Source organism: Pantoea sp. SM3 (genome assembly GCF_000963995.1).
Lineage (GTDB): Bacteria > Pseudomonadota > Gammaproteobacteria > Enterobacterales > Enterobacteriaceae > Pantoea > Pantoea rwandensis_B.
On record NZ_JZRD01000002.1, the window covers coordinates 114320 to 171990 of the forward strand.

Annotated in this window: 53 protein-coding genes (1 of these 53 cut by a window edge); 31 read left to right on the forward strand and 22 right to left on the reverse strand. The window is 53.9% G+C overall.

Annotation, left to right across the window (positions count from 1 at the left end; translation table 11 throughout):
• The first annotated feature begins 86 nt into the window (after window positions 1–86).
• From phoB to proY, 6 genes are all read left to right on the forward strand, one after another.
• Window positions 87–776 (forward strand): phosphate response regulator transcription factor PhoB, encoded by a 690-nt coding sequence (gene phoB / locus VI01_RS01560; RefSeq protein WP_034830536.1) that lies wholly within the window; start codon window positions 87–89, stop codon window positions 774–776.
• Window positions 777–791: 15 nt separating this feature from the next.
• The gene (gene phoR, locus VI01_RS01565) at window positions 792–2102 is read left to right on the forward strand and encodes a phosphate regulon sensor histidine kinase PhoR (RefSeq protein ID WP_045813764.1); all 1311 of its coding nucleotides are present in this window, start codon (window positions 792–794) and stop codon (window positions 2100–2102) included.
• Between the two features lie 92 nt (window positions 2103–2194).
• Entirely contained in the window at window positions 2195–3115 is a 921-nt protein-coding gene (locus tag VI01_RS01570; protein WP_045813765.1) for a PstS family phosphate ABC transporter substrate-binding protein, read from the forward strand.
• A gap of 173 nt (window positions 3116–3288) precedes the next feature.
• On the forward strand, window positions 3289–4392 hold the full coding sequence (locus VI01_RS01575; RefSeq protein WP_045813766.1) for a cobalamin-independent methionine synthase II family protein: 1104 nt from the start codon (window positions 3289–3291) through the stop codon (window positions 4390–4392).
• Between the two features lie 402 nt (window positions 4393–4794).
• Entirely contained in the window at window positions 4795–6114 is a 1320-nt protein-coding gene (brnQ, locus tag VI01_RS01580) for a branched-chain amino acid transporter carrier protein BrnQ (protein WP_045813767.1), read from the forward strand.
• Window positions 6115–6181: 67 nt separating this feature from the next.
• Window positions 6182–7537, forward strand: coding sequence for a proline-specific permease ProY (gene proY, locus VI01_RS01585; RefSeq protein ID WP_038648624.1), 1356 nt, complete (start codon window positions 6182–6184; stop codon window positions 7535–7537).
• Window positions 7538–7673: 136 nt separating this feature from the next.
• Here the strand turns inward: proY and VI01_RS01590 are convergent, their stop codons facing one another.
• From VI01_RS01590 to VI01_RS01600, 3 genes are all read right to left on the reverse strand, one after another.
• On the reverse strand, window positions 7674–9626 hold the full coding sequence (locus tag VI01_RS01590; RefSeq protein ID WP_045813768.1) for an acyltransferase family protein: 1953 nt from the start codon (window positions 9624–9626) through the stop codon (window positions 7674–7676).
• A gap of 282 nt (window positions 9627–9908) precedes the next feature.
• Entirely contained in the window at window positions 9909–10718 is an 810-nt protein-coding gene (locus VI01_RS01595; RefSeq protein ID WP_045813769.1) for an inositol monophosphatase, read from the reverse strand.
• A 164-nt stretch (window positions 10719–10882) separates the two neighbouring features.
• The gene (locus tag VI01_RS01600; protein WP_045813770.1) at window positions 10883–11464 is read right to left on the reverse strand and encodes an ACP phosphodiesterase; all 582 of its coding nucleotides are present in this window, start codon (window positions 11462–11464) and stop codon (window positions 10883–10885) included.
• A 230-nt stretch (window positions 11465–11694) separates the two neighbouring features.
• Here VI01_RS01600 and queA point away from each other — a divergent pair, with 230 nt between their 5' ends.
• Genes queA through secF form a run of 5 tightly spaced genes read left to right on the forward strand, consistent with a single transcriptional unit; the run spans window position 11695 to window position 17138 of the window.
• Complete coding sequence (gene queA, locus VI01_RS01605) at window positions 11695–12765, forward strand: tRNA preQ1(34) S-adenosylmethionine ribosyltransferase-isomerase QueA (RefSeq protein ID WP_045813771.1); 1071 nt, start codon at window positions 11695–11697, stop codon at window positions 12763–12765.
• A 38-nt stretch (window positions 12766–12803) separates the two neighbouring features.
• The gene (tgt, locus tag VI01_RS01610) at window positions 12804–13928 is read left to right on the forward strand and encodes a tRNA guanosine(34) transglycosylase Tgt (protein ID WP_038648613.1); all 1125 of its coding nucleotides are present in this window, start codon (window positions 12804–12806) and stop codon (window positions 13926–13928) included.
• 25 nt (window positions 13929–13953) lie between these two features.
• Complete coding sequence (gene yajC / locus VI01_RS01615; RefSeq protein ID WP_034831018.1) at window positions 13954–14286, forward strand: preprotein translocase subunit YajC; 333 nt, start codon at window positions 13954–13956, stop codon at window positions 14284–14286.
• 25 nt (window positions 14287–14311) lie between these two features.
• Window positions 14312–16159, forward strand: a complete 1848-nt coding sequence (gene secD / locus VI01_RS01620; protein WP_075564064.1) for a protein translocase subunit SecD — start codon at window positions 14312–14314, stop codon at window positions 16157–16159.
• A 10-nt stretch (window positions 16160–16169) separates the two neighbouring features.
• Entirely contained in the window at window positions 16170–17138 is a 969-nt protein-coding gene (secF, locus tag VI01_RS01625; RefSeq protein WP_038648607.1) for a protein translocase subunit SecF, read from the forward strand.
• A gap of 59 nt (window positions 17139–17197) precedes the next feature.
• Here the strand turns inward: secF and VI01_RS01630 are convergent, their stop codons facing one another.
• The gene (locus tag VI01_RS01630) at window positions 17198–17761 is read right to left on the reverse strand and encodes a DUF3251 domain-containing protein (RefSeq protein WP_045813773.1); all 564 of its coding nucleotides are present in this window, start codon (window positions 17759–17761) and stop codon (window positions 17198–17200) included.
• 15 nt (window positions 17762–17776) lie between these two features.
• Window positions 17777–18214: a peptidoglycan-binding protein LysM gene (gene lysM / locus VI01_RS01635; protein ID WP_038648604.1), complete on the reverse strand. Its 438-nt coding sequence runs from the start codon at window positions 18212–18214 to the stop codon at window positions 17777–17779.
• Window positions 18215–18386: 172 nt separating this feature from the next.
• Here lysM and nrdR point away from each other — a divergent pair, with 172 nt between their 5' ends.
• From nrdR to pgpA, 6 genes are all read left to right on the forward strand, one after another.
• Window positions 18387–18836, forward strand: a complete 450-nt coding sequence (gene nrdR, locus VI01_RS01640; protein ID WP_034831027.1) for a transcriptional regulator NrdR — start codon at window positions 18387–18389, stop codon at window positions 18834–18836.
• Between the two features lie 3 nt (window positions 18837–18839).
• On the forward strand, window positions 18840–19943 hold the full coding sequence (gene ribD, locus VI01_RS01645) for a bifunctional diaminohydroxyphosphoribosylaminopyrimidine deaminase/5-amino-6-(5-phosphoribosylamino)uracil reductase RibD (protein WP_045813774.1): 1104 nt from the start codon (window positions 18840–18842) through the stop codon (window positions 19941–19943).
• A gap of 93 nt (window positions 19944–20036) precedes the next feature.
• Window positions 20037–20507: a 6,7-dimethyl-8-ribityllumazine synthase gene (gene ribE / locus VI01_RS01650; RefSeq protein ID WP_038648599.1), complete on the forward strand. Its 471-nt coding sequence runs from the start codon at window positions 20037–20039 to the stop codon at window positions 20505–20507.
• A gap of 20 nt (window positions 20508–20527) precedes the next feature.
• Window positions 20528–20947, forward strand: a complete 420-nt coding sequence (gene nusB / locus VI01_RS01655) for a transcription antitermination factor NusB (protein ID WP_045813775.1) — start codon at window positions 20528–20530, stop codon at window positions 20945–20947.
• 47 nt (window positions 20948–20994) lie between these two features.
• Entirely contained in the window at window positions 20995–21972 is a 978-nt protein-coding gene (thiL, locus tag VI01_RS01660; RefSeq protein WP_045813776.1) for a thiamine-phosphate kinase, read from the forward strand.
• Window positions 21962–22450: a phosphatidylglycerophosphatase A gene (gene pgpA / locus VI01_RS01665; RefSeq protein ID WP_038648594.1), complete on the forward strand. Its 489-nt coding sequence runs from the start codon at window positions 21962–21964 to the stop codon at window positions 22448–22450. The genes thiL and pgpA overlap by 11 nt, the downstream gene beginning before the upstream one ends.
• Window positions 22451–22614: 164 nt before the next feature.
• On the opposite strand, the gene VI01_RS01670 is transcribed toward pgpA, so the two are convergent.
• The 4 genes from VI01_RS01670 to xseB form a co-directional block, all read right to left on the reverse strand.
• Window positions 22615–23589: an aldo/keto reductase gene (locus VI01_RS01670; RefSeq protein ID WP_045813777.1), complete on the reverse strand. Its 975-nt coding sequence runs from the start codon at window positions 23587–23589 to the stop codon at window positions 22615–22617.
• A gap of 62 nt (window positions 23590–23651) precedes the next feature.
• Window positions 23652–25517, reverse strand: coding sequence for a 1-deoxy-D-xylulose-5-phosphate synthase (gene dxs, locus VI01_RS01675; RefSeq protein ID WP_045813778.1), 1866 nt, complete (start codon window positions 25515–25517; stop codon window positions 23652–23654).
• Window positions 25518–25536: 19 nt separating this feature from the next.
• Window positions 25537–26436 carry a (2E,6E)-farnesyl diphosphate synthase gene (gene ispA, locus VI01_RS01680; protein WP_045813779.1) on the reverse strand — a complete coding sequence of 300 codons (900 nt, stop codon included), beginning with the start codon at window positions 26434–26436 and terminating at the stop codon, window positions 25537–25539.
• Window positions 26436–26678, reverse strand: a complete 243-nt coding sequence (gene xseB / locus VI01_RS01685; RefSeq protein WP_034831045.1) for an exodeoxyribonuclease VII small subunit — start codon at window positions 26676–26678, stop codon at window positions 26436–26438. The genes ispA and xseB overlap by 1 nt, the downstream gene beginning before the upstream one ends.
• Window positions 26679–26911: 233 nt before the next feature.
• Between xseB and thiI the strand changes: the two genes are divergently transcribed.
• Window positions 26912–28360, forward strand: a complete 1449-nt coding sequence (gene thiI, locus VI01_RS01690) for a tRNA uracil 4-sulfurtransferase ThiI (RefSeq protein WP_045813780.1) — start codon at window positions 26912–26914, stop codon at window positions 28358–28360.
• A gap of 169 nt (window positions 28361–28529) precedes the next feature.
• On the opposite strand, the gene yajL is transcribed toward thiI, so the two are convergent.
• On the reverse strand, window positions 28530–29141 hold the full coding sequence (gene yajL / locus VI01_RS01695) for a protein deglycase YajL (RefSeq protein ID WP_045813781.1): 612 nt from the start codon (window positions 29139–29141) through the stop codon (window positions 28530–28532).
• Window positions 29095–30015: a 2-dehydropantoate 2-reductase gene (panE, locus tag VI01_RS01700; RefSeq protein WP_045813782.1), complete on the reverse strand. Its 921-nt coding sequence runs from the start codon at window positions 30013–30015 to the stop codon at window positions 29095–29097. The genes yajL and panE overlap by 47 nt, the downstream gene beginning before the upstream one ends.
• Window positions 30016–30140: 125 nt before the next feature.
• Between panE and VI01_RS01705 the strand changes: the two genes are divergently transcribed.
• Entirely contained in the window at window positions 30141–30632 is a 492-nt protein-coding gene (locus tag VI01_RS01705; protein WP_034831052.1) for a YajQ family cyclic di-GMP-binding protein, read from the forward strand.
• On the opposite strand, the gene VI01_RS01710 is transcribed toward VI01_RS01705, so the two are convergent.
• Window positions 30629–32401: a sigma-54-dependent Fis family transcriptional regulator gene (locus VI01_RS01710; RefSeq protein WP_045813783.1), complete on the reverse strand. Its 1773-nt coding sequence runs from the start codon at window positions 32399–32401 to the stop codon at window positions 30629–30631. The two genes, VI01_RS01705 and VI01_RS01710, sit on opposite strands and share 4 nt — an antisense overlap.
• A 290-nt stretch (window positions 32402–32691) precedes the next feature.
• Between VI01_RS01710 and VI01_RS01715 the strand changes: the two genes are divergently transcribed.
• Both VI01_RS01715 and adhP read left to right on the forward strand, forming a co-directional pair.
• On the forward strand, window positions 32692–34212 hold the full coding sequence (locus VI01_RS01715) for an aldehyde dehydrogenase family protein (RefSeq protein WP_038648573.1): 1521 nt from the start codon (window positions 32692–32694) through the stop codon (window positions 34210–34212).
• A gap of 30 nt (window positions 34213–34242) precedes the next feature.
• Complete coding sequence (adhP, locus tag VI01_RS01720; protein WP_034831060.1) at window positions 34243–35283, forward strand: alcohol dehydrogenase AdhP; 1041 nt, start codon at window positions 34243–34245, stop codon at window positions 35281–35283.
• 61 nt (window positions 35284–35344) lie between these two features.
• On the opposite strand, the gene VI01_RS01725 is transcribed toward adhP, so the two are convergent.
• The 8 genes from VI01_RS01725 to VI01_RS01760 all read right to left on the reverse strand — a co-directional run bounded on the left by VI01_RS01725 (window position 35345) and on the right by VI01_RS01760 (window position 44159).
• Entirely contained in the window at window positions 35345–36709 is a 1365-nt protein-coding gene (locus VI01_RS01725; protein WP_034828088.1) for an MFS transporter, read from the reverse strand.
• 131 nt (window positions 36710–36840) lie between these two features.
• Window positions 36841–37728: a heme o synthase gene (cyoE, locus tag VI01_RS01730; RefSeq protein ID WP_034828090.1), complete on the reverse strand. Its 888-nt coding sequence runs from the start codon at window positions 37726–37728 to the stop codon at window positions 36841–36843.
• Window positions 37729–37741: 13 nt separating this feature from the next.
• Window positions 37742–38071, reverse strand: a complete 330-nt coding sequence (locus tag VI01_RS01735) for a cytochrome o ubiquinol oxidase subunit IV (protein ID WP_034828092.1) — start codon at window positions 38069–38071, stop codon at window positions 37742–37744.
• Window positions 38071–38685 (reverse strand): cytochrome o ubiquinol oxidase subunit III, encoded by a 615-nt coding sequence (locus VI01_RS01740; RefSeq protein ID WP_038648564.1) that lies wholly within the window; start codon window positions 38683–38685, stop codon window positions 38071–38073. The genes VI01_RS01735 and VI01_RS01740 overlap by 1 nt, the downstream gene beginning before the upstream one ends.
• Complete coding sequence (gene cyoB, locus VI01_RS01745; RefSeq protein ID WP_034828096.1) at window positions 38685–40667, reverse strand: cytochrome o ubiquinol oxidase subunit I; 1983 nt, start codon at window positions 40665–40667, stop codon at window positions 38685–38687. Before cyoB ends, VI01_RS01740 begins: the two co-directional genes overlap by 1 nt.
• 4 nt (window positions 40668–40671) lie before the next feature.
• Window positions 40672–41598, reverse strand: a complete 927-nt coding sequence (cyoA, locus tag VI01_RS01750) for a cytochrome o ubiquinol oxidase subunit II (RefSeq protein WP_034828097.1) — start codon at window positions 41596–41598, stop codon at window positions 40672–40674.
• A 440-nt stretch (window positions 41599–42038) separates the two neighbouring features.
• Window positions 42039–43526, reverse strand: a complete 1488-nt coding sequence (gene ampG, locus VI01_RS01755; RefSeq protein WP_045813784.1) for a muropeptide MFS transporter AmpG — start codon at window positions 43524–43526, stop codon at window positions 42039–42041.
• A gap of 54 nt (window positions 43527–43580) precedes the next feature.
• Window positions 43581–44159, reverse strand: coding sequence for a lipoprotein (locus VI01_RS01760; protein WP_034828101.1), 579 nt, complete (start codon window positions 44157–44159; stop codon window positions 43581–43583).
• A 267-nt stretch (window positions 44160–44426) separates the two neighbouring features.
• Here VI01_RS01760 and bolA point away from each other — a divergent pair, with 267 nt between their 5' ends.
• From bolA to VI01_RS01805, 9 genes are all read left to right on the forward strand, one after another.
• Window positions 44427–44741, forward strand: coding sequence for a transcriptional regulator BolA (gene bolA / locus VI01_RS01765; RefSeq protein ID WP_034828103.1), 315 nt, complete (start codon window positions 44427–44429; stop codon window positions 44739–44741).
• Between the two features lie 301 nt (window positions 44742–45042).
• Window positions 45043–46347, forward strand: a complete 1305-nt coding sequence (gene tig, locus VI01_RS01770) for a trigger factor (protein ID WP_045813785.1) — start codon at window positions 45043–45045, stop codon at window positions 46345–46347.
• A 336-nt stretch (window positions 46348–46683) separates the two neighbouring features.
• Window positions 46684–47307: an ATP-dependent Clp endopeptidase proteolytic subunit ClpP gene (gene clpP / locus VI01_RS01775; protein ID WP_008103933.1), complete on the forward strand. Its 624-nt coding sequence runs from the start codon at window positions 46684–46686 to the stop codon at window positions 47305–47307.
• A 127-nt stretch (window positions 47308–47434) separates the two neighbouring features.
• Window positions 47435–48706, forward strand: a complete 1272-nt coding sequence (gene clpX, locus VI01_RS01780; RefSeq protein ID WP_034828109.1) for an ATP-dependent protease ATP-binding subunit ClpX — start codon at window positions 47435–47437, stop codon at window positions 48704–48706.
• A 186-nt stretch (window positions 48707–48892) separates the two neighbouring features.
• Window positions 48893–51247 (forward strand): endopeptidase La, encoded by a 2355-nt coding sequence (lon, locus tag VI01_RS01785; protein ID WP_034828111.1) that lies wholly within the window; start codon window positions 48893–48895, stop codon window positions 51245–51247.
• A gap of 213 nt (window positions 51248–51460) precedes the next feature.
• The gene (gene hupB / locus VI01_RS01790; protein WP_034828113.1) at window positions 51461–51733 is read left to right on the forward strand and encodes a nucleoid-associated protein HU-beta; all 273 of its coding nucleotides are present in this window, start codon (window positions 51461–51463) and stop codon (window positions 51731–51733) included.
• 237 nt (window positions 51734–51970) lie between these two features.
• The gene (ppiD, locus tag VI01_RS01795; protein ID WP_045813793.1) at window positions 51971–53839 is read left to right on the forward strand and encodes a peptidylprolyl isomerase; all 1869 of its coding nucleotides are present in this window, start codon (window positions 51971–51973) and stop codon (window positions 53837–53839) included.
• A 140-nt stretch (window positions 53840–53979) separates the two neighbouring features.
• The gene (locus VI01_RS01800; RefSeq protein ID WP_038648552.1) at window positions 53980–54303 is read left to right on the forward strand and encodes a ComEA family DNA-binding protein; all 324 of its coding nucleotides are present in this window, start codon (window positions 53980–53982) and stop codon (window positions 54301–54303) included.
• A 101-nt stretch (window positions 54304–54404) separates the two neighbouring features.
• On the forward strand, window positions 54405–54812 hold the full coding sequence (locus VI01_RS01805) for a thioesterase family protein (protein WP_038648551.1): 408 nt from the start codon (window positions 54405–54407) through the stop codon (window positions 54810–54812).
• Window positions 54813–55045: 233 nt separating this feature from the next.
• Here the strand turns inward: VI01_RS01805 and queC are convergent, their stop codons facing one another.
• Window positions 55046–55741 (reverse strand): 7-cyano-7-deazaguanine synthase QueC, encoded by a 696-nt coding sequence (queC, locus tag VI01_RS01810; protein ID WP_038648549.1) that lies wholly within the window; start codon window positions 55739–55741, stop codon window positions 55046–55048.
• A gap of 26 nt (window positions 55742–55767) precedes the next feature.
• On the reverse strand, window positions 55768–57483 hold the full coding sequence (locus tag VI01_RS01815) for an SgrR family transcriptional regulator (RefSeq protein WP_045813786.1): 1716 nt from the start codon (window positions 57481–57483) through the stop codon (window positions 55768–55770).
• 93 nt (window positions 57484–57576) lie between these two features.
• Between VI01_RS01815 and cof the strand changes: the two genes are divergently transcribed.
• Window positions 57577–57671, forward strand: the 5' portion of a protein-coding gene (gene cof, locus VI01_RS01820) for an HMP-PP phosphatase (RefSeq protein ID WP_045813787.1). The gene runs 727 nt beyond the window's last position; 95 of the gene's 822 nt are visible here — the first part of the coding sequence; the start codon lies at window positions 57577–57579; the stop codon falls past the right edge of the window.

Genomic DNA, 57671 nt, shown 5'->3' on the forward strand with positions numbered 1-57671 from the left:
CGGGTTTTTCATAAAAGTGTCATAAAAGTGACGCATAATGGCGCCGCAAATCCCAGTGACAAGCCGTCACAACAGCAGGAGTTATAATGGCTAAGCGCATTTTGGTTGTGGAAGACGAAGCTCCCATCCGTGAAATGTTATGTTTCGTGCTGGAACAGAATGATTACCAGCCTATTGAGGCAGAAGACTACGACAGCGCGATTGGTAAGCTGATCGAACCCTGGCCGGATCTCATTCTGCTGGACTGGATGTTGCCGGGAGGCAGCGGTATTCAGTTTATTAAACATTTGAAACGTGAAGCCATGACGCGCGACATCCCGGTGATGATGCTGACGGCACGCGGCGAAGAAGAGGATCGTGTACGCGGTCTGGAAGTCGGCGCCGATGACTACATCACCAAGCCTTTCTCACCGAAAGAGCTGATGGCACGTATCAAAGCGGTGATGCGCCGTATTTCACCGATGGCGGTGGAAGAGGTGATTGAGATGCAGGGCCTGAGCCTGGATCCTTCCTCGCATCGCGTGATGTCGGAAAGCACCCCGCTGGAAATGGGACCGACCGAATATAAATTGCTGCACTTCTTTATGACGCACCCGGAGCGTGTTTACAGCCGCGAGCAGCTGCTGAACCACGTATGGGGCACCAACGTTTACGTTGAAGATCGTACTGTTGATGTGCATATCCGTCGTTTACGTAAAGCACTGGAAGTATCTGGCCACGATCGCATGGTTCAAACCGTACGCGGAACAGGGTATCGTTTCTCTGCCCGCTACTAAACGGAGTCTTTTACCGTGCTGGAACGACTCTCCTGGAAGAGATTATTGACTGAGCTGGCGCTGGTCTGTTTGCCCGCGCTGGTGCTTGGTCTGTTGTTCGGTTATCTGCCCTGGCTGCTGTTGATTGCAGTAGCGGGTGTGATGTTTTGGCACTTTAGAAACCTGATGCGTCTGTCGCACTGGCTGTGGGTCGATCGTTCTATGACGCCACCTGCCGGGCGCGGTAGCTGGGAACCGTTGTTCTACGGCTTGTACCAGATGCAACTGCGTAACCGTCGCCGTCGTCGTGAGCTGGGTAACCTGATTAAGCGCTTCCGCAGCGGCGCGGAGTCCCTGCCCGATGCAGTGATTCTGACCACCGAAGAGGGCACCATTTTCTGGTGCAACGGGTTGGCACAACAGCATCTTGGGCTACGCTGGCCGGAAGATAATGGCCAGAACATCCTCAACTTGCTGCGCTATCCTGAGTTTTCCCGCTATATCCGCCAGCGCGATTTTGACAAGCCGCTGACGCTGGTGCTGAACAATCAACATCATATGGAGTTCCGTGTGATGCCCTACAGCGAAGGGCAATGGTTGATGGTGGCGCGCGATGTCACGCAGATGCACCAGTTGGAAGGGGCACGACGTAACTTCTTTGCCAACGTCAGTCATGAACTGCGTACGCCGTTAACGGTGTTGCAGGGCTATCTGGAAATGATGGACGATGCGACGATGAACGAGCGCACGCGCAGTAAGGCGTTGCACACCATGCAGGAGCAGACACGTCGCATGGATAGCCTGGTGAAACAGTTGCTGACCTTGTCGCGTATCGAGGCCGCGCCCGCTATCGATCTCAAAGAGACTGTGGATGTTCCGGGCATGCTGCAACTGTTGCAGCGCGAGGCGGAAACGCTCAGCCAGGGCCGGCACAGCATTCATTTCCACACCGATCCGCACCTCAAAGTCTTCGGCAATGACGAACAGCTCCGCAGCGCCATTTCCAATCTGGTCTACAACGCAGTGAATCACACGCCGGACGGAACGCGACTGGATATCAGCTGGTTGCGCAGCAAAGAAGGGGCGGAGTTCAAAGTGTGTGATAACGGCCCGGGGATCAGCGAGGAGCATTTGCCTCGCCTGACCGAGCGTTTCTATCGGGTGGATAAAGCCCGCTCGCGCGCCACCGGCGGCAGCGGCTTAGGATTGGCGATCGTTAAGCATGCCTTGAGCCACCATAATGCGCGGCTGGAAATCACCAGTATTCCGCATCAGGAAACTTGTTTTAGTTTCGTGCTGCCGCCACGTTTGATTGTGGCGAAGAGCGTGCACAGTAAGGTCAGTTAAGCACGATCAAGTGGCGCAATTGATTGCGTGATGAATCGCGGCGCGACAGAATGTGCAGTTCAATGTTCATGACCTGATTTGCGGAATACCTGATGAAATCGCTGTTGCTGTTCACGTTGCTGCTGTGCTCTACGCTGGCACAAAGCCAACAAACCATGCTCACCGGCAATTTGAGCAGCGTCGGTTCCGATACCCTCGGCTATCTGATGACCTTATGGGGCGAGGATTTCAGCCGCCAGTCACCGGGCGTTAACGTTCAGGTACAGGCGGCTGGATCTTCAACCGCCCCCACCGCGCTGGCTGCAGGTGCTGCCCAACTTGGGGCGATGAGCCGCCCAATGCAAATTGATGAACGCCAACTGTTTACCGCGCGCTATGGCTATCCCCCGCTGGCGGTGCCCGTGGCGATGGATGCGCTGGTGGTGGTGGTCAATCAGGACAACCCGCTAACGCGTATCGATCAACCGCAACTCGATGCCCTTTTCTCTGTCACTCGCCTGTGTGGAGCGCACTCGGTGCCGCAGCACTGGGGCGATCTTGGCCTCGACCAGAGTGATTGGGCGCGACGCAGTATTCAGCGTTTTGGCCGTAATTCGGCATCAGGTACCTGGGGCTTCTTCAAACAGCAGGCGCTGTGTAAAGGGGATTTCCGTTCCGACGTCGCAGAGTTTCCCGGCTCGGCGGCGGTGGTGCAAGCGGTTGCGGCGACGCCTAACAGTATTGGTTATGCCAGTTTTGGCTTTCACCTGAGTGGCGTGAAGATGGTGCCGATCGTCACCGCCAGCGGCGATAGCGTGATGCCGGACGCCGAAACCATTCGCAGTGGCCGTTATCCGTGGTCGCGCCCGCTCTATATTTACGTCAATAAAGCGCCGGGCAAACCGCTGCCACCGCTGGTGAATGCGTTCTTACATCAGGTGTTATCACCAGAAGGGCAGCGCCGGGTAACGGAAGCCGGGTATTTGCCACTTTCCGAAAGTCAGATGGCCCAGGCGCGCGCCGCCATTGAGTAAATTTGAAGAACGAGCATCCGATCATGAATTTTATTCACGTCACCTGAATTTTCTTCCATTGCCCAATTTGTTTCAGCATGTCACTCTTTCTGAACATTTAGCCATCCAGATGGCTATAAATAACCAGATGAAATTATACCCTGACGCAATTATGCGTTTAGCCAGGAGTGAACATGCCACAACAACAACCGTTCCGTGCCGATACCGTCGGCAGTTTTCTGCGTCCTGCGGCGATCAAGCAAGCGCGCGTGCAGTTTGCTAATGGCGAGATCACGGCTGAGCAGCTGCGTCAGGTAGAAGATGAAGCAATCCGCCACGTGGTCGAACAGCAGCGTGCCAACGGCTTGCAGGTGGTCACTGATGGCGAGTTCCGGCGCGCCTGGTGGCACTTTGACTTCTTTGGCGATCTGCAAGGCGTTGAGCTATTTGAAGCGGAGCAGGGCATTCAGTTCAACGGCGTACAAACCAAAGCGCACGGCGTGAAAGTCACAGGCAAAGTAGCCTTTAATCCAAATCACCCGATGCTGGATCACTTCCGCTTTCTGAAGAGCATTGCGGGCGATGCCGTGGCGAAGATGACCATCCCAAGCCCAAGCGTGCTGCACTTCCGCGGTGGGCGTAAGGTGATCGATGCCACCGTCTATCCCGATCTGAAAGAGTACTTTGCTGACCTGGCGCAGACTTACAAAGATGCGATCGCGGCTTTCTACGCGGCGGGCTGCCGTTTTCTGCAACTGGATGACACCGTTTGGGCTTACCTGTGCTCTTCGGATCAGCAGCAGCAGATCCGTGAGCGTGGTGAAGATCCGCAGGAACTGGCGCGTATTTACGCTGAGGTGCTGAACGAAGCGCTGGAAGATAAACCGGCTGATCTGACCATTGGTCTGCACGTGTGCCGCGGCAACTTCCGCTCAACCTGGATTTCCGAAGGCGGCTATGAGCCGGTGGCCGAGATTCTGTTTGGGCAGGTGAATATTGATGCCTACTTCCTCGAATATGACAACGAGCGTTCCGGTGGTTTTGAACCGCTGCGCTTTCTCAAACCCGGCCATCAGCAAGTGGTATTGGGTCTGATCACCACCAAAAACGGTGAACTGGAAGATCCGGATCAGGTGAAAGCGCGCCTGCAGGAAGCTTCGCAGTTTGTTAGCCTGAACCAGATTTGCCTCAGCCCACAGTGTGGCTTTGCCTCGACAGAAGAGGGCAACAGCCTGACGGAAGAGCAGCAGTGGCAGAAGATTCGTCTGGTAGTGGATATCGCTAATCAAGTGTGGTGATGCTGTAAACTTGTGCAAACAGGCGCGTAAATCGCGCCTTTTGTGCATCTGAAAGCCAAATTTTGCGAGGAGATCTCCCGCAATGCGGAAACTTTAAGCAAATCATCTGAGGTGTTTTCGCGCTATTTCCCGCTGATACACTGCTTTGTATCACTTTCTTGTTATATCCTTCTGGTTTTCCGATCCCGTATTGCCTTTCTTCGCTATAAACGTTTTAATTTGCGCCGTTGTCGATTTATCCCTCTGCGAACAGAAGAAAAGTAGATTAAATCACCTGCGCTTTAACGATTAGGCCCGCATAACGCTCTGACTTCATCAGGTAAGCCTTTGTTTTCGCGCATGCAGAGGACAACACGCACTCAACTTCCACCGCAACATCAGCTACAGGCAGTACAGAAGTTTATGACACATCGTTTAACCTCCAAGGATATCCTGGCGCTGGGCTTCATGACGTTTGCCCTGTTCGTTGGCGCAGGAAACATTATCTTTCCACCGATGGTGGGGATTCAGTCTGGCGAACACGTCTGGATTGCCGCTTTCGGCTTTCTGATTACGGCTGTTGGCTTGCCGGTGATGACCGTTATCGCCCTGGCGCGCGTGGGCGGCGGCATTGATGCCCTCAGCTCACCGATTGGCAAAGCCGCAGGTCTGTTGCTGGCAACGGTTTGCTATCTGGCGGTCGGTCCGCTGTTTGCGACGCCGCGCACGGCTACCGTCTCGTTTGAAGTGGGGATTGCTCCGCTGACGGGTGACGGTGCACTGCCGCTGTTTATCTACAGCCTGATTTACTTTGCGCTGGTGATCGGCATCTCTCTGTATCCGGGGAAATTGCTGGACACTGTTGGCCACTTCCTCGCACCACTGAAAATCGTGGCGTTGACCATTTTGGGTATCGCTGCGCTGCTGTGGCCAGCAGGGGGGATTGCACCTGCCACGGCTGATTATCAGCGTGCGGCGTTCTCCAGTGGCTTCGTCAACGGCTACCTGACAATGGATACGCTGGGTGCGCTGGTGTTCGGTATTGTGATTGTCAATGCTGCACGTTCTCGCGGCGTTGAAGATGCGAAACTGCTGACCCGTTACACCATGCTGGCGGGCGTGATTGCCGGTGTTGGATTGACGCTGGTGTATCTGAGCCTGTTCAAACTCGGTTCTGGCAGCGCCGGCCTGGTCGATCAGAATGCCAATGGTGCGGCGATTCTGCATGCGTATGTGCAGCAGACCTTTGGCGGTATGGGCAGCTTCTTCCTGGCGGCACTGATCTTCGTGGCTTGCATGGTCACGGCGGTTGGCCTGACCTGCGCCTGTGCAGAATTCTTTGCGCAATACCTGCCGTTGTCGTATAAGACGCTGGTCTTTATTCTGGGTCTGTTCTCGATGGTGGTGTCGAATCTCGGCCTGAGCCACTTGATTCAGATCTCTATTCCGGTGCTGACGGCGATTTACCCACCGTGCATCGTGCTGGTGGTGCTGAGCTTCACCCTGAAATGGTGGAATAAGAGCGCGCGTATTATCGCGCCAACCATGCTGGTTAGCCTGCTGTTTGGCATCGTTGATGCCATGAAAACCACCCATTTTAAAGATGTGCTGCCGCTGTTCAGCCAGCATCTGCCGCTGGCCGATCAGGGACTTTCCTGGTTGCCGCCATCATTGGTGATGCTGGTGATTGCTGCGGTGGTGGATCGGGCAAAAGGACGCGAACAAGTCGCTGTCCACCAGTAAGCGACATTGCTGTTAATTTCAACCACGGGCTTGCCCGTGGTTTTTTCATTTACAAGGTATTGGTGTTATGCAAGAAACCAACAAGCTCAAACGCGGACTGAGCACGCGCCACATCCGTTTTATGGCGCTGGGATCGGCAATCGGTACCGGGCTGTTTTACGGCTCGGCGGATGCGATCAAAATGGCAGGACCCAGCGTGCTGCTGGCGTACATCATCGGCGGTGCGGTGGCGTACATCATCATGCGTGCATTGGGTGAGATGTCAGTGAATAACCCGCAGGCCAGCTCGTTTTCGCGCTACGCGCAGGACTATCTGGGGCCGTTAGCGGGTTACATCACCGGCTGGACCTACTGTTTTGAAATCCTGATTGTGGCGATTGCCGACGTGACGGCTTTTGGTATCTACATGGGCGTGTGGTTCCCGGAAGTGCCGCACTGGATTTGGGTGTTGTCGGTGGTGCTGATTATTGGTGCGATTAACCTGATGAGCGTGAAGGTGTTTGGCGAAGTGGAGTTCTGGTTCTCCTTCTTCAAAGTTGCCACCATCATCATCATGATCATCGCCGGTTTTGGCATGATTTTCTGGGGCATCGGCAACGGCGGACAGCCAACAGGTATCCATAACCTGTGGACCAACGGTGGCTTCTTCGCTCATGGCATTGTGGGCATGCTGCTGTCATTGCAGATGGTGATGTTTGCCTATGGCGGCATTGAGATTATCGGGATTACCGCCGGTGAAGCGGAAGAGCCAGAGAAGTCGATCCCACGCGCCATCAATTCGGTTCCGCTGCGCATTCTGGTGTTCTATGTCGGTACGCTGTTTGTCATCATGTCGATCTATCCGTGGAACCAGGTCGGCACCTCCGGCAGTCCTTTTGTGCTGACCTTCCAGCATTTGGGCATTGCGGCTGCGGCATCGATTCTTAACTTTGTGGTATTGACGGCGTCACTCTCGGCGATCAACAGCGACGTGTTTGGCGTCGGGCGTATGCTGCACGGCATGGCGCAGCAGGGCCACGCGCCGAAGATGTTCCAGAAGGTCTCGGATCGCGGGATTCCTTGGGTCACCGTGCTGGTGATGATGGTGGCGATGCTGATCGCGGTGTATCTCAACTACCTGATGCCGGAAAAAGTGTTCCTGGTGATCGCGTCATTGGCGACCTTCGCCACGGTGTGGGTCTGGATCATGATTCTGCTGTCGCAAATTGCGTTTCGCCGCAAAATTGGCAAAGAGCAGGCAGGTAAACTGCAATTCGCCTTGCCAGGCGGCAGCAAAACGGCCTGGGTTGGCGTGGCTTTCCTGGTGTTCATCATTGCCTTGATCGGTTATTTCCCTGACACGCGTGTGTCGCTGTATGTCGGCTTCGCGTGGATTGTGTTGCTGTTGCTGGCCTGGCCGCTGGCGAAGAAACGTAAAGCCTGATTATCCCGATGCGCATAACGGGCTGAGTGCTTGCCCGTTAAGCGTGGTGAGAGGGTTATCCTTCAGGGCGGGAGAGATTCCCGCTCTGAGCTTTTGAGCAGGGTAAACGTGCTCAACGTTTCAGATCGTAGCGCAACTACCAATTGCTCCCCAACGCAATCTCGCCGCCCGCCGGACTCAGGTGATTGTCGTCATAATAGAGCGGCAATCCTCCGCTGGTGATCAAACAGCCCTGTTCATTACACAGATTCTCTCGCAGTGATAGCACGCGTACGCCTTGTTGCTTATAGCGCTGCAATAATTTCTCCACGGCCTCTTCCGGGAACTGGAACAATCTGGTGCGCTCAGAGAGCAGCGGCGGGGCTTCCCACTTGCTCAGCCAGGCGCTCAGTTCGCGACGAATCGGGATGTTACGGTTATTGCTGTAGCGGAGTGGGTCGACATCCACTGAGGGGGCATCCTCAATGACCGTGACCTTTTTTCCCGCCTGAGTCAGCTGGGCCACCACGCGATCCATACCCGCTTGCAGCGCCTCCAGGTTACTCTTCTCGGGATGGCCGGTTTCGCGGAAGCCAGCACCGGGTAACAGGCTCATACCCGATGCCCAATAGGCGCTGATCACCACTTCGTCCACCTTGTCGCTCAGCACCATTTTCAGTACTTCCTGATTAAAGGTGATGCATTGCTGCGCATGATGTGGCATTTGGCTCACCACGCGCGTGGCACCAATCAGAAACGGACAGGAAGCTTTGGTAAGTTGATATAGCGGTTTATGCTGACGTTGTGCATAGCCCGACACCGAAGCACGCAGTGCGGCAGCGTGACTGTCGCCAATTAAGGCGATACCGGGGCGATCGGTGTTTGGATGACACTCCTCATGCCCGGAGGGCAGGTTTGCCCCATAATCAAGCAAGCACGGATTACGCTGCGCCGAAATTTTCCAGCTGTCCGCATTGACGACGAGTTCACTAACCCGCGATTTCATGCCCCCGGTTTGCCACAACAGCAGCATCGCGCCCGCCGCAATAAGGGATGAGGCACAGTAGCCGGGGATCACCCAACGCGTGCCCGTGCGCGTCTGGCGGAAGGGCTGCTCGACAAAGCGCCACGAAAACCAGGCCAGACCCAGCGCTGCGCCGCTGATCATCAGACCTTGCCAGACGGTAAGGGGATGATCGCTACAGATGCGCGCCAGGCTCAGCAGCGGCCAATGCCACAGGTACCAGGAATAAGAGATCTTGCCGATAAAGCGCATCAGCGGATTTTCTAACAGTAACAGGTTAAGCTCGCTGCGCGCACCGATCATCAGGCAACCCGCCAGCACGGGAATGATCGCCAACCAGCCCGGAAATTGGCTATGGCTACTGAGCAACAGGCTGGCGGAGATTATCATCAACCAGCCCAGTAAATTGAGCAGGCTGGCCGCTCGGCCAGTGAGCGGTTGTGGTTTCCACAGCGCCAGCAGCACACCGGCACCGAGTTCCCAGGCGCGGGTTGGCAACAGATAAAAGGCCTGGGTGGTGGCATACGGTGTGATCCCGATACAGGCCACCAAAGAGATCACACTCAGTATCAGTACCACAGAGCGCATCGAACGTTTGAGTCGTACGGCCAAAAGCAGAATGAAGGGCAGCACAATATAGAACTGTTCTTCTATTCCCAATGACCAGGTCATGAGCAGGGGATTTAAATCGGAATCGGTACTGAAATAGTCGCCGCTCTTGAGTAACAGCATATTGGGTACGGCGATAAATACCGACAGGCTGTATTTGGCTAGCTGGCTGAACTCCAGTGGTGAGAGCAGGATAAAGCCCAGTAGTAGCAATATCGTCATCATGAAAAATAACGCGGGGGCGATACGTCGAATGCGGCGTAAATAGAATTGATAAAATGAGAAGCGACCCTCGGATATTTCTTTGCTGATAATACCGCCGATCAGAAAACCGGAAATAACAAAGAAAAGGTCGACACCAATAAAACCGCCCTGCAGCGAGGTAACGCCGGAATGAAAAAGCACCACCAGAATTATGGCGACGGCGCGCAGGCCGTCAATATCCGCCCGATAGCGGTGAGAGGCATTCGCAGTCATAATTTAACCCAGAAGTTAGGATAAGGTTGGTTATGCGTTCCAGAAAAAATAAATCGGCGCATCCTGTCGCCGAAAAAAGTTACAAAGGAGAAAAATGTGTATTACAAGGGATGATTGACGCTGACAGAATACGCGCTTTTAGCCGCTAAATATCAGGGCGGAAGAAAATTAGAATAATCGCACTATAGGGTGTGATTTATATTTGCCGGGCTGAAGCATAAACAGCGAAAAGATAAGCCTGGATTATCCTTCAGGCTTATCTTTTATGATGTGGTAAATCAGCTACAGGCTGATATGCGCGGGTAACAGCGCTTTGAGCTGGGGGTAGAGAACGGAATTGGCGAGCAGCACAGGATTGCCCTGCTGCAGACCGTTGTGACCAAGGTAATCATTGGTTATGCCGCCGGCCTCACGCATCAACACAATACCGGGTAACCCGTCCCACGGATTCATGTGAGCTTCGTAATAACCAATTAAACGACCGGCGGCGGCCCAGGCACTCATTAATGCGCCGGAACCATTACGGATGAACATGCCACCCTGTGACAGCAATCCACCAATAAACGCCGTCAACGGCTCCACGGGTTGGCTGTTGGAACTGCTAATGCCAAGCACGCCCTGATTAAGCTGCTGTGCGCTGTGTGCCTGGATACGTTTTTCGTTAACCCATGCGCCTTTACCACGGCAGGCGTGGAAGGTTTCATGATGGTTGGGATCGCAGACCACGCCAATTACCGGCTCATTTTCACAAACTATCGCCAGTGACACGCACCAGTTATGTAATCCATTCAGGAAGTTACTGGTACCGTCAATGGGATCGATCACCCAGATAAAGCGCGCGCCTGCGGTATCGCCGCCGCTCTCTTCACCCAATACGGCATCATCAGGAAAGCGCTCGCGAATCAGATGCTTGACCAGTTCTTCCACGTTGCGGTCCGCTTCGCTGACCACATCCTGTAAATCCTTTTTATGCTCAATCACCAGTTGATGACGCTGCTGATACCAGGATAAAGCGCGGCTGGCTGCAGTTTTAGCGACATCACAGGCAAAGTGATAACGCGCGTCAAGTTCGGTTAGCGTAGCTGATGACATCTTTCCCTCTTATCATTTTCTGGCAAACGAAGTGACAAAAAACGCCGAAAAAGGCGACCTGGCGGTGTGACCTACTTAACAAAAGTTAAGAAAGGTTTCATTAAGCCGCAGATGACTGCGGCTGGCAAGAGGCGGAAATGCAGGGATTGTGAAAAAAAGCGGGTTTAGAGCTGCTGGTGGCGCGCAGCGTCCATCAGGCGCGGATAGAACTGGAAGAACAGCGGTTCAAGTTGCTGATAATGATCGACAAAATCCTGATAGGAGTCGCGCAGTGCTGCCAGGCGCGGGCGGCGATGTGCCATACCATTAAGCACGCGAGCCAAACGCGCGGGTTCAGCATAGTGCTCAAACCAGCGCTCGCGCCACATCACCGCATTCAGCTCGATAAACCCCTCTGGCGTGCCCGGCAACTGCGGCATAATTTCACGCTCAGCTGATGCGGTGAAGTCCACCAGCGATTGCGTGGGATGCAATCTATCCCAATGCAGGGCCAGGAAGTGATCCCAGATGACGTCCAGGGTAATCGGTGCAACGCGGCGCGTTTCGGCCCGGAAAAATTGCCGTGCTTCACGCACTTCCGGCAGGCTGTCGGTCAAAACATCGACGCGGCGATGCATGGCGATACCCGCCACAACCGGTTCCGGCCATTGTGACTGCACATTGCCGCGCACGAAGTCGGCCATCAGATTGCCCAGCAGGGAGCTGTTTGCCAGCTGTGCGAGGTGGAGGTGAGCGAGAAAGTTCATGGCGCATTATATACACGTCATACTTCAAGTTACAGGTGCGTTGGCTGCGCTCGCTCACCTGCATCACTGACTAAAGTGAGCACATCGTGCTGCTCCCATTTGCCACCTTTCTGTACCTCGAATGATGTTGTGTAAAGGCAGCAGCACAGAGATGCAGCCAGTTGTTCAGAATTTCCCGCTTTTCCGCTAAACTATGCCGCCTGTTTTTTGAGTCCTGAAAGAAGTGATGCATGCGTGTAGCCGATTTTGCTTTTGAGTTGCCAGAATCTTTGATCGCCCACTATCCGCAGGCGCAGCGCAGCGGTTGCCGCTTGCTGGCGCTGGATGGCCCAAGTGGGGCGTTAAGCCATGAAGTGTTTACCGACGTACTGGATAAACTCAATCCGGGCGACCTGCTGGTGTTTAACAATACCCGCGTGATCCCGGCGCGTGTCTACGGCCGCAAAGCCAGTGGCGGCAAAATCGAGATGCTGGTGGAGCGCATGCTGGATGACAAACGCGTGCTGGCGCATGTGCGTGCCTCGAAAGCGCCGAAGCCCGGTGCAGAGCTGCTGCTGGGCGATGACGAAAGCGTCAAAGCCACCATGGTGGCGCGCCACGATACGCTGTTTGAGATCGAATTTGCCGACGATCGCGCAGTGCTGGATATCCTGAACAGCGTCGGCCATATGCCGCTGCCGCCGTATATTGATCGTCCGGATGAAGAAGCAGACCGTGAACTTTATCAAACCGTTTACAGCGCGCGTCCGGGTGCGGTAGCCGCACCGACCGCCGGTTTGCATTTTGATGAACCGCTGCTGGACGCGCTGCGTGCCAAAGGCATCGAAATGGCGTTTGTCACGCTGCACGTTGGCGCAGGTACCTTCCAGCCGGTGCGCGTCGAGAACATCAACGACCACATCATGCACTCTGAGTATGCCGAAGTGCCGCAGGATGTGGTGGATGCCGTGCTGGCGTGTAAAGCGCGCGGCAACAAAGTGGTCGCGGTTGGCACCACCTCCGTGCGTTCTCTGGAGAGCGCGGCGCAGGCGGCTCAGGATGCGCTGATTGCGCCCTTCTTCGACGACACGCAGATCTTCATTTATCCAGGCTATCACTATCAGGTGATTGATGCGCTGATCACCAACTTCCATCTGCCGGAATCGACGCTGATTATGCTGGTGTCGGCATTTGCCGGTTACAAAAATACCATGGCGGCTTATCAAAGCGCGGTGGCAGAGCAGTACCGTTTCTTTAGCTACGGGGATGCCATGTACATCACCCGTAATCCACAGGCTCCTGACGAAGTGGTTGGAGCTTAATAATCAGACTGTTTCTCTGATTATCTAATGAGGTTAATGTGAAATTTGAATTAGATACCACCGACGGACGCGCACGCCGTGGCCGTTTGGTGTTCGATCGCGGTGTCGTGGAAACTCCAGCATTTATGCCAGTGGGCACCTACGGCACCGTGAAGGGCATGACGCCGGAAGAAGTGAAAGACACCGGTGCGCAGATCCTGCTCGGTAACACCTTCCACCTGTGGCTGCGTCCGGGCCAGGAGATCATGAAACTGCACGGTGATCTGCACGATTTCATGAACTGGCAGGGACCGATCCTCACTGACTCCGGTGGCTTCCAGGTGTTCAGCCTCGGTGATATCCGTAAGATCACCGAAGCGGGCGTGCATTTCCGTAACCCGATCAACGGCGACCCGATTTTCCTCGATCCGGAAAAATCGATGGAAATTCAGTACGATCTCGGTTCAGACGTGGTGATGATTTTCGACGAATGTACGCCTTATCCAGCCGACTGGGATTACGCCAAGCGTTCCATGGAGATGTCACTGCGTTGGGCACAGCGTAGCCGCGATCGCTTCGATTCACTCGGGAATAAAAACGCGCTGTTCGGCATTATTCAGGGCGGTGTTTACGAAGATTTACGAGATGTCTCGGTTAAAGGTCTGGTAGATATCGGCTTTGATGGGTACGCTGTGGGCGGCCTGGCGGTGGGTGAACCTAAAGAGGACATGCACCGTATCCTGGAACACGTCTGTCCGCAAATTCCGCAAGATAAACCGCGTTATTTGATGGGCGTCGGCAAGCCAGAAGATCTGGTGGAAGGCGTTCGCCGCGGTATCGATATGTTTGACTGCGTCATGCCAACGCGTAATGCGCGTAATGGTCACCTGTTTGTGACCGATGGCGTGGTGAAAATCCGTAACGCCAGGTATAAAGATGACACGGCAACGCTGGATGCGGAGTGTGATTGTTACACCTGTCGCAATTATAGCCGCGCCTACTTGTATCATCTTGATCGTTGTAACGAAATACTGGGCGCACGTCTGAATACGATTCACAATCTGCGCTATTACCAGCGTCTGATGGCGGGTTTACGTAAGGCCATCGAAGAGGGTAAATTAGAGCACTTTGTTAGCGAGTTCTACCAACGGACGGGTAAAGCGGTTCCACCGTTAAACGTCTGATAATTCTATCAATGAGGGAAATTTAATGAGCTTTTTCATTTCTGACGCCGTTGCCGCAGCAGGCGCTCCGTCTCAGGGAAGTCCTTATTCTCTGGTGATCATGCTGGTGGTGTTTGGTCTGATCTTCTATTTCATGATTCTGCGCCCGCAGCAGAAACGTTCTAAAGATCACAAGAAGCTGATGGATTCCATCTCTAAAGGTGATGAAGTGTTGACCAGCGGTGGCCTGGTAGGTCGTGTGACCAAAGTGGCTGACAACGGCTACGTTTCTATCGCCCTGAACGACACCACTGAAGTAGTTGTAAAACGTGATTTCGTGGCCGCCGTTCTGCCGAAAGGTACTATGAAGGCGCTGTAATTTTTTCTTCCCGAAGGGAACTGCCGTGTTAAACCGTTATCCTTTGTGGAAGTACATCATGCTGGTCGTCGTGATTCTCGTCGGCCTGCTCTATGCGCTTCCTAACCTTTATGGAGAGGATCCGGCCGTTCAGATCACTGGTGCGCGCGGTGGTGCCGCCAGTGAACAGACGTTGGATCAGGTCCAGACTTTATTAAAACAAAATAATATCCAGAGCAAATCCCTCGCTCTGGAAAATGGCGCCATTCTGGCCCGTTTTGACAATCAGGATGCGCAGCTGCGCGCGCGTGATGCCATCACTACCGCGTTGGGCGACAACTATGTTGTGGCACTCAACCTCGCGCCGGCAACCCCGCGCTGGCTGACCATGCTGGCTGCACAGCCGATGAAACTCGGTCTTGATCTGCGTGGCGGCGTACACTTCCTGATGGAAGTGGATATGGATACCGCTCTGGGCAAGCTGCAAGAGCAGAATGCCGATGGCCTGCGCAGTGACCTGCGCGACAAAAGCATCCCGTATACCAACGTCAATAAAATCGCTAACTACGGTGTAGAAGTGCGTTTCCGCGACGGCGCCAGCCGTGATGCGGCGATCAGCTACCTGTCACCGCGTCATCGCGATCTGGTGATCTCCAGCGTCGGCAGCGATACGCTGCGTGCGGTGATGACCGATGCGCGTCTGAGCGAAGCCCGTGAGTATGCGGTTCAGCAGAACATCAATATCCTGCGTAACCGTGTGAACCAGCTTGGCGTTGCCGAGCCACTGGTGCAGCGTCAGGGTTCTGACCGCATCGTGGTGGAGCTGCCGGGTATTCAGGACACGGCGCGTGCCAAAGAGATTCTGGGTGCTACTGCGACCCTGGAATTCCGTCTGGTGAACACCACCGTTGATCCAACTGCCGCGGCGAGTGGCCGTGTGCCGGGTGATTCGGAAGTGAAAGAGACGCGTGAAGGCCAGCCAGTGGTGCTGTACAAGCGTGTGATTCTGACCGGTGACCATATTACCGATTCGACGTCCAGCATGGACGAGTACAACCAGCCGCAGGTGAATATTTCACTGGATGGCGCGGGCGGTAACATGATGTCGAACTTCACGAAGGACAACATCGGTAAAGCGATGGCGACCCTGTTTGTGGAGTATAAGGACAGCGGTAAGAAAGACGCGAACGGTCGTGCTATCCTGGTGAAACAGGAGCAAGTGATTAACGTGGCGAACATTCAGTCGCGCCTCGGTAACAGCTTCCGTATCACCGGTATCAACAACCCGAACGAAGCCCGTCAGCTGTCGCTGCTGCTGCGTGCCGGTGCGTTGATCGCGCCAATTCAGATTGTGGAAGAGCGTACCATTGGTCCAACCATGGGTCAGCAGAACATCACTCAGGGTCTCGAAGCCTGCTTGTGGGGTCTGATCGCCTCCATCATCTTTATGGTGGTGTTCTACAAGAAGTTTGGTTTGATTGCGACCAGCGCGCTGCTGTGCAACCTGGTGCTGATTGTCGGCATCATGTCACTGCTGCCGGGGGCGACCCTCACCATGCCGGGCATTGCCGGTATCGTGTTGACGCTGGCGGTTGCTGTCGATGCCAACGTGTTGATTAACGAACGTATTAAAGAAGAACTGCGTAACGGACGCTCGGTACAGCAGGCGATTCATGAGGGCTACAAAGGCGCCTTCTCCAGTATCGTCGATGCCAACGTCACCACGCTGATCAAAGTTATCATTCTTTATGCGGTCGGTACCGGCTCCATTAAAGGCTTTGCGATTACCACTGCTATTGGTATCGCGACCTCAATGTTCACCGCTATCGTCGGCACCCGTGCCATCGTTAACCTGGTTTACGGCGGCAAACGCATCAACAAGCTGTCCATCTGAGGAGTGCGTTGTGGCACAGGAATATAGTATTGAGCAGCTAAACCACGGGCGTAAGGTCGTTGACTTTATGCGCTGGGATACGCTGGCTTTCATCATCTCTGGTTTACTGATTGTGGCGTCTATTGCCATTATCGGCGTGCGTGGCTTCAACTGGGGCCTCGACTTTACCGGCGGGACGGTGATTGAGATTAACCTGGAAAAACCGGCCGATCTGGACGCACTGCGTGAAGGTTTGGTGAAAGCAGGCTTCCAGGAGCCGTTGGTGCAGAACTTTGGCAGCAGCCGTGACGTAATGGTGCGTATGCCACCAGCCACTGGTGCAGCAGGTCAGGAACTGGGCAACAAAGTCGTGACCTCCATCAATGAGACGACACAGCAAAACGCGACCGTGAAGCGCATTGAGTTCGTCGGCCCAAGCGTGGGTAGCGATCTGGCGCAAGCCGGTGCGATGGCGCTGCTGTCGGCACTGATTGCGATTCTGATCTATATCGGCTTCCGCTTTGAGTGGCGCCTGGCGCTGGGCACCGTGCTGGCACTGGCGCACGACGTGATTATCACCTGTGGCATTCTGGCGTTGTCGCACATCGAGATCGACCTGACCATTGTCGCGTCGCTGATGTCGGTGATTGGTTACTCGCTTAACGATAAAATCGTGGTTTCCGACCGTATTCGTGAGAACTTCCGCAAAATTCGTCGCGGCTCTTCCTACGATATTACTAACGTGTCGCTGACCCAGACGTTGAGCCGTACCTTGATCACCTCGCTGACCACGTTGGCGATGATTTTGATTCTCTTCATCTTTGGTGGCGCGCTGCTGAAAGGCTTCTCGCTGACCATGCTGATCGGTGTCACCATCGGTACCGTTTCATCTATCTATGTTTCTTCTGCTCTGGCGCTGAAACTGGGTATGAAGCGTGAACACATGCTGGTGCAGAAAGTCGAGAAAGAGGGCGCAGATCAGCCTTCGATCCTGCCTTAATTCTGCCGATGAAATGAAACGGGCTGCCCGAGGGCAGCCCGTTTTTTTATGCCTGCTGATCAGGGCGCCGTTTTGGTGGCAGTTGCACTCTGCACATCATGCACGCGCACATAGCCGAGTTGCTCCGGCGTCAGTCCGCTCAGGCGCAGCGGCACCGCCACCGAACTGCGTGGCATCAGACTCGCCTCAACCTGAATGGTCTGGCTCAGACTCTCCGCATTCAGCGGTTTGCCACTGGCGGGATCCAGCTCACCCCACACCACGGTGGCGCTCAGCGCGGGGATCGGCTGGTCATCGGTGGAACGGATATTCAGGTTGGCGCGACTACCACTGGCTTCCCCCTCGACGCGAGACAGTGACAGGTGCAATTTGCCCACCTGCGTCTGTAACTCGACGGGCGTATTGGCTTGCGGTAGCAACCATGCCCCCTGGGTTGACTGCCCATTAAGTTGCCCCTGAATCTCCAGCGCCGTTGCCTGATTGGTGAGTTTGCGCATCTGCTGGTTAAGCTGGCTGACTTCCTGATGTAACTCTTTGACCTGCGGTGAAGTCGGCGTTGAACTACAACCACTGAGCAGCAGCAGCGAAAGTGCGGCGGGCGCCCAAAACGTCCTGATCGTCATGCATTGTCCTTTCTGTTATTTCGGAATACGTAATACCTGGCCTGGGTAGATCTTATCAGGATGCGTCAGCATTGGCTTGTTTGCTGCGAAAATCTTGTTGTATTCATTAGGATTCCCGTAAACCTGTTTGGAAATCGCGCTTAGGGTGTCGCCTTTTTTCACCGTATAGAAATCCGCTTCTGGCGCACTGTCGGATACGGTGACCTTGTCATCAACCTTGGTAATCCCTGCCACGTTACCGGCGGCAACCAGGATTTTCTCTTTCAACTCCTGCGAGATGCCATCACCGCTCACAGTAACGGTATCGCCTTGCACATCGACTTTAACTTTGTCGCTATCAGGTAAGCCGAGCTGGTTAATGTGATCCTGTAATTTTTTGCTGGGATCGTCAGCGCCGGTGACGGCATCCCATAGCTTTTCACCTGCTTCTTTCACGAAATTGAACAGACCCATGTGACCTCCTGCAAATATGCCGGATTGGCTGTTTAAGCTTAGTGGCTTTTAAGGTTTACAGCGGAGCGCGTACTGCGTCTGTGAGCCGGGCGGTGATTCGGTCTCGTGTATTCAGTTGCTCCCGAGATCGCGCTACACTGTGTGGCCTATTTATCTCGCGACAGGAAACGTCATGCATTGCCCCTTCTGCTCCGCTGTGGACACCAAAGTCATCGACTCACGTCTGGTCAGTGAAGGTTCTTCGGTGCGTCGCCGCCGCCAGTGTCTGGTGTGTCATGAGCGTTTTACCACCTTTGAAGTGGCTGAATTAGTCATGCCGCGCGTGGTGAAAAGCAACGATGTGCGTGAACCCTTTAACGAAGATAAGCTTGCCAGCGGCATGATGAAGGCGCTGGAGAAACGCCCGGTGAGCGCGGACGCCGTCGATAACGCAGTGAATCACATCAAAACGCAACTGCGTGCGACCGGCGAGCGCGAAATTCCCAGCAAGCTGGTGGGCAATCTGGTGATGGAAGAGCTGAAGAAGCTCGATAAAGTTGCCTACATCCGCTTTGCTTCGGTGTATCGCAGCTTCGAAGATATCCGTGATTTTGGCGAAGAGATCGCCCGCTTACAGGACTAAGCCATGACTGACGAACGCTATATGGCGCGCGCGCTGGAACTGGCGCGTCGCGGACGTTTTACCACCACACCAAATCCTAACGTTGGCTGCGTGATTGTGCGCGACGGCGAGATTGTCGGCGAAGGCTGGCATCACCGCGCCGGTGAGCCGCATGCTGAAGTGCACGCGCTGCGCATGGCCGGAGCAAAAGCCAAAGGCGCGACGGCCTTCGTCACGCTGGAGCCCTGCAGCCATCATGGTCGAACCCCGCCGTGCTGCGACGCGTTGATTGCCGCGGGTGTTAGCCGCGTGGTAGCGGCAATGCAGGACCCAAACCCGCAAGTGGCGGGGCGTGGATTGTATCGCTTGCAGCAGGCCGGCATTGAAGTCAGCCACGGTTTAATGATGAGCGAAGCGGAAGCATTGAATCGTGGTTTTCTGAAACGTATGCGTACCGGCTTCCCGTGGATTCAGCTCAAACTCGGCGCATCCCTTGATGGGCGCACCGCGATGGCCAGTGGCGAAAGTCAGTGGATAACCTCGGCGGCGGCAAGGCGCGATGTGCAACAATTACGTGCCCAGAGTTCGGCTATTCTTACCTCCAGTGCCACTGTGCTGGCGGATGATCCCTCACTGACCGTACGCTGGAATGAGCTTAACGCGGATGTGCGTCAGCAACTCGATGAAGCCACGCTGCGCCAACCGGTGCGGGTAGTGATCGACAGTCAGCAGCGCGTCACGCCGCAACACCGTCTGATCGCACAACCTGGCGAAACCTGGCTGATGCGTACTGAAGCCGATCAGCACGCCTGGCCGGAAAGTGTCAGCCAGATTGCGGTGCCGTTGCGCGGAGAACAACTGGATCTGGTGGCGATGATGATGTTGCTCGGCCAGCGTCAGATTAACACGGTGTGGGTCGAAGCTGGTGCCAGTCTGGCGGGGGCGCTGTTACAGGCTGGACTGGTCGATGAGCTGATTGTCTACGTGGCGCCAAAGCTGCTGGGCAATGCGGCGCGCGGCCTGTGTGAACTGCCTGGGCTGGAACAATTGTCCGATGCGCCAGCGCTGAAGTTTAGTGACGTACGCAAGGTTGGCGCAGACCTGCGACTGACCCTGACGCCCGCTTAAGCACCGACTGAAAAGCCTGAGCGCGTTGTCGAAGAGTATGATAGAATCCGCCCCCTTCTGCGGGGCCATAAATCAAACACCCAAAGGATATGTATGAAAGTTATCGAAGCTCCTGTTGCCGCGCCTGATGCTAACATTGCCATCGTCATTGCGCGTTTTAACAACTTCATTAATGACAGCCTGCTGGATGGCGCGGTCGATGCGCTGAAGCGTATTGGCCAGGTTAAAGCAGAAAACATCACTGTGGTCTGGGTTCCAGGCGCTTACGAACTGCCTCTGGCAGCGCGCGCACTGGCAAAAGCCGGTAAGCACGACGCAATCGTGGCACTGGGAACCGTGATCCGTGGCGGCACCGCCCACTTCGAATATGTGGCAGGTGAAGCCAGCTCTGGCATTGCCAACGTGGCGATGACCAGCGAAATTCCGGTGACTTTCGGCGTGTTAACCACCGAAAACATCGAGCAGGCGATTGAACGCGCCGGCACCAAAGCAGGTAATAAAGGCGCCGAAGCGGCCCTGACTGCACTCGAAATGATTAACGTATTGAAAGCCATCAAAGCCTGATTTTTTGGAAGGGGAATTTTGTGAAACCTGCTGCTCGTCGTCGCGCCCGTGAGTGCGCTGTCCAGGCGCTTTACTCCTGGCAGCTGTCGAACAACGACATTGCCGATGTGGAATACCAGTTTCTGGCGGAACAAGACGTCAAAGACGTCGATATTAGCTATTTCCGCGAATTGCTGGCCGGTGTGGCGACTAACAGCGCGTACCTGGACGGTCTGATGAAGCCTTACCTGTCACGTCAGCTGGAAGAGCTGGGCCAGGTTGAGAAAGTCATTCTGCGTCTTTCGCTGTATGAGCTGAGCAAACGTTCTGATGTGCCTTATAAAGTGGCCATCAACGAAGGCATCGAACTGGCCAAAGTGTTTGGCGCCGAAGACAGCCACAAGTTTGTCAACGGCGTGCTGGATAAAGCAGCCCCACAAATTCGACCCAACAAAAAATAAATGCGAAAGGCCGGTTTACCGGCCTTTTTCTCATTGAGACCTGACTTATGTCCTGTGGTGAATTCGAACTGATCGCACGTTATTTTAACCGCGTTACCAGCTCCCGCCGCGATGTGGAGAAGGGAATTGGTGACGACTGTGCGTTACTGAACGTGCCCGAAAAACAGACGCTGGCCATTAGCACCGATACGTTGGTGGCGGGCGTGCACTTCCTGCGAGATATCCATCCTGCCGATCTGGGTTACAAAGCGCTGGCCGTGAATCTCAGTGATTTGGCGGCAATGGGTGCCGATCCGGCGTGGTTGACGCTGGCGATTACCTTGCCTGAAGTGAATGAAAGCTGGCTGGCCGCATTCAGCGATAGCTTATTTGAGCTGCTGGATTATTACGATATGCAGCTGATTGGTGGTGATACCACGCGCGGACCACTGAGCCTGACGTTGGGTATTCACGGTCTGGTGCCGACTGGACGCGCATTGAAGCGTTCGGGGGCCAAACCAGGTGACTGGATCTTTGTCACCGGTACGCTGGGTGACAGCGCGGCTGGCCTGTCGCTGCTACAACATCGTCATCGCCTGAACGATCCGGCTGTCCATGAAGTGTTGATCAAGCGCCATCTGCGCCCGATGCCACGTGTATTGCAGGGCCAGGCGCTGCGCAATCTGGCAACATCGGCGATCGATATCTCCGATGGTTTGATTGCCGATCTTGGCCATATTCTCACGGCGAGCCGCGTCGGTGCGCGCCTCAATCTGGAAGCGTTACCGCTGTCCGCAGCCTTGCGCGATCATTTTGAGCCGGAACAGGTGCTGACCTGGGCATTAAGCGGCGGCGAAGATTATGAGCTGTGCTTTACCGTGCCGGAAGTGAATCGTGGTGCGCTGGACGTGGCGCTGGCTCATCTCGGCGTGTCTTACACCTGCATCGGGCAGATTGCGCCTGAAGCCGATGGGTTGACGCTGCTGGAAAATGGCAAGCCACGTCGTTTTAATCACAAAGGATTTGATCACTTTAATGCGAAGTAAAGATGTAGCGAAAAGCCGCCTGCGCCTGAGCAATCCCTGGCATCTGTTGGCAACCGGTTTTGGCAGTGGCCTGAGCCCGATCATGCCAGGCACCGCCGGTTCGATTGCTGCGATTCCCTTTTGGTGGTTGATGACCTTTCTGCCGTTGCAGATTTACTCTTTGCTGGTGCTGATTGGCATTAGCGTGGGCGTTTATCTCTGCCATCGCACCGCCAAAGACATGGGGGTGCACGATCACGGCAGCATTGTTTGGGATGAGTTTATCGGCATGTGGATTACGCTGATGGCGATTCCGGCGATGAGCTGGCAATGGGTGCTGGCCGGGTTTGTCATCTTCCGCATCTTTGATATGTGGAAACCCTGGCCGATTCGCTGGTTTGATCAGAACGTGCATGGCGGCATGGGCATTATGGTCGATGACATTATCGCGGGCGTGATTTCCGCCGTGATTTTGTATGGATTGGGGCTGGTGCTTTAATTCGGCAGGTGCGCATCAATGCGCTCCCAACGGATTACCCAATGTCGCTGTGAATGTGCATCTTTCGGTTTGCCCAATATGGCTGAGAATGTGCACTCTACGGATTACCCAATGTGCGCACTCAACATGGTAGGGTCGCCGTTTATGGCGACCCGGTTCAATAATTACTCGAATCCCACCACTGGATGCGGTTGATACACCGTTTCCAGTTCAGCGATATCCGTTGAACTCAACTCCACATCCACCGCTTTCACCAACTCTGCAAACTGCTGCTCGCGTGATGCACCGATAATCGGTGCTGTGACCACGGGTTTATGCAGCAGCCACGCCAGCGCCACTTGTGCACGCGTCACGCCTTTATCGGCGGCAATGGTCGCCAGACGCTCTGCAATCGCCGCATCATTCTCTTCGGTACCGGTATAAAGTTTTTCCATGACGTTATCCGATACCGAGCGTGCGGTGGTTTCACCCCATGGACGCGTCAGTTTACCGCGCGCCAGCGGGCTCCACGGCAGCACCGCGATACCTTCACGTTCACACAGCGGGTGCATCTCGTTCTCTTCTTCACGCTGAATCAGGTTGTACTGATCCTGCATACTGACAAAACGTGCCCAGCCATTCTGTTTTTGCAGATCCAGCGCCTGAGCAAACTGTGCAGCATGCATCGAAGAAGCGCCGATGTAGCGCGCTTTACCCGATTTCACCACCTCATTCAGCGCCTCAAGCGTCTCTTCAATCGGCGTGTCGTAATCCCAGCGGTGAATCTGCAGCAGGTCGACATACTCCATGCCGAGACGCGTCAGGCTGTCGTCGATGGACTGCAGGATGTTGTTGCGTGACAGCCCCTGAGAAAGGTTGCTGAGCGGGAAATAGACTTTGGTGGCCACCACGACCTGATCGCGTTGGGCGAAATCTTTCAGCGCACGCCCGACGATCTCTTCACTGCTGCCATCGGAGTAGCTGTTGGCGGTGTCGAAAAAGTTGATGCCCGCGTCCAGCGCTTGCTTGATCAGCGGTCGACTGCTCTCTTCGGGCAGGGTCCATGCGTGATTGCCGCGCATCGGATCGCCGTAAGTCATGCAGCCTAAACAGAGACGCGAAACCTGTAAGTCGGTCTGGCCTAAACGAATGGTTTTCATGGGAGCTCCTGCTCTTATGCGTTAGGAATGCCCTAAGCATAGCAGCAGGAGCGGGGAGGGGATTACTGCGCCAGCCAGTCAGTGATTTGTTGCTGAATACCAGCGGCATCCAGCTGATAATCCTGACGAACTTCTTCCTGCGTGCCCTGCGGAATAAACTCGTCTGGCAGACCCAGGTTCAGCACATGAACACGCAGGCGTTTTGCCATCACGTATTCATTGACGCCGCTGCCGGCTCCGCCTTTGATGGCACCTTCTTCCAGCGTCACCAGTGAATCATGGCTGGTGGCCAGTTCGGCAATCAAGGCTTCATCCAGTGGCTTCACGAAACGCATATCCACCAGCGTGGCGTTAAGCGCTTCAGCTACGGCCTGGGCTTCAGGCAACAGCGTACCGAAGTTAAGGATCGCCAGCTTTTCACCACGGCGCTTCACAATACCTTTGCCCAGCGGCAGGCTGGCGAGCGGCTCCAGCGTGGCGCCGGTGCCCGTGCCGCGCGGATAGCGCACCGCACTCGGACCAGCCTGATAGTGATAGCCGGTGTAGAGCATCTGGCGGCATTCGTTTTCGTCGCTTGGCGTCATGATCACCATTTCGGGCACACAGCGCAGGAAGGCGATATCAAATGCGCCCTGATGTGTTTGCCCATCGGCGCCCACAATGCCGCCGCGATCGATAGCGAACAGCACCGGCAGTTTCTGGATCGCCACATCGTGGATCAGCTGATCGTAAGCACGCTGCAAGAAGGTGGAGTAAATCGCCACCACCGGCTTGTAGCCGCCAATCGCCATACCTGCAGCAAAGGTCACCGCATGCTGTTCAGCAATCGCCACGTCAAAGTACTGTTGCGGATAGTCACGAGAGTAGCTGACCATGCCAGAACCTTCGCGCATCGCCGGCGTCACCGCCATTAAACGCGGATCGTCAGCAGCCATTTCGCTCAGCCAGCTACCGAAAATTTTCGAGTAGCTCGGCAGGCCTGGCGCGCTTTTTGGCAGAGAACCGCTGGCCGGATCGAACTTCGGTACCGCATGCCAGGCGATGGGATCCTGCTCGGCAGGCGCGTAGCCTTTGCCCTTTTTGGTCATGATGTGCAGGAACTGCGGGCCTTTCAGGTCGCGCATGTTCTTCAGCGTGCTCACCAGCGTCAGGACATCGTGTCCATCAACCGGACCAATGTAGTTGAAGCCCAGCTCTTCAAACAGCGTGCCGGGTACCACCATGCCTTTCAGGTGCTCTTCGGTGCGCTTCACCAGCTCTTTGATCGGCGGCAGGCCGCCCAACACACGCTTGCCGCCTTCGCGCAGACGTGAGTAGGTTTTACCGGAGAGAATCTGGGCCAGACGATTGTTGAGTGCGCCGACGTTCTCCGAGATCGACATCTCGTTGTCGTTGAGGATCACCAACATGTCAGGCTTGATGTCGCCTGCGTGGTTCATGGCTTCAAACGCCATACCGGCGGTGATGGCGCCGTCGCCGATGATGCAGGCAGTACGACGGCCTTTACCTTCGCGTTCGGCGGCAACCGCCATCCCCAGACCAGCGCTGATTGAGGTCGAGGAGTGACCGACGCTCAGCACGTCATATTCACTCTCGCCGCGCCACGGGAACGGATGCAGGCCATTTTTCTGGCGGATGGTGCCGATTCGATCGCGGCGCCCGGTCAGAATCTTATGCGGATAGGCCTGATGGCCAACGTCCCACACCAGATGGTCAAACGGGGTGTTATAAACATAATGCAGCGCGACTGTTAGCTCGACGACGCCCAGACCCGAAGCAAAGTGGCCGGAAGACCGGCTCACGCTATCCAGCAGATACTGACGCAGTTCGTCACACAGTACCGGAAGTTTTTCTTTCGGTAATAAACGTAATTCCTGAACCGTGCTTGCTAACGCCAGTGTCGGGTATTTTGCAATATCAAAACTCATCAGAGACTCATTATGAAAGTTATTTATCGCGTTCAATTATGAAGCTTGCCAGTGCTTGTAATGCGGTGGTGTTATAAGACTGCGCCGCCAGAATCTCTAACGCACCCAGTGCTTCCTGATAAAGATCCCATGCTTTACGACGGGCATTTTCCAGCCCCATCAAGGCCGGGTAAGTGCTCTTACCCAATGCCTGATCCGCGCCCTGGGTTTTGCCCAGCACCGCGGTATCGCCCACCACATCAAGAATGTCATCCTGCACCTGGAACGCCAGTCCGATGGCGTTGGCGTAGGTATCCAGAACCGGAAGTGCCGCACGGCCACGTTCACCTGCGGTCAGTGCGCCAAGACGCACCGCAGCACGAATCAATGCGCCGGTTTTATGACGATGAATCTGCTCCAGCTGAGCGAGGTCGATTTGCTTGCCTTCGGCGGCCAAATCCAGTGCCTGGCCTCCGCACATGCCTGCCACACCGCTGGCCTGGGCCAGTTCTGAAATCATCGCAATGCGCGCTTGCGGGCTGACGCCGGGCATAGGCTCATCGGCCAGAATCGAAAACGCCAGGGTTTGCAACGCATCACCTGCGAGAATCGCTGTGTCTTCACCATATTTTATATGGCAGGTTGGCTGTCCGCGGCGTAATGCATCGTCATCCATCGCGGGCAGATCATCATGAATCAGAGAGTAAGCATGAATGCACTCTACGGCAGCGGCCGGCGCATCCAGGCTGGCCGTCTCGGCCTTTAACATCTCGCCCGTGGCGTAAACCAAAAACGGACGCAGACGCTTACCGCCTAATAGTGCCCCATATTGCATGGATTGCACCAGAGGAGAACTCTGAAAAGGAAGTGGATCTATTAAGCGTGTCAACGCCAGATTGACGCGTTCGTGATACGCGTTGAGTAATTTGGCGAAATCCATCAGTCATTTTCCGGCGTGAACGGGGCTAGCGCGGCATCTTTATCGTCGCTGAGCAGGATCTGCACGCGCTGTTCAGCCTGCTGCAGGGTTTGCTGACCGGTGCGTGCCAGCTGTACGCCGCGTTCAAATTCGTTCAATGCTTCTTCCAGTGGCAGTTCGCCACTTTCCAGACGGCTAACGATTTGTTCCAGCTGCTGTAATGCGCTTTCAAAACTGGCTGGCGCTTCGGCTTTTTTCGGCATAATCAGTGTCGACTCACAGGTTAGGAATCATCTTGCAATCGGTCATGGTAGCCGACGAGGATTAATTAGCAAAATAATGAATGTGATTGCGGTTGCAGAAGCGGTCATCTGACAAAGGTGGTATACTTTTGCGCCTCGGATGCGGGCGCCTCTGCGTTACCCGTAATTATATGATTTTACCAGTTAAGTGCCGATGGTTTTAGCACTTATTTGCCCAACGAAGCTGTGTCGCCATGAAGTTTATCATTAAGCTCTTCCCTGAAATCACCATCAAAAGTCAGTCGGTGCGTCTGCGCTTTATCAAGATCCTGACCGGCAACATCCGCAATACCCTGCGTACTGTCGACGACGAAATCGCCGTGGTGCGTCACTGGGACCATATTGAAGTACGCGCTAAAAAAGAAGCGCTGCGTACCGTCGTTATTGATGAGCTCACGCGTATTCCCGGTATTCACCATGTACTGGAGGTTGAGGATCAGCCTTATACCGATATGCACGATATCTTTGAGCAGACGCTGGCTCTGAATCGTGAGCGCCTGGAAGGGAAAAGTTTCTGCGTGCGTGTAAAGCGTCGTGGCAAACACAGCTTCAGCTCGATTGAGGTCGAGCGTTACGTGGGTGGCGGGCTCAATCAGCACATTGAGTCCGCACGTGTACAATTGAAAAATCCTGATGTGACGGTCAATCTCGAGATTGAAGACGATCGTCTGCTGCTGATCACCGGCCGATATGAAGGGCAGGGTGGTTTCCCCATCGGGACACAAGAAGATGTGCTGTCGCTGATTTCTGGTGGCTTCGACTCCGGCGTCTCCAGCTATATGCTGATGCGTCGTGGTTGCCGCGTGCACTACTGCTTCTTCAACCTCGGCGGTGCCGCGCATGAAATCGGCGTCCGTCAGGTCGCGCATTACCTGTGGCAACGTTTTGGTCGTTCGCATCGCGTACGCTTTGTGGCGATCAACTTCGAGCCGGTTGTCGGTGAAATTCTTGAGAAAGTCGATGATGGTCAGATGGGCGTGGTGCTGAAACGCATGATGGTGCGTGCGGCGTCCATGGTTGCTGAGCGCTACGGCGTGCAGGCCCTGGTGACGGGTGAAGCGCTGGGGCAGGTCTCGAGCCAGACGCTGACCAACCTGCGTTTGATTGATAGCGCTTCGGATACCCTTATCCTGCGTCCGCTTATCTCGCATGACAAAGAGCACATCATTGATTTGGCACGCCACATCGGCACCGAAGACTTTGCCAAAACCATGCCGGAATACTGCGGTGTGATTTCGAAAAGCCCAACGGTAAAAGCGGTGAAAGCGAAGATCGAAGCGGAAGAGCAAAACTTCGATTTCGAGATCCTCAATCGCATGGTGCAGGAAGCCAGCAACGTCGATATCCGCGAGATTGCGGAGAAGGCACAGGAAGAAGTGGTGGAAGTGGAGACGGTGGTCTCGTTCACCGCAGATGATGTGGTGCTGGATATCCGCTCTGTGGATGAACAAGAAGCATCACCGCTGGCGCTGGAAGGCGTTGAAGTCAAATCCCTGCCGTTCTACAAACTGAGCACTCAGTTTGGCGATCTCGATCAGAACAAAACCTGGTTGCTGTATTGCGATCGCGGTGTGATGAGCCGTTTACAGGCGCTGTATCTGCATGAGCAAGGCTTTAAAAACGTGAAGGTTTATCGCCCGTAACGGTGATAAATCTGGTAACGACGCGGTTCATCGCCTATGTAGGCGATGAATCGCGTCGCTAAGAGGTCCGCTAAATCATCGGGACTGTGTTGAATCGCGGGGGGCCGTTAAACCGCAATGCCTGTTGAAATACGCTGCTAAATAGGCGTTTTACCCCATCACAACGCGGTTATTCGCGCTCTTCAAATTCCTGATAGTTATAAATCCCCGCCGCTAATACCAGCTGTGATGCAACTTCACGCGCTTTCTCCTTATCCACCAGCAGATCAATCAGCTTCAGCGCAAAATCAATCGAAGTGCCTGGCCCCTGGCTGGATAACAGATTGACGCGCGGATCCCATACTACGCGGCGATCCATCCAGTGCTTATCGGGAATGGTGTCACGCAAGCCAGGAAAGCCCGTCATATTGCCCACAGGGAACAGATCGTGCGGGATCAGCACCGTGCCGGGGGCAGCACAAATCGCGGCAACGATTTTTCCTGCGAGGTGAAACTGGCGCACGGTTTCCACCAGCAATGGGCTGTCACGGAACGTCTCCGCACCTTTCAGGCCACCGGGCAGCACCACGGCGTCATAGTCGTTATCCGCCACTTCAACCAGTGGCGCATCGGCCAGCAGGCGCACGCCGCGCGAGCAGATAATTTCGCGCGTGCCATCGCTTTCAACACTGGCGATGGTGACGCTTAAGCCCGCGCGGACCAGCAGGTCGATAGTGGTGACAGCTTCAATCTCTTCACTGCCATGTGCCAGGCAAACCAGAACCGATGCGGTCGCGCTCATATTGGGACTCCTTGCGTTTAATCAGATCGTACAAACGGGTGTTCTCCGGCAGCGCAATGCCCTGCGCGCGAGCGCGGCGCAGCAGGTAGCCGGTGATGTAATCAATTTCTGTCAGGCGCTGTGCGCGCACATCCTGCAACATTGAGGAGGTATTCGCTGCGGTGCTGTCGATGACGTCATAGATGATGTCGCGCAGGTTATCGACCGCAATGTGCTGACCTTCACGCTCCATGACCCAGGCAATCTCTTCACACAGCGTGGCAATCTGCTGCGGCCAGGCGCGCAGGGCACCGTTCTGGCAATCGTGTTCAACGGTAAGCGGATTAATCACGCAGTTCACCGCCAGTTTGCGCCAGCTGGCAGAAGCAATGTTGTCATGCCAGGCCACGTCCGGCAGAGCCTGGTGCAGGATATCGGCGATATCGCTCATCGCGGCGCTATCACGTCCGGTGGGACCGATATGTGTGATGCCCTGCGCGACGTGTTTGATCACCGTGCCATCGCGCATCGCCGCGTGGGTGGTAATGCCGCGCAGCAGCGGTTGCTGTAACTCCTTCAGCTCTTCCAGCGTGCCCATGCCATTGTGCAATAACAAAATGGCAGCATGAGCAGGCAGGATGCTTTGCAGGTTTTTGACTGCTGGGGAAACCTGTGGCGCTTTCAGTGTCACCAGCAACAGCTGGCTTTCGGCAAGAAACAGCGGATCGTTGGCGATAAACGTGTGATTGCTGACCTGTCCTTGCGGATCAATCACGTTCACCGAGCAATAGGGCTGCGGCACGCGCAACCAGCCCTGAACCTCATGTCCCTGACGTGCGAGCGCGGCGAGCCAAATTTGACCCAGGGCGCCACAACCCAACACGGTAATTTTCATTTTGCCTCCCGCTGACGGGTTCTCAATTTCACGACATGGTTAAGTATAGCTTTCCGCATATCGTGTTTAATTAGCGCCATAAGACGCGTATTATGCATGTCACTTTAGTATCAGGAGAAGAAAAGATGCCATCTTTCGATATCGTTTCCGAAGTCGAACTGCCGGAAGTGCGTAATGCGGTGGAGAATGCCAGCCGTGAGATCTCAACCCGTTTCGATTTCCGCAACGTGAGCGCCAGCATTGAGCTCAACGAAAAGAATGAGACCATCAAAATCACCAGCGAATCTGATTTCCAGGTTAAACAGCTGGTGGATATTTTGCGTGAAAAGCTGCTGAAACGCGGCATTGAAGGCGCAGCGATTGAAGTGCCAGAAGAGATCATTCACAGCGGTAAAAGCTGGAGCGTAGAAGCCAAGCTGAAAAAGGGTATCGAAAGCGATATCGCTAAAAAGCTGGTGAAGCTGATTAAAGACAGCAAGCTGAAAGTGCAAACGCAGATTCAGGGTGAAGAGCTGCGCGTGACCGGTAAATCACGTGACGATTTGCAGGGTGCGATGGCGCTGGTGCGCGGTGGCAACCTGGGCCAGCCCTTCCAGTTCAAGAACTTCCGCGACTAATCGCGTTTGTCGCGTGCGGCACGACGATAGAGCGTGCTGCGCGCGACACCTAATGCCTCCGCCGCTTTACTGATATTGCCATTGAAGCGTTGGAGCGTTTCGCTAATCAGCCGCTCATCATGGCTCTGCTTATCTTCCACTGGCACCGCCGCTACTCGGCGATATTCGGCTGGCAAATGCACATCAGTGACTTCTTCGCCTTCATCGGCGAGCGCTAACAGTACCCGCAATAAACTGCGTAACTGCCGCACGTTGCCGGGCCATGGCAATTGTGCCAGCGATGCCAGCAAGGCGGGAGAAAGCTGAATATCGCGATCTGCGCCGCCCAACTCAATCCATAACCGACCAATAAAGTCTTCGATATCTGGCCAGGCACGCAACGGCGGGATGGTCATGGAAAATTCCTGCAAGCGATAGAGAAGATCCTCGCGGAACTCGCCCTCGGCCACACGCTGCGCCAAATCACGGTGCGTTGCGCAGATCACAGCAAAATTCACCGGCCAGCTGCGACTGGAACCGAGCGGCGCGACCTCTTTTTCTTGCAACACGCGCAGCAAACGGGTTTGTAGCGCCAGCGGCATATCTCCAATTTCATCAAGAAACAGCACGCCACCATCCGCCTCGCGGATTTTACCGATGTAGCCATTTTTGCTGGCTCCGGTAAAGGCGCCAGGCTGATAACCAAATAGCTCTGATTCAATCAACGCTTCCGGAATGGCAGCGCAATTGATGGCGACGAATTTGCCCTCGCGCCAGCGGCTCTGCTGATGCAGCGCACGGCTGACATACTCTTTACCGCTGCCGGTTTCACCGTGAATGCACAACGACACACCGGCATTCATCAGACGCACCATTTTCTCGCCATCACGACCCAACGAGAAGGGGAGATCGGCGGCGGGTTCGCTCGGTGTGGCGAAATGCGTACGGTGCGGTGCCCGCAGGCGGAAGTAGTAATGCTGCCGGGCAAAATGAATCGGGAGAGGAATGGTGTTGGCCTGCTGTTCCAGTTGATCAAACAGCTGCTGGAATGTCAGGGTGCCCAACTGCTCGGTGGTGAGATTGAGTTCACGCATCGCCAGGCGGTTTGCGGCGGTGAGCACATTATCGGAGAACACCAGCAGCAGCTCGTCACTGGTATCTATGCCGTGCGGCTCAACGTGCAGGCTCATCAACCATTGTTGGGGATGCAGGCTTTGCTTAACCCACAAATACTCGATCTGTTTAGCGGCGGCTTTGACCCACTGAAACGTTTGCGGATGCGGGAAGTGCGCTGGGCCAGAGATATCCAGCACGCCCGCAATCTGACCGTTGGGCATCTGCAACGGCATGGCGGCGCAGTACAGCCCCTGATTCAAGGTGAGAAAATGCTGCTGGCCTTCAATTTCACAGCCATCGTCAATCGCCAGTGCAGTGCCAATTGCATTGGTACCGCGCCCGCATTCGCTCCACAAATTGCCGGGGGCGAGTGCAAATCGCTGCGCTTTCTCCATCGATTGCATGTCGCCAAAGGTGTTCAGCACCAAACCGGTGGCATCCGAAAGGATCACCACAGATTGTTTTTCCGCCAGTTTCTGCGCCAGCTGTTTGATCACCGGCTGGGCGAACTGTTGTAGCCCGGCATTACTGGCCAGCACATCAGCCAGCTCACCCTGGCGGACGCGAGGAAAATCATCGGCGGTGCGGTCGAGACCATACAGCTGGCTACGAAACCAGGAGTCGCTTAACAGCGGGTTGGTATTCACGGCAGACGCGGCTGAATTTCCCTGCATTGGTAACCTCATGCCTAAGCGAAAGTGTTGCAGCATTGTAGCGACTTGGTTTCTGCGGTGTTGCGATACGCAACACAGATGAGGATTTTGGTGGCAGAACCCGCGCGTTTAAAAGGGCTATTAGTTTTATAAATCAATGATAGATAAAACGATTTTTCGAAAATTCGCAAGCTGAAAAAAACTGGCACGCCCGCTGCAATAGCTTATTAGGCAGCGGGCTGTTCAATCTGTTGACCCACAGGTTGCCGCTGCCAGCTAACAATAAACGACCCTACACGAAGGAGTTTGCGATGCGTTATGCACATCCCGGCACGCCCGGCGCTTTGGTCACTTTTAAAGCGACCTACGGCAATTTTATTGCGGGCAAATTCACAGAGCCGCTCAGCGGCCAGTATTTTACGAACACCTCGCCTGTTGATGGCAGCGATATTGCGCAGTTTCCGCGTTCTGACGCGCGGGATATCGATTTAGCACTGGACGCTGCTCATCAGGCCGCTGACGCCTGGGGAAAAACCAGCGTGCAACATCGGGCCAATCTGCTGCTGCAGGTGGCCGACTGCATTGAACAAAATATTGAAATGTTGTCTGTGGCGGAGAGCTGGGACAACGGCAAACCGATCCGCGAAACGCTCAATGCCGACCTGCCGCTGGCGGTGGATCATTTCCGCTACTTCGCCGGTTGTCTGCGTGCACAGGAAGGCAGCACCGCCGAAATTGATGAAACCACGGTGGCTTATCACTTCCATGAGCCGCTAGGTGTGGTTGGGCAAATCATCCCATGGAACTTCCCGCTGTTAATGGCGGCATGGAAACTGGCTCCGGCGCTGGCAGCCGGTAACTGCGTGGTGCTGAAACCGGCTGAGCAAACGCCACTGGCCATCACGCTGTTGATGGAGCTGATCGGCGATCTTTTCCCGGCCGGCGTGCTTAACGTGGTGCAGGGCTTTGGCCGGGAAGCCGGTGAAGCGCTGGCCACCAGCAAACGTATCGCCAAAATCGCGTTCACCGGCTCAACACCGGTCGGGCGCCATATCATGGCGTGCGCGGCTGAAAACATCATTCCCTGTACCGTCGAGCTGGGCGGCAAGTCGCCTAACATCTACTTTGCCGATGTGATGGACGGTGAATCGGACTTTATCGAAAAAGCGGTGGAAGGGCTGGTACTCGGTTTCTTCAATCAGGGCGAAGTCTGTACTTGTCCGTCGCGTGCGTTGATCCATGAATCCATCTATGAGCCGTTTATGGCGCGGGTGATGGATAAAGTGGCGAATATCCGCCGAGGCGATCCGCTGGATACCGACACCATGATCGGTGCTCAGGCTTCCCGTCAGCAATTCGACAAAATCCTGTCTTACATCAACATCGCGCGCGACGAAGGAGGGCAAATTCTGACCGGAGGCGATCGTGCCAGCGTCGCAGCGGAACTGGATAACGGATTCTATATCCAGCCAACCCTGATCAAAGGCACCAACCAGATGCGGTGTTTCCAGGAAGAGATTTTTGGGCCTGTTATTGGCATCACCACTTTTAAAGATGAAGCGGAAGCTTTGTCGATTGCCAATGAAACGCAATTTGGCCTCGGCGCGGGTGTATGGACGCGTGATACCAATCTGGCGTACCGCATGGGGCGTGGTATCAAAGCCGGTCGCGTCTGGACCAACTGCTATCACATCTATCCTGCGCACGCAGCTTTCGGTGGCTATAAGCAGTCGGGAGTGGGGCGCGAGACGCACAAAATGGCGCTCAGCGCCTACCAACAAACCAAAAATCTGCTGGTCAGCTATGGCACCGCGCCTTTGGGCCTGTTCTGAGTCCGCATCCGATCAAATGGAGAGTGAAAGATGAATATGCAAATCAAAACCACCATGAAAGCCGCAGTTGTCAAAGCCTTTGGCGAACCATTAGTGATTGAGCAGGTGCCAGTACCGCAAGTGGGACCGGGCCAGATTCTGGTGAAAATCGCGGCGACTGGCGTGTGCCATACCGACTTACATGCCGCCGAAGGCGACTGGCCGATTAAACCCAATCCCCCGTTTATTCCCGGCCATGAAGGCGTAGGACAGGTAGTGGCGCTAGGTGAAGGTGTGAAGCATTTGAAATTGGGCGATCGTGTGGGCGTGCCCTGGCTCTATTCCGCATGCGGCCACTGTGAGCACTGTCTGGATAGCTGGGAAACCCTGTGTCTGTCACAGCAGAATGCCGGTTATTCGGTGAACGGCAGTTTTGCAGAATATTGCCTTGCGGATGCGAACTATGTCGGCATCATTCCGGAAAACATCGATTACAACGAAATCGCGCCGATTCTGTGTGCGGGTGTGACGGTGTACAAAGGCCTGAAAATGACTGACACCAAGCCGGGTGATTGGGTGGTGGTGTCCGGTATTGGTGGGCTGGGCCATATGGCAGTGCAATATGCGGTGGCGATGGGACTGAATGTCGCTGCAGTGGATATCGATGATGAGAAGCTGGCGTTTGCCAAGCGTCTCGGTGCCAGTGTGGTGGCGAATGCGAAGAACGTCGATCCGGCTAAAGTGTTCCAGGAAAGCTTCGGTGGTGCGCACGGCGTGCTGGTGACGGCTGTTTCACCGAAGGCGTTTGAGCAGGCGATCGGTACTATGCGTCGTGGCGGTACTATGGTGCTGAACGGTCTGCCACCGGGCAAATTCGACCTGTCTATCTTTGATATGGTGCTGGACGGCATTACCGTGCGCGGTTCAATTGTCGGTACGCGTAAAGATCTGCAGGAAGCGTTGGATTTCGCTGGGCGTCATAAAGTGAAAGCCAACGTGGCGGTTGAACCGCTGACCAACATTAACGACATCTTTGCGCGTATGCATGCGGGAAAAATTGAAGGGCGCATCGTGGTTGATATGTCGCTTTAATTAGCGTGATGGTTTGTGGCGGTGCGGTTAATCGCGCCGCCACAGAGTGTGTGACGACTAACTAACAGCTGGCGAGCAGCGCTTCAATTTCGACGCGGCTCGTCACTTTACTGTCGATCTTGATGTAAGCACTTTTCTCTTCCGGCACGATAAAGACTGAAGAGACACCCGGCTGCGCTTTTAAACGCTTTTCAAGGTTAGGCACCGCTAATACGGCATCACTGAGCACCATGCGCAGGCTGCTGACGTATGGCGGCTCCTGCATCGACATCGCCACAAACAACCAGGCTGCCGCCACAATCGCACCCACCAGAAACACCGTCTGCGCATCAAAGTGACCGAAGATCCAACCGCCCATGCTGCCGCCAATCGCCACGCCAATGAACTGGCTGGTGGAGTAAATGCCCATCGCTGTGCCTTTGTAGCCCGGCGGTGATTCTTTACTGATCAGCGAAGGCAGAATGGCTTCCATTAGATTGAAGGCGAGGAAGAACAGCTGCACGCCAATCACCAGCGTCCAGAAATGACCAGCCGCACCCCACAGTACGATTTCCGCGATAATGATCAGTGCCACGCAGGTAACAAAAACGCGCTTCATGCGGCGTTTCACTTCGGCATAGATGATGAAAGGCACCACCAGAACGAAAGCGACCAGCATGGTGACCAAATAGACTTTCCAGTGTTCAGATGCCGGGAAGCCTGCTTGTTCAAACTGGCCCGGCAAAGCCACAAAACTCGACATCAGCAGGATATGCAGGCAAAGAATACCGATGTTTAATTTGAGGAGTTTAGGATTGGCTAACACTTCACGAATGCTGGCTTTTACCATGCCGGACTCACGGTTAAGCACGTGATTGGGTGCGCTCGGCACCACCAATAGCGTGATAACAATGCCCAGCGAGGCCAGAATAGCGATCATCCAGAAAAGTGCATGCAACCCCAGAGCATGGGTGACAATTGGGCCTACCACCATCGCAATTGCAAAGGTCACACCGAAACTAATGCCAATAAACGCCATCGCTTTAGTACGGTTTTGTTCGCGAGTGAGATCTGAGAGTAGCGCCATGACTGCAGCGGCAATTGCGCCAGAGCCTTGCAAAGCACGACCCAGAATCACGCCCCAGATTGAGGTGGTCATCGCCGCGATAATACTGCCCAGCACGAACACTAACAGCCCGCCAACAATGAGCGGTTTGCGACCGACGCGATCGGACAACAGACCAAACGGAATCTGGAATACGGCTTGCGCCAGACCATAGATGCCAATTGCCAGACCAATTAAGGTTTCACTGGCTCCCTGCAACGCCATACCGTACGTGGTGAGTACCGGCAGGACCATAAACATTCCCAGCATGCGCAGGGAAAAAACTGTGCCTAAACCCCATGTAGCCCGAAGCTCTACTGGCGTCATTTTATTATCGTTCATTCCAACCTCTGTAATTTTGCTGCACTCATTTTAAGGAGCAGGGCAGGGCGGGTAAAACAATTGTTGTTAAGCAGTGGTAACAAAAAGAAAGGGCGCGAAATTCGCGCCCTTTCTGGTGTTGCGGAGCTGTATTACCAGACGTAAGTCAGCAGGTCTTTAGAGGCCGGTGTCATAAAATCAACCGACATCATCACGCTCAATGCTGTGATAGCGACAATCGAGAACACAAACAGTTTACGCGCCCAAACTTTATCGTTTGAGGTTTTGTAACCTGAAAGCGCCATGCCCAACCACCACACACTCACCGCCGCGGCGACCACCAGATACTTGTAGCCCGCGTAACCGCCAAGTGTCAGCATCAGCGTAGCAATCATGAACGCCAGGATGTACAGCGTAATATGATTTTTGGCTACCGAGATACCTTTCACGACAGGCAGAACCGGGATGTTAGCCGCCTGATAATCTTTGAAGCGGAAAATCGCAATCGCGTACGAGTGCGGCATCTGCCACAGGCTAAAAATAGCCAACAAGATCAAAGCGCCAGCATCAAACTGGTTGGTCACTGCGCAGTAGCCAATCACTGGCGGTGCTGCACCAGAGAGGCTACCGATCAGCGTGCCATACACGGAGTTGCGCTTCATATACAGGCTGTAAATGCCCACATAGACAACGAAGCCCATCACCGCCAGCCACATGGCCAGCGGGTTAGCACCGAAATACAGCAACGCAAAGCCAGCAATACCCAATGCGGTTGCATAAACCAGGCTTACTTTCGCCGAGATCAGGCCTTTGACCAGAACACGGTTCCGCGTTCTCTCCATTTTGATGTCGATATCGCGGTCAATCACGTTGTTGAATACACAACCTGATGCGACAACCAGCGAAACGCCCACCAGTGAATAGAGAAACAGGGGGTAATCAATGCTGCCTTTCGAAGCCAGCAAGAATCCACCGATCACAGAAATTAAGTTGCCGAAAATAATTCCTGGTTTTGTTACTTGCAGGTATTGCTTAATCATTACGTGTGACTCTTTAGTCGGCCATCATGTTGTAGTTGAGGTTCCACATGATCCACAGTGATCCGACGACAACAATCAAAATAATGAGTGCTGAGAAGACAATCGCCACCATGTTCCAGCCGCCCTCTGACTTGCTGTCCAGGTGCAGGAAGTAGACCAGGTGTACTAACACCTGAACCACCGCACACACCAGAACCACACCCAGAATCGTGCCGTGTGATGCGCCGCCATCCATTACCATCCAGAACGGAATACCGGTCAGGATGATAGAAAGGATGAAGCCGATCATGTAAGACTTCACGCTACCGTGAGAAGCGCCATGTTCGTTAACTGAATGACTCATTACATGGCTCCCATCAGATAGACAACGGTGAATACGCAGATCCAAACCACATCCAGGAAGTGCCAGAACAAGCTCAGGCACATGATACGGGTGCGGTTAGTTGCAGTCAGACCACGTTTAGAAATCTGGAACATCATCACTGCCATCCAGATCAGGCCTGAGGTCACGTGCAGACCGTGGGTACCGACCAGCGTAAAGAACGCGGACAGGAAACCACTGCGGTCAGGACCGAAGCCTTCCAGGATCAGGTGATGGAATTCATAGATTTCCATGCCGATGAATCCAGCACCAAACAGGAAGGTCAGAGCCAACCAGCTGATGACTGAACCCTTGTTCTGGTTGTTCATCGCAATCACTGCCATTCCATAAGTAATGGAGCTGAGCAGCAGCAGCGCGGTTTCAACCAGCACAAACGGCAGTTCAAAGATGTCTTTACCTGCCGGACCACCGGCAGTGTTATTGACCATAACTGCATAGGTCGCAAACAGGGTTGCGAAGATAATGCAGTCACTCATCAGGTAGATCCAGAAGCCAAAGACTTTATTGGCTCCTGCATCGTGATGCCCATGCTCCGCATGGGCGTCGTGGTGGTGTTTTGCAGTTTCAGTTGACATTATTTCAGACCTGCTTTGCTGATTTCGTCAAAGTGCTTCTTCTCGATCTGCTCGACTTCAGCAACCGGAACGTAGTAATCCACGTCTTCGTCGAAGCTCTTCACAATCCAGGTCACAATTGTGGCCAGGAAGGTAAGGCCAGCCAGCCACCAGATGTGCCAGATCATCGCGAAACCAAACACGGTCATGAAGGCTGCGATAATCAGGGCTGCGCCGCTGTTTTTCGGCATATGAATTTCTTCATATTTTTCTGGTTGCTTATAGGCTTCGCCTTTCTCTTTCATTTCCCAGAACGCATCGCGCTCGTGGATTTCAGGGATAACAGCAAAGTTATAGAACGGAGGCGGTGAAGAGGTTGCCCACTCCAGCGTACGACCACCCCACGGGTCACCGGTCAGATCGCGGTTCTGGTCGCGGTCACGCACAGAAACGTAGAACTGAGTCAGCTGGCACAGGATACCGCATGCAATCAGTGCCGCACCGCCTGCTGCAACAACCAGCAGTGAGTGGAACTGAGGATCGATGTCCTGGCTGATACGACGGGTCATACCCATGAAGCCCAGTGCGTACAGCGGCATAAAGGCGACGAAGAAACCAATGATCCAGAACCAGAATGCACGGATACCCCATTTTTCGTTCAGGGTGAAGCCGAATGCTTTCGGGAACCAGTAGGTCACGCCAGCCATACAACCGAACACCACACCACCGATAATCACGTTATGGAAGTGAGCAATCAGGAACAAGCTGTTGTGCAGAATGAAGTCCGCACCTGGAACGGCCAGCAGAACACCGGTCATACCACCAATAGAGAAGGTGACCAGGAAGCCAATCGTCCACAGCATCGCTGAGTGGAACTCAACGCGACCCTGATACATGGTGAACAGCCAGTTGAAGATTTTCACGCCGGTCGGAATCGCGATGATCATCGTCATAATACCGAAGAAGGCGTTAACGTTGGCACCGGCACCCATGGTGAAGAAGTGGTGCAGCCAAACGATGAACGACAGAACGGTAATCGCGATGGTCGCCCACACCAGAGAGGTGTAACCGAACAGACGCTTTTTGGAGAAGGTCGCAGTGACTTCCGCGAACACACCGAATACCGGCAGAACGAGGATGTATACTTCCGGGTGACCCCAGACCCAAATCAGGTTGACGTACATCATCATGTTACCGCCCATTTCATTGGTGAAGAAATGGAAGCCGAGGTAACGGTCAAGCGTCAACAGTGCCAGCGTCACGGTCAGAACCGGGAACGCAGCGATGATCAGGACGTTAGTACACAGTGATGCCCAGGTGAAGACAGGCATTTTGAACAGGTCCATGCCCGGTGCACGCATCTTCAGAATGGTCACGAAGAAGTTGATACCGGTCAGAGTCGTACCGATACCGGATAACTGGAGACTCCAGATCCAATAATCGACCCCGACGCCAGGACTGTATTCCGCGCCCGAAAGCGGTGGATAAGCCAACCAGCCAGTCTGTGCGAACTCGCCCACACCCAGAGAGATGTTCACCAGGATCACACCGATCGCAGTAAACCAGAAGCTCAGGTTGTTCAGGAACGGGAAGGCAACGTCACGTGCACCGATTTGCAGCGGTACCGCGATGTTCATCAGACCTACCACGAAAGGCATCGCCACGAAGAAGATCATGATCACGCCGTGCGCGGTGAAGATCTGGTCGTAGTGGTGCGGTGGTAATATGCCGGCTTCGCCTGCGGAAGCCATCACTTGTTGGGTACGCATCATTACCGCATCGGCAAAGCCGCGCAGCAGCATGACGAAAGCCATGATGATGTACATGATACCCAGTTTTTTGTGGTCAATGGAGGTGAACCATTCTGACCACAGGTATTGCCACTTACCAAAATAAGTAATCGCGGCAACCAGTGCCAGACCACCTAAGATGATTGCGGCTACCGTAACCACGATAATGGGTTCGTGGTATGGCACTGCATCCAGTGTTAATTTTCCGAACATCGTATTATTCCTCGGCTCCCGCAGCAGCGGCGTGATTCATGTCCATGCCTTTGTGCTCTGGCATGTCCATCTTCCCGTGGCTCATCATGAACTTATCAATAACCTGCTTGAACAGTTCTGGATTCGCAGTTGAGAAATATTCCACCGGGTGATTTTCGCTTGGCGCAGCCAGTTTCTCGAAATCATCCATGGTGGTCAGCGCGTTAGGTGCTGCTTTAACTTTAGCCACCCACTGCTGGAATTCCGCATCGTCTTTGGTTGCAATGGCTTTGAACTTCATGCCAGAGAAACCGCGACCACTGAAGTTCGCAGAGATACCGTCGAATGTTCCTGGCTCATTGGCGATCAGGTGCAGTTTAGTCTGCATGCCCGCCATGGCGTAGATCTGGCTACCGAGCGTAGGAATAAAGAAGGAGTTCATTACGGAGTTGGAGGTGATCTTGAAGTTCACCGGAGTATTTGCCGGGAAGGCAATCTGGTTCACGGTTGCAATACCCTGTTCAGGGTAGATAAACAGCCATTTCCAGTCCAGCGCAACCACATCGATCTCAACCGGCTTCACGTCAGAAACCAGCGGTTTGCTCGGTTCCAGTGCGTGGGTCGATTTCCAGGTCAGCACGCCGAGGAAGATAATGATCAGGATTGGAATCGTCCAGACCACGGCTTCCACTTTGTTAGAGTGTGACCAGTTAGGGCTATAAGTCGCATTAGTATTGGTTGCCCGATATTTCCAGGCAAAGAATACTGCCATGAAGACTGCCGGGATAACCACGATCATCATCAAGCCAAAAGCTGTCAGAATCAGCGAACGTTGCTCCAGTGCAATCTGTCCTTTGGGATTTAACAACGCACTATCACAGCCACTGAGTAATACAGCGCCTGCAATTAATGACAAAATCCCCAAACTTTTATTGTATTTCCTGAGTCTCATTTAACGACCTCAATGACAAAGGGCTCTATTGTCGTTTAAGTGTGCGCGCATTTTACGGGAAGGTTTATGCAGTGTAAACCAGCTTAAGGATGTGTCAGAAGGCTGTTGACACCTTTTGCTAAGGGTGTCACAGATGTTGCGCAGGGTGACAAATTATTAATTGCGACAAGCAGTTGGCGTCAATATAACAAAAAACAATGATAGAAACCGCAGAAAAATCAGGGAAAGCATAAACCGTACTATTAATGCCCATTTATTTAACAATTGTGTAGCATTTGGGTGATGAGTTTTCTACAAAGTAATTGCGCACCGGATTTAAATATAATCCAGGGTTGTTAATTTAATGTTTCTTTTTCGCGATGAAAAAAATGCTATTCGTTAAAATGAGTTCATTGTTATTTTTTTAGCCAAATATTTAGCGACTGGCAAATTATCATTACTTAACTCAGATTTTTCTCCGGCCTTTTTCTTAACGCCAGACAATCCAGAATCACACCCAGCGCCACGGCCACCAGCGCCAGTGCCATACCCATCTCAAAAAGCGGTGTCAGCAGCGCGTTGACATGCCAGATGCCAGCGGCATTCAGAGCTAGCATCACCAACCAGAGTGCCAGCAGGCCACTACCGAAGCTGAACAGACGCACTGTCCAGCGATAGCCTTGCGGCCAGCGGGTTCGCATCACGAACTCCCCGCTCTGCTGAATGCCTTGCAGGGTGCTGCGGCTAATCCACAGCAGCATTAAGCCAGGCACGCCTGCAAACACGGTGAAAGCATAGAAGGTCGGCCAGCCCCACAGCTCGACCAGCCATCCCGCTGCGGGTCCGACGTAAACACGCCCGACGGCGGAAAGGGCAGAGAGCAGCGCGAACTGCGTTGCGGAAAACGACTTATTGCACAATGTCATCAGCAGCGCCACAAACGCGGCGGTGCCCATCCCTCCGCAAAGATTCTCAATGAACACCGCGCTGGCCATGCTCCATAAATTAGGCGGCGTCACGGCCAATAGCCAATAAGCGAAGTTGGAAACCGCCTGAAGAATGCCGAAAATCATCAGGGCACGGAACAGACTCAGGCGTTGCATCAGCACACCGCCGTACAGCGCACCAATGATGGTTGCCAGCAATCCCAGCGTTTTATTCACCAGTCCGACATCGCCGGCGCTGAAACCTACGCCGCGAATCAGGAAGGTGGTGGTGAGCGACGCAGCAAAAGCATCACCCAACTTATAAAGGATGATTAAGGTGATCAGCAGCCAGGCATTGTTACGCAGGAAGAAGTCTTTGAGCGGGAACGAAACGGCCTGACGCAGGGTGTGCGGCTCACGCGCGGGTGCCGCGGGCTCTTTGGCCAGCAATGTCGCAATCAAACCTGGCAACATCAGCAGCGCCATTAACCAGTAGGTTGCCTGCCATCCCAGATATCGGTCGGCAAGCCATAGCGCCAACCCGCCTGAAATCAGCATCGCCAGGCGATATCCCAACACCGTAATCGCGGCACCGCTGCCCCGTTCTTCTGGCGGTAGCACATCGGTTTTCCAGGCATCAAACACGATATCCTGCGATGCAGAACAGAAGGCAACCAGCACGGCCAGGGCAGCCAGCAGCGTCAGATCGCGCGAAGGCTGCATAAAGCCCATGGCGATAATGCCGGCGATCAGTGCGAGTTGAGTAACCAGTAACCAGCCACGGCGACGGCCAAGAAACGGCGGGGTATAGCGATCCATCATCGGCGACCACAGGAACTTAAACACGTAAGCCTGGCCGACAAGGGAGAAGAAACCGATGGTTTTCAGATCGACATTCTCTACGGTCATCCACGCCTGTAAGGTCCCGGCTGTCAGAGCTAAAGGCAGTCCGGAAGCAAAACCGAGCAGCAGCAATACGGCTGCATTACGTTGGGTGAAAATGCGCAGATAGTGAGAAGTCATAACCAACCTGAAATGATGCCCGGCCAAAGGTGACCGGGCAGAATAGCTGAGGAATTAGCGGGCGTTCTGTTTAATAAATTCGTGAACGCTGGTGTCCTGCGCCATATCAGCAATCACGTCGCTCAGGGTAGAGTTGACCGCGTTGGTGATCTTCGCGTTAGTGGCGGTAAATGCGCCTTCTACGCTGTAAGTCTGACGATAATTTTTAACCTGTTTGTTACCGTTTTTCGCGGTCGCAATGATGGAAATATCAGCTTTGGTGGTAATGCTGTAACGCACGTTACCTTGTGTCACATCAGCGTAAAGACCATTGACGACAATCTGCAGGTCAACCGCACCGTTTGGTCCGATCATGTAACCGCGTGCTGTCATCTGCTTCTCCAGCACTTCCTGTAACAGGAAACGCAGATCGCGCGATGGCGTTAAGGTGACTAACTGACCGTCACGATTCACTTTTGCCAGAGCCTGATCGGAACGCTGATCGGCACCGTTAACGCTGATGGTGGCACCCATCAGACCAGGATCTTGCTGTGGCAGCTGGATCTTAGGCTGAATGTTCAGGGTGGTGTTATTGCTGGCACAGCCGGCCAAAATAAATGCAGCCAGCAGAGGGAATAACAGTTTTTTCAACATACTCATTCTCGTTAGCATATGGGTTGGTTTGCAAAACTGCGGCCATCATAGCATTGCGCGACGGCGAAAAAAGCCCCGTGCCAGTGGAAATTGATTGTAAAGGCTTTTTTCGGACAGGCGGTCATGCAACAGCATTGACCTGACGAATGAGCCCGCTAAGATGCGCAGCAGATCAGGAATTATTTCCGGCGCGCCTGCGGGTTGGCCAAAAAACCTACTAATATTTAAACAGATGGGCACAGCGCTCGCCGTTGAGGAGTGTTAACAATGATTCGCGAACAAATAGAAGAAAAGCTGCGTAAGGCGTTCGAACCTGCACATCTCGAAGTGCATGATGAAAGCTATCGTCATAACGTGCCCGCTGGTTCTGAAAGTCACTTTAAAGTGGTGATTGTCAGCGATGTGTTTACCGGCCAGCGATTCCTGCAGCGTCATCGCGCCATTTATGGCGAACTGACCGAAGAGTTAGCAGGGAGCGTGCACGCACTGGCTCTACACACTTACACGCAAAAAGAGTGGGATGGCTTGCAAGATACCGTGCTGGCGTCACCTAACTGTCGGGGAGCGGGCACCCTCGCCTGAGTTCACACTTCATCCTCTCTCAAAACGGCCTGCGGGCCGTTTTCTTTTCATCTATTACCCTTAAACGCGATCCATGGCGCAAAAAAGCAGCAAAACCGCTAAAAAGTGGTGAGTTTGCAGCCTCGACTCATTCCAGCGATGCCGCTATAATGCGGCGTCTATTTTTCCGGAATGTCTTCGGGACGCTTCTGGTGACAGGGATTAGGTTCTGCCTGCAGAGGCCGTCCCGATTGTTGGATACGGCGCATTTAATGTGTGGTGTCTGAAGTTGACCGAGCACGTGATTTTTTGAGGTAACAAGATGACAGTTTCAGTAGAAACCACTCAGGGTCTGGGCCGTCGCATTTCGATTACTGTTGCAGCTGACAGCATCGAAAGCGCAGTGAAGAAAGAACTGGTGGAAGTGGCTAAGAAAGTCCGTATCGACGGTTTCCGTAAAGGCAAAGTGCCGGCAAACATCATTTCTCAGCGCTACGGTGCTTCTGTTCGCCAGGACGTGCTGGGCGAGCTGATGACGCGCAACTTCGTTGACGCCATCATCAAAGAGAAAATCAACCCAGCTGGCGCACCAAACTACGTGCCAGGTGAGTACAAAGAAGGTGAAGATTTCACCTACGCGGTTGAGTTCGAAGTGTATCCAGAAGTTGAGCTGAAAGGCCTGGATGCTATCGAAGTCGAGAAGCCAGTGGTTGAAGTCACCGATGCTGACGTTGATACCATGCTGGAAACCCTGCAGAAGCAGCAGGCGACCTGGAAAGAAAGCGATTCTGCAGCGACTGCTGAAGATCGCGCAACCATCGACTTCTCCGGTTCAGTAGACGGCGAAGAGTTCGAAGGCGGCAAAGCGTCTGACTTCGTACTGGCGATGGGCCAGGGTCGTATGATCCCAGGCTTCGAAGAAGGTGTTGTTGGCCACAAAGCGGGCGAAACCTTCACTATCGACGTGAAATTCCCAGACGATTACCACGCTGAAACCCTGAAAGGGAAAGATGCGAAGTTCGAAATCGTGCTGAAGAAAGTGGAAACGCGCGAGCTGCCAGAGCTGACTGAAGAGTTCATCAAACGCTTTGGCGTTGAAGATGGTTCAGTTGCCGGTCTGCGTGCAGAAGTGCGCAAGAACATGGATCGTGAGCTGAAAGGCGCTATCCGTAACCGCGTGAAATCTCAGGCGATTGATGGTCTGGTTGAAGCCAACGACATCGACGTGCCAGTGGCACTGATCGACAGCGAAATCGACGTGCTGCGTCGCCAGGCTGCACAGCGTTTTGGTGGCAACGAGAAGCAAGCTTTCGAGCTGCCACGTGAGCTGTTCGAAGAGCAGGCTAAACGTCGCGTTGTTGTTGGTCTGCTGCTGGGCGAAGTGATTCGCATCAACGAGCTGAAAGCTGACGAAGACCGCGTTAAAGCGCTGATCGAAGAGATGGCTTCTGCGTACGAAGATCCGCAGGAAGTGATCGAGTTCTACAGCAAGAACAACGAGCTGATGAACAATATGCGCAACGTTGCTCTTGAAGAGCAGGCTGTTGAAGCGGTACTGGCAAAAGCCAAAGTGACCGATAAAGCAACCAACTTCCAGGAACTGATGAACCAGACCTCAGCGGCCTGATTCGTTAGTTAACCGAAAGTGCGAAGCCCGCGACTGAAAAGTCGCGGGCTTTTTCGTTTTAGGGCATTAACCGCATAGAATTGTCCTCTATTTGCTTAATTAATCGGCAAATTGTTCGCTAAGCTCTTTTTCCGTGTTAGCGAATGGGCAAAAGGTTGTTATGCTTGAAACAACTGGGCAGCATCCCCAGATACAGGGAGAATGCATGAAAACAGTGAGACTGGCTGATTAACCGTCCTGTTATGTCGGAGTGAGAGGGCAGCGCATAGTTTTCCCGACGCGCCTCACGTAATATCGGTACAGAATGTTGCCAATGAAATTTATCAGGAGACGGTAATGTCATACAGTGGCGATCGTGAATTTACTGCACCGCACATGGCGCTGGTGCCAATGGTGGTCGAACAAACCTCGCGCGGCGAGCGTTCATACGACATTTACTCCCGCCTGCTCAAAGAGCGTGTGATCTTCCTGACCGGCCAGGTTGAAGATCATATGGCCAACCTGATCGTGGCGCAGATGCTGTTTCTGGAAGCTGAGAATCCTGAAAAAGACATTTATCTCTACATTAACTCGCCAGGCGGCGTGATTACTGCCGGGATGTCGATTTATGACACCATGAAATTCATCAAGCCGGACGTCAGCACCATTTGTATGGGTCAGGCTTGTTCAATGGGTGCGTTCCTGCTGACTGCAGGTACCAAAGGTAAGCGCTTCTGCCTGCCGAATTCCCGCGTCATGATTCACCAGCCGCTGGGCGGTTACCAGGGCCAGGCGACGGATATTGAAATCCATGCGCGTGAAATTCTGAAAGTGAAGCAGCGTATGAATGAGTTGATGGCTGAACACACTGGCAAATCACTGGAAGAGATCGAACGCGACACCGAGCGCGATCGTTTCCTCTCTGCCAGCGAAGCGGTAGAGTATGGCTTGGTCGATTCTATTCTGACGCATCGCCAATAAGACACATCTGGCTGCCCCTTACGCTATAGTTAACGGGGCAGCACGATGAGTTGCATGAATATCGGCCGTTGATGTGCGGCCAGTGCCGTACACCAAATTGGGTCTGAGAACGAAAAGAGGTTAGCTGATGACAGATAAGCGCAAAGACGGTTCAGGTAAGTTGCTGTACTGCTCTTTCTGCGGCAAAAGCCAGCATGAAGTCCGTAAGCTGATTGCCGGGCCGTCAGTGTATATTTGCGACGAATGTGTTGATTTATGCAACGACATCATTCGCGAAGAGATTAAAGAAGTGGCTCCGCACCGTGAGCGCAGTGCACTGCCGACACCGCATGAAATCCGTCATCATTTAGATGATTACGTCATCGGTCAGGAAAGGGCAAAAAAAGTGCTGGCGGTAGCGGTCTATAACCACTACAAACGTCTGCGCAACGGCGATACCAGTAATGGCATCGAACTGGGCAAAAGTAACATTCTGCTTATCGGTCCAACCGGTAGCGGTAAAACCTTGCTGGCTGAAACCCTGGCGCGTTTGCTGGATGTTCCGTTCACCATGGCGGATGCCACCACCCTGACCGAAGCCGGTTATGTGGGTGAGGATGTGGAAAACATCATCCAGAAACTGCTGCAGAAGTGTGATTACGATGTGCAGAAAGCACAGCGCGGTATCGTCTATATCGATGAAATCGACAAGATTTCTCGTAAGTCAGACAACCCGTCAATCACGCGTGACGTTTCTGGTGAAGGCGTACAGCAGGCGTTGCTGAAGCTGATCGAAGGTACCGTTGCCGCGGTTCCGCCGCAGGGTGGGCGTAAGCATCCACAGCAGGAGTTCCTGCAGGTTGATACGTCTAAGATCCTGTTCATTTGTGGTGGTGCTTTTGCTGGCCTCGACAAAGTGATTTCCCAGCGCGTGGAAACCGGATCCGGTATCGGCTTCGGCGCGACGGTGAAAGGTAAATCGCAGAAAGCCAGCGAAGGCGAGTTACTGTCCCAGGTTGAGCCAGAAGATCTGATCAAATTTGGTCTGATTCCAGAATTCATTGGTCGTCTGCCGGTGGTGGCGACGCTGAGTGAATTGAGTGAAGAAGCCCTGATTCAGATCCTGCGCGAACCGAAGAATGCGTTGACCAAACAGTACCAGGCTCTGTTTAACCTTGAAGGTGTGGAGCTGGAGTTCCGTGATGAAGCGCTGACGGCGATCGCTAAGAAAGCGATGTCACGCAAAACCGGTGCGCGTGGTCTGCGTTCTATCGTAGAAGGTGCGCTGCTGGAAACCATGTACGATCTGCCATCGATGGATGACGTGGAAAAAGTGGTGATTGATGAGTCAGTGATTGACGGTCAATCCGAGCCGATGTTGATTTATGGTAAGCACGAAGCTCAGGCTTCTGGCGAATAAATAAACAATCGAACCATGTTGTTATCTTAAAAAAGGGGAAAATGTTTCCCCTTTTGTTTTTCTCTCTCCCCTGACATTGAATGTCGACCAAGCATCCCCATATACTCAATATCCTGTGGGTTGAACTGCAAACTTCTTTTACGCGGTACCCATCACCTGGCGGACATTAAACTAAGAGAGAGCTCTATGAATCCTGAGCGTTCTGAACGCATTGAAATCCCCGTGTTGCCTTTGCGCGACGTGGTGGTTTATCCGCACATGGTAATTCCGTTGTTTGTTGGTCGGGAAAAATCGATTCGTTGCCTCGAAGCGGCAATGGATCATGACAAGAAGATCATGCTGGTTGCCCAGAAAGAGGCTTCAACGGATGAACCTGGTATTAACGATCTCTTCTCTGTAGGGACCGTCGCTTCCGTATTGCAGATGCTCAAGCTGCCCGATGGCACGGTGAAAGTGCTGGTTGAAGGCTTGCAGCGTGCGCACATCACCACACTGGCTGATAATGGCGACCATTTTGTTGCCCAGGCCGAATACCTGATCTCGCCAGAAATTGAAGAGCGCGAGCAGGAAGTGCTGGTGCGTACGGCGATTAATCAGTTTGAAGGCTACATCAAACTGAATAAAAAAATTCCTCCTGAGGTTTTGACCTCACTGAACAGCATCGACGATGCGGCGCGTCTCGCCGACACCGTAGCAGCGCATATGCCGCTGAAGCTGGCTGATAAGCAGTCAGTGCTGGAAATGTCCGACATCAACGAACGTCTTGAATATCTGATGGCGATGATGGAATCCGAAATCGATCTGCTGCAGGTTGAGAAGCGCATTCGCAATCGCGTGAAAAAGCAGATGGAGAAAAGCCAGCGTGAGTACTATCTGAATGAGCAAATGAAAGCCATTCAGAAAGAGCTGGGTGAAATGGATGATGCGCCGGACGAATACGAAGCGCTGAAACGTAAAATTGAAGCGGCAAAAATGCCGACTGAAGCGCGCGAAAAAGCCGAAGCAGAACTGCAGAAGCTGAAAATGATGTCGCCGATGTCTGCAGAAGCCACCGTGGTGCGCGGTTACATCGACTGGATGGTTCAGGTGCCATGGGTTGCGCGCAGCAAGGTGAAAAAAGACCTGCTGAAGGCGCAGGAAACGCTGGATACCGATCATTACGGTCTGGAACGCGTGAAAGACCGCATTCTTGAGTACCTTGCGGTGCAAAGTCGTGTCAGCAAAATTAAAGGCCCCATTCTGTGCCTCGTCGGACCGCCAGGCGTGGGTAAAACCTCGCTGGGCCAGTCAATTGCCAAAGCCACCGGCCGTAAATATGTTCGTATGGCACTGGGCGGCGTGCGCGATGAAGCGGAAATCCGCGGACATCGTCGCACTTACATCGGTTCTATGCCGGGCAAACTGATCCAGAAAATGGCGAAAGTCGGCGTGAAGAACCCGCTGTTCCTGTTGGATGAGATCGATAAGATGTCGTCCGATATGCGCGGCGATCCCGCTTCGGCATTGCTGGAAGTGCTGGATCCAGAGCAGAACATTGCGTTCAACGATCACTATCTGGAAGTGGATTACGATCTCTCTGACGTGATGTTCGTGGCGACCTCTAACTCCATGAACATCCCGGCACCGCTGCTGGATCGTATGGAAGTGATTCGTCTCTCGGGTTATACCGAAGATGAAAAACTGAATATCGCCAAACAGCACTTACTGCCGAAACAGATTGAGCGTAATGCACTGAAAGAAAAAGAGATCAGTGTTGACGATAGCGCCATCATCGGCATTATCCGTTACTACACCCGTGAAGCGGGCGTGCGCAGTCTGGAACGTGAACTCTCCAAGCTGTGCCGTAAAGCAGTGAAAACGCTGCTGATGGACAAAAGTAAGAAGAGCATCAAGATTAATGGTGAAAACCTTCACGATTTCCTGGGCGTGCAGCGCTTTGATTATGGTCGAGCGGACACTGAAAACCGCGTAGGTCAGGTCACCGGTCTGGCATGGACGGAAGTGGGAGGCGATCTGCTGACCATTGAAACTGCCTGCGTACCGGGTAAAGGCAAGCTGACTTATACCGGCTCACTGGGTGAAGTGATGCAGGAGTCTATCCAGGCGGCGCTGACAGTGGTTCGCGCGCGTGCGGAGAAACTCGGCATCAACGGGGATTTCCACGAGAAACGTGATATCCACGTGCACGTTCCGGAAGGGGCAACGCCGAAAGATGGTCCAAGTGCCGGTATAGCCATGTGTACGGCGCTGGTTTCTTGTCTGACCGGTAACCCGGTGCGCTCTGATGTGGCGATGACAGGTGAGATCACTCTGCGCGGTCAGGTGCTGCCGATTGGTGGTCTGAAAGAGAAGCTGCTGGCAGCGCATCGTGGTGGCATCAAAACCGTGCTGATCCCGGATGAAAACAAGCGCGATCTGGAAGAGATTCCACAGAACGTGATTGCCGATCTGACCATCCATCCTGTGAAGCGTATTGAAGAAGTGCTGAACCTGGCACTGGAAAATGCGCCTTACGGCATGCAGGTTGCGACGGCAAAATAGTGATTAACGGCAAAAACCGTTAAAAAGCGAAGCTGGCAGGCCAAATGGTGCTTGCCAGCTTTTTTTTGTGCCGCTAATTTAGGGGGCTGTTGAATCAACGATTAAGATGAATACCGTTGTTTCAGCTCCACAGGCTTGATATAACTGGCTGCGCGTTCGCACCGGGCGGGAAGCGCGGGTGCGATGTGAATAATAAAAGAGGGGATGAATAGAGTGAATAAGTCACAGTTGATCGACAAAATTGCTGCAGACGCTGACATTTCTAAAGCAGCAGCGGGACGTGTGTTAGATGCATTCATGGGCTCCGTTTCTGACGCGCTGAAAGGCGGTGATGAAGTGGCACTGGTTGGTTTCGGTACTTTCTCTGTACGTGAGCGTGCTGCTCGTACAGGCCGTAACCCGCAAACCGGTAAAGAGATCACCATCCCGGCTGGTAAAGTTCCGGGCTTCCGTGCAGGTAAAGCACTGAAAGACTCAGTCAATTAATGACCGCTGACACATCCATTGAAGCATTTTCTTCTATGGATTGAGGACGAAAAAGCCGTTCTCATGTAACATACGGGCACATCATTTTTGATGTGCCTTTTTTATTCTTGATGCGCGGCGATGGCCACAGGCTATTGTCTCCGCATGGTTGCCAACTGCCAGCCTGAACAGCAGTTGCACGATGATGACATCGTGTCAGAGCTTTACATTCACACTACAGCGGAGTGTTGTCATACCATGATGGACAATTTACGCGCGGCGTCGAATCATGTCGTGCTCAAGATCATTCTGGGATTGATCATCCTGTCTTTCGTACTGACCGGGGTGGGCAACTACCTGATCGGCGGTGGCAGCGATTATGCCGCCAAAGTTAATGGCCATGAAATTAGCCGTGCAGAGCTTGAGCAGGGCTTTAACAACGAGCGTAATCGTCAGCAGCAGATGCTGGGCGATCAATTCTCGCAGCTGGCCAGCAACGAAGGTTACATGCAGCAGATGCGTCAGCAGGCGCTATCTCAGCTGATTGATCAGGCGTTGCTCGATCAATACATCAAAGATCTGAAGATTGGCATCAGCGATGATCAGATCAAGCAGGCGATCTTCAATCAAAAAGCTTTCCAGACTAACGGCAAGTTTGATAACGCAAAGTACAACGGCTTAATCAATCAGATGGGCTTTACGCCGGATCAATACGCGGCGGCGCTGCGTAAGCAGTTAGCCACACAGCAGTTGATCAACGCGGTCGCTAATACCGATTTCATGCTGAAAGGTGAAACCAGCAAGCTGGTGGACCTGGTCTCGCAGCAGCGTGAAATTCGTCAGGCGGTGATTGATGTTAACGCGCTGGCAGCGAAACAAACGGCCAGTGATGATGAGATCAATCAGTATTACCAGCAGCATCAGAACAGCTTCATGGCACCTGAGCAGTTCCGCGTCAGCTACATCAAAATGGATGCAGCCAGCATGCAGGAAACCGTGAGCGAAGCGGACATTCAGAGTTGGTTCGATCAACACAAAGCTGACTATTCACAGCCGCAGCGCAATCGCTACAGCGTGATTCAGACCAAAACTGAAGCGGATGCCAATGCCGTTCTGGAAGCGCTGAAGAAGGGTGAAGACTTCGCCACGCTGGCAAAAAGCAAATCCATTGACCCGATCTCAGCACGCAAAGGCGGCGATATGGGGTGGCTGGAGCCGGGCACCACGCCGGATGAGCTGAAAAATGCCAACCTGACGCAGAAAGGCCAGTTGTCAGGCGTGATCAAATCTTCAGTCGGTTTCCTGGTGGTACGTCTGGATGATATCCAGGCCGAGCAGATTAAGCCGCTGGCTGAGATCCATGACGCTGTTGCTGACAAGGTGAAGCAGGAAAAGGCAGTCGACGCCTTCTACAAGCTGCAGCAGAAAGTCAGTGAAGCGGCCAGCAATGACAACGAGTCGTTGGCGGGTGCTGCACAGGCTTCCGGTCTGAAAGTCACGGAAACCGGCTGGATCACGCGTGATAATGTTCCGGCTGAACTCGATTTCGATCAGGTCAAGCAGGCGATCTTCAACGGTGGACTGGTGGGCCAAAACGGTGCGCCGGGTAATAACTCTGACATCATCAGCGTCGATGGCGATCGTGCGTTTGTGCTGCGCATCAGCGAGCACAAGCCTGAAGCCGTAAAACCGCTGGATCAGGTGAAAGCGCAGATTGCCGACACGCTGAAGCATGACAAAGCCACACAGCAGGCTAAAGCTCAGGCCGATAAGCTGCTGGTTGATCTGAAAGCCGGTAAAGAAGATGCGCTGAAAGCGGCAGGCTTGACCCTGAGCGCCAGCAAATCCTTTGATCGTAATGCACAGGATCCGGTTGCGCAGTCTGCCTTTAACTTGCCACAACCCGCGGACAACAAACCGTCCTGGGGTGTGAGCGAAGATATGCAGGGTAACGTGGTACTGGTCGCGCTGGATAAAGTCAGCCCGGGTAATATGCCACAGGCGCAGATTGATGAGATGGTGAAAGGCGTGACGCAGAATAACGCACAGATTGCGTTTGAAGCGCTGCTGGAAAACCTGCGTAAAGACGCGAAAATCAAATACGGCGCGGCTGCACAAAACCAGTAAGCCTCACAAAAAATGTGAATCCGCTGCAACAACTCAAAGGCCGCTTCTGCGGCCTTTTCCATTTCTGTAATTGCCCTTTTGAGCCTGAAAACACGCTGTGACACTCTGCTGTGGCTGTCAAACACAAGGAGAAACACAGCATGGTGAAATCAACTTTTCGCGCTCTATGTATCACGCTGGCGCTGGGTGGCGCACTCTATACCACCGGACTGTCCGCGGCCGAAAGCCCCAGCGAAACGCAGGCGACGCAAGTATCCTCGCCGCAAGAGGGACAGGTCAGCATCAATCAAGCCAGCGCTGAACAGCTCGCAGCCGCAATGAACGGCATCGGCCTGAAGAAAGCTCAGGCGATTGTCAGTTATCGCGAGCAGTATGGTCCGTTTACCGCCATTGATCAGCTTAAGGAGATTCCAGGCATCGGCAATGCTCTGGTGGAACGTAACAGTGGTCGGCTGAAACTGTGAGGCGGGTCGCGACTTTGAAGGATTGATAAAGCACCCAATCAGGCTGTGCTATGCTCAACAGGTCATACCAGTTGTCATTAACAGTCTGAACAGGAGCAATAATGCAAACCACCATCAAAGTACGCGGCTATCATCTGGACGTTTATCAGCATGTGAACAACGCACGTTATCTCGAGTTTCTGGAAGAGGCGCGCTGGCAGTGGCTGGAGGATGTCGATGCTTTTCACTGGCTGATGGATCAGAAGCTGGCGTTTGTGGTGGTCAATATCAACATTAACTATCGTCGTCCGGCGGTGCTGGGCGACGTGTTACATATTGAGAGCGAAGTGTCACAGTTGAATGGCAAAAGCGGCATTATTTCGCAGCGCGTGCTGCTGGCAAGCGATAACACGGTGGTTGCGGACGCAGCGTTAACCTTCGTCTGCATCGATTTGCGCACGCAAAAAGCGGTGCCGATGGAAGGGGAGTTGCGTGATCGTCTGTCAGCGTTGATGGTGGAAAGCGATTAAGAGCAGAGCGAGCTGGCGTCAGAAACGCCAGCCTAAGCTGCTCAATGAGCTCCTGTGAGCGAAGCCGTTCGATGACCTCAATCCGGCGAAGCAGCTTGATAAGTTCCGGCTAGCGAAGCCGTTCAATGATTTCAATCCAGCGAAGCCGCCCAATAAGCGCAATCCAGCAAAGCAGCTTAAAAGGTTCCAGCTAGCGAAGCCGCTCAATGCGTCCCAACCGCGATTCAACTCAATCAGTTAAAACCGCTTTTTTGTTTCATTGCTGCCATGACGGCTGCAGCATTGGCCTGGTAATCCGCCAACCCCCGCGCACGCAGATGGCAGGCGGCGCACTCACCGCAACCGTCGCCTTTGACACCGTTATAGCAAGTCAGGGTTTCCGCCCGCACCAGCGGCAGTTGCTGCCAGTAATCTGCCAGCGCCCAGGTTTCGGCTTTATTCAACCACATCAGTGGCGTTTCAAAGCGAACGTTGCGCGCCATGCCGAGGCTAACGGCATTGTTGAGCGCTTTAACAAACTCATCGCGGCAATCAGGATAGCCAGAGAAGTCTGTTTCGCAGACACCGGTAATCACCGCCTCGGCTTCTACCTGATAAGCATAAATGGAGGCTAAGGTCAGGAACAGAATATTGCGGCCTGGTACAAAAGTACTCGGCAAACCGCTGGCGTCAGGATCGTAAGTGGGCACTGGAATGTTATCGCGCGTCAGGCTGCTGACCGCCAGTTCATTGAGCAGCGTCACATCCAGCACTTTGTGCGCACGGGCACCCAGTTTGTGCGCGAGTTCAGCCGCGACTTCAATCTCTTCGCGATGGCGTTGACCATAATCGAAGGTGACACAGTGCACTTCATCATACTGTTGCAGTGCCTGAATCAGACAGGTGGTGGAATCTTGTCCGCCACTGAATACGACAACGGCTCGTTTCATCTCAATTTCCCCAAAAATCAGTGCATCTATGGTACTGGCTCAGGCGCGGGCTGAACAGTCCCTGCGGTCGCGGGCGGTGGAATCCAGGCGCGGGTGAAATCGAACCAGCCCAGTGTATTGAGCTGGATGCCTTCAACGCCGGGCGGGGCAAACACCTGATAGCGATAGTTAAACAGCGGCAACAAATGTCCATCACGCATCAACTGCTGGAACAGCTGGCGCGTCAATGTCGCGCGTTGCTCTGGGCTGGGCTGATGGGCGATAGCGTTAAGCGGGGCGGTTAGCACCGGGGCGCGTATGGGAGCCCATACCGGATCGTTCTCCAGCCAGTTCGCCAGGGTAAACAGCGGCGCATCGCCAATGAGACGGTCACCCATCACCACATCGGCATCGCTCAGGTCGATATCGTCACGCCAGTTTTTCACATCATGAAAAACACAGGTTAATTCGCAGCCCTGTTGGGCCAGCAAAGGCACCAGCGCCTGCGCCATCACATGCAGTTCGATAGGGAGATGGTAGTGCAGTGTCAGTCTCGCAGGCAGCCTGGCGGTGGTCATCCCGGCAGAGGGAACGGGCCAACCGGGCAGCAACTCCTTGCTTGCGGTAATCAAGCCTTCATCCAACGGTAACTGCTGAATCACTCCACTGTGTTGTATTAATGCAATCAGTGTTGTGACCTGTGCGGCAGTAAAGCCGGCGGAAATGCGCGGTGCCAGATAACAGAAGCCGAGGCTGATACTGTGATCGACCGGGCGCAATGCATCCAGCTCGTCAGGATCGCCAATGGCGATTTGCACCGGATGACGACAGCTGGTACCGAGACCATGTGCAAACAGCTGCGGTGTAATCCAGTATTCCACTACCTGAATCAGCGGTCGTTGCAGATGCCAGCGAGCATGACTTTCCAGGCGAACCAACTCATCAGTGAAATGGGTCAGTTTCCAGGGACCGCTGCCTATATCCATCGCATCAGGATGTGGCAGCAGGCAGTATTGGTGTGCCAGACGCTGCGGCAGCCAATAGTCGCTCTGACGCAATTGAATACGCAGTGCCAGCGGATGTGGCGCCTCGATATGTTCGATTGAGGCCAGCAGGCGACTGCCGCGCACGGTTTGCATAATCTGCTGTAACTGAGCAACCAGCTGCGCCGCATGAATTGGCTCATCGTTGTGCCAGCTGAGCTGCGGTCGTAACCAGAAATACCAGTCACAGCCGCTGCCATCATGTTGCCAGTGATGCGCAAGATCGCCTTCTACATCGTCGCCATTAAAGCGCGTCAGGCCAGAGAAAATCTGCCGTACCAGGTGCTGCTCAGCCCTTCCGGTAAGACGCAGCGGCCGCAGCGGCTCCATCGCGCGATAATAGGGAATACGCAGCACCGGCGCCTGGTTCTGCCATTGGCCCCCCATCAGCGGCCGCAGCATTTTCACCAGCCGCTCAGGATGAAGATCCAGTACCTGCAACGCCTGTATCGCTTCGCCCGCTTCCAGCTGTTGGGTTAATAGCTGTTGGCGGAGTTGTTCAGGGGAAATCAGAAACGTCAGTTCGCCTTGCTTTCCCCGGCCGGATTCGCCGCGCCAGTGCAGCCAGTCAGCATCCTGCCACTGGCGTAATAAGGTACGTACATGGCGCTCACTGCAAAAACAGTGCTGTGCCATGGCGGCAACGCTCAAACGCAGAGGCTCGCCCTGGCTGAGCTGCCACAGTCGCTGAAATTGATTAACCCGATGAAGTTGGCGCATGGCTAAACCCGGAACAGTTTCCTGAAAGTATTCACTATTAGTTCCGTAATTACCAGGCGATAGTAGATTCCTCACTCAGACAGGAGACATTGCATGGCTCGCCTCGCGGCATTTGATATGGATGGCACGTTGTTACTGCCGACGCACCGGTTAGGGAATGAAACCATCGACTCCCTGCATGCCCTGCA

Coding starts and splice junctions, on each gene's coding strand:
- phoB (WP_034830536.1), top strand. CDS start 87: ATGGCTAAGCGCATTTTGGTTGTGGAAGACGAAGCTCCCATCCGTGAA.
- VI01_RS01570 (WP_045813765.1), top strand. CDS start 2,195: ATGAAATCGCTGTTGCTGTTCACGTTGCTGCTGTGCTCTACGCTGGCA.
- VI01_RS01575 (WP_045813766.1), top strand. CDS start 3,289: ATGCCACAACAACAACCGTTCCGTGCCGATACCGTCGGCAGTTTTCTG.
- brnQ (WP_045813767.1), top strand. CDS start 4,795: ATGACACATCGTTTAACCTCCAAGGATATCCTGGCGCTGGGCTTCATG.
- proY (WP_038648624.1), top strand. CDS start 6,182: ATGCAAGAAACCAACAAGCTCAAACGCGGACTGAGCACGCGCCACATC.
- VI01_RS01590 (WP_045813768.1), bottom strand. CDS start 9,626: ATGACTGCGAATGCCTCTCACCGCTATCGGGCGGATATTGACGGCCTG.
- VI01_RS01595 (WP_045813769.1), bottom strand. CDS start 10,718: ATGTCATCAGCTACGCTAACCGAACTTGACGCGCGTTATCACTTTGCC.
- VI01_RS01600 (WP_045813770.1), bottom strand. CDS start 11,464: ATGAACTTTCTCGCTCACCTCCACCTCGCACAGCTGGCAAACAGCTCC.
- queA (WP_045813771.1), top strand. CDS start 11,695: ATGCGTGTAGCCGATTTTGCTTTTGAGTTGCCAGAATCTTTGATCGCC.
- yajC (WP_034831018.1), top strand. CDS start 13,954: ATGAGCTTTTTCATTTCTGACGCCGTTGCCGCAGCAGGCGCTCCGTCT.
- VI01_RS01630 (WP_045813773.1), bottom strand. CDS start 17,761: ATGACGATCAGGACGTTTTGGGCGCCCGCCGCACTTTCGCTGCTGCTG.
- lysM (WP_038648604.1), bottom strand. CDS start 18,214: ATGGGTCTGTTCAATTTCGTGAAAGAAGCAGGTGAAAAGCTATGGGAT.
- nrdR (WP_034831027.1), top strand. CDS start 18,387: ATGCATTGCCCCTTCTGCTCCGCTGTGGACACCAAAGTCATCGACTCA.
- ribD (WP_045813774.1), top strand. CDS start 18,840: ATGACTGACGAACGCTATATGGCGCGCGCGCTGGAACTGGCGCGTCGC.
- ribE (WP_038648599.1), top strand. CDS start 20,037: ATGAAAGTTATCGAAGCTCCTGTTGCCGCGCCTGATGCTAACATTGCC.
- thiL (WP_045813776.1), top strand. CDS start 20,995: ATGTCCTGTGGTGAATTCGAACTGATCGCACGTTATTTTAACCGCGTT.
- pgpA (WP_038648594.1), top strand. CDS start 21,962: ATGCGAAGTAAAGATGTAGCGAAAAGCCGCCTGCGCCTGAGCAATCCC.
- VI01_RS01670 (WP_045813777.1), bottom strand. CDS start 23,589: ATGAAAACCATTCGTTTAGGCCAGACCGACTTACAGGTTTCGCGTCTC.
- dxs (WP_045813778.1), bottom strand. CDS start 25,517: ATGAGTTTTGATATTGCAAAATACCCGACACTGGCGTTAGCAAGCACG.
- ispA (WP_045813779.1), bottom strand. CDS start 26,436: ATGGATTTCGCCAAATTACTCAACGCGTATCACGAACGCGTCAATCTG.
- xseB (WP_034831045.1), bottom strand. CDS start 26,678: ATGCCGAAAAAAGCCGAAGCGCCAGCCAGTTTTGAAAGCGCATTACAG.
- thiI (WP_045813780.1), top strand. CDS start 26,912: ATGAAGTTTATCATTAAGCTCTTCCCTGAAATCACCATCAAAAGTCAG.
- yajL (WP_045813781.1), bottom strand. CDS start 29,141: ATGAGCGCGACCGCATCGGTTCTGGTTTGCCTGGCACATGGCAGTGAA.
- panE (WP_045813782.1), bottom strand. CDS start 30,015: ATGAAAATTACCGTGTTGGGTTGTGGCGCCCTGGGTCAAATTTGGCTC.
- VI01_RS01705 (WP_034831052.1), top strand. CDS start 30,141: ATGCCATCTTTCGATATCGTTTCCGAAGTCGAACTGCCGGAAGTGCGT.
- VI01_RS01710 (WP_045813783.1), bottom strand. CDS start 32,401: ATGCAGGGAAATTCAGCCGCGTCTGCCGTGAATACCAACCCGCTGTTA.
- VI01_RS01715 (WP_038648573.1), top strand. CDS start 32,692: ATGCGTTATGCACATCCCGGCACGCCCGGCGCTTTGGTCACTTTTAAA.
- adhP (WP_034831060.1), top strand. CDS start 34,243: ATGAATATGCAAATCAAAACCACCATGAAAGCCGCAGTTGTCAAAGCC.
- VI01_RS01725 (WP_034828088.1), bottom strand. CDS start 36,709: ATGAACGATAATAAAATGACGCCAGTAGAGCTTCGGGCTACATGGGGT.
- cyoE (WP_034828090.1), bottom strand. CDS start 37,728: ATGATTAAGCAATACCTGCAAGTAACAAAACCAGGAATTATTTTCGGC.
- VI01_RS01735 (WP_034828092.1), bottom strand. CDS start 38,071: ATGAGTCATTCAGTTAACGAACATGGCGCTTCTCACGGTAGCGTGAAG.
- VI01_RS01740 (WP_038648564.1), bottom strand. CDS start 38,685: ATGTCAACTGAAACTGCAAAACACCACCACGACGCCCATGCGGAGCAT.
- cyoB (WP_034828096.1), bottom strand. CDS start 40,667: ATGTTCGGAAAATTAACACTGGATGCAGTGCCATACCACGAACCCATT.
- cyoA (WP_034828097.1), bottom strand. CDS start 41,598: ATGAGACTCAGGAAATACAATAAAAGTTTGGGGATTTTGTCATTAATT.
- ampG (WP_045813784.1), bottom strand. CDS start 43,526: ATGACTTCTCACTATCTGCGCATTTTCACCCAACGTAATGCAGCCGTA.
- VI01_RS01760 (WP_034828101.1), bottom strand. CDS start 44,159: ATGTTGAAAAAACTGTTATTCCCTCTGCTGGCTGCATTTATTTTGGCC.
- bolA (WP_034828103.1), top strand. CDS start 44,427: ATGATTCGCGAACAAATAGAAGAAAAGCTGCGTAAGGCGTTCGAACCT.
- tig (WP_045813785.1), top strand. CDS start 45,043: ATGACAGTTTCAGTAGAAACCACTCAGGGTCTGGGCCGTCGCATTTCG.
- clpP (WP_008103933.1), top strand. CDS start 46,684: ATGTCATACAGTGGCGATCGTGAATTTACTGCACCGCACATGGCGCTG.
- clpX (WP_034828109.1), top strand. CDS start 47,435: ATGACAGATAAGCGCAAAGACGGTTCAGGTAAGTTGCTGTACTGCTCT.
- lon (WP_034828111.1), top strand. CDS start 48,893: ATGAATCCTGAGCGTTCTGAACGCATTGAAATCCCCGTGTTGCCTTTG.
- ppiD (WP_045813793.1), top strand. CDS start 51,971: ATGATGGACAATTTACGCGCGGCGTCGAATCATGTCGTGCTCAAGATC.
- VI01_RS01800 (WP_038648552.1), top strand. CDS start 53,980: ATGGTGAAATCAACTTTTCGCGCTCTATGTATCACGCTGGCGCTGGGT.
- VI01_RS01805 (WP_038648551.1), top strand. CDS start 54,405: ATGCAAACCACCATCAAAGTACGCGGCTATCATCTGGACGTTTATCAG.
- queC (WP_038648549.1), bottom strand. CDS start 55,741: ATGAAACGAGCCGTTGTCGTATTCAGTGGCGGACAAGATTCCACCACC.
- VI01_RS01815 (WP_045813786.1), bottom strand. CDS start 57,483: ATGCGCCAACTTCATCGGGTTAATCAATTTCAGCGACTGTGGCAGCTC.